The 54,832-nt window shown below is 66.3% G+C and carries 53 protein-coding genes, 1 tRNA gene and 1 pseudogene (2 of these 55 only partly in view); 30 read left to right on the top strand and 25 right to left on the bottom strand.

The annotated features are described in order from the left end of the window. Together CAL25_RS17875 and CAL25_RS17870 are read left to right on the top strand one after the other, a co-directional pair. Positions 1 to 355, top strand: the 3' end of a protein-coding gene (locus tag CAL25_RS17875; RefSeq protein ID WP_094802438.1) for a hypothetical protein. 680 nt of this gene lie to the left of the window's left edge; the window shows 355 of its 1,035 coding nt (coding positions 681-1,035); its start codon lies beyond the left edge, outside the window; the stop codon is at positions 353 to 355. Between the two features lie 247 nt (positions 356 to 602). Continuing rightward, positions 603 to 902: a hypothetical protein gene (locus tag CAL25_RS17870; protein ID WP_094802436.1), complete on the top strand. Its 300-nt coding sequence runs from the start codon at positions 603 to 605 to the stop codon at positions 900 to 902. Positions 903 to 1,023: 121 nt separating this feature from the next. On the opposite strand, the gene CAL25_RS17865 is transcribed toward CAL25_RS17870, so the two are convergent. The 3 genes from CAL25_RS17865 to ypfJ all read right to left on the bottom strand — a co-directional run bounded on the left by CAL25_RS17865 (position 1,024) and on the right by ypfJ (position 3,284). Continuing rightward, positions 1,024 to 1,788 carry a DUF1828 domain-containing protein gene (locus CAL25_RS17865; protein WP_094802434.1) on the bottom strand — a complete coding sequence of 255 codons (765 nt, stop codon included), beginning with the start codon at positions 1,786 to 1,788 and terminating at the stop codon, positions 1,024 to 1,026. Then, positions 1,785 to 2,324 carry a hypothetical protein gene (locus tag CAL25_RS17860; RefSeq protein WP_094802432.1) on the bottom strand — a complete coding sequence of 180 codons (540 nt, stop codon included), beginning with the start codon at positions 2,322 to 2,324 and terminating at the stop codon, positions 1,785 to 1,787. The genes CAL25_RS17865 and CAL25_RS17860 overlap by 4 nt, the downstream gene beginning before the upstream one ends. A gap of 114 nt (positions 2,325 to 2,438) precedes the next feature. Further along, the gene (gene ypfJ / locus CAL25_RS17855) at positions 2,439 to 3,284 is read right to left on the bottom strand and encodes a KPN_02809 family neutral zinc metallopeptidase (protein WP_170948529.1); all 846 of its coding nucleotides are present in this window, start codon (positions 3,282 to 3,284) and stop codon (positions 2,439 to 2,441) included. A gap of 65 nt (positions 3,285 to 3,349) precedes the next feature. Between ypfJ and CAL25_RS17850 the strand changes: the two genes are divergently transcribed. The 4 genes from CAL25_RS17850 (at position 3,350) to bamC (ending at position 6,852) form a co-directional block, all read left to right on the top strand. Beyond that, entirely contained in the window at positions 3,350 to 3,976 is a 627-nt protein-coding gene (locus tag CAL25_RS17850) for an L-threonylcarbamoyladenylate synthase (RefSeq protein ID WP_094802430.1), read from the top strand. A 102-nt stretch (positions 3,977 to 4,078) separates the two neighbouring features. Further along, on the top strand, positions 4,079 to 4,726 hold the full coding sequence (locus CAL25_RS17845) for a site-2 protease family protein (protein WP_094802428.1): 648 nt from the start codon (positions 4,079 to 4,081) through the stop codon (positions 4,724 to 4,726). 87 nt (positions 4,727 to 4,813) lie between these two features. Continuing rightward, positions 4,814 to 5,719 carry a 4-hydroxy-tetrahydrodipicolinate synthase gene (gene dapA / locus CAL25_RS17840; protein WP_094802426.1) on the top strand — a complete coding sequence of 302 codons (906 nt, stop codon included), beginning with the start codon at positions 4,814 to 4,816 and terminating at the stop codon, positions 5,717 to 5,719. 14 nt (positions 5,720 to 5,733) lie between these two features. Continuing rightward, a complete protein-coding gene (gene bamC / locus CAL25_RS17835) occupies positions 5,734 to 6,852 on the top strand; it encodes an outer membrane protein assembly factor BamC (RefSeq protein WP_170948528.1) in 1,119 nt (372 codons plus the stop codon). A 1,156-nt stretch (positions 6,853 to 8,008) separates the two neighbouring features. On the opposite strand, the gene CAL25_RS17825 is transcribed toward bamC, so the two are convergent. Further along, positions 8,009 to 9,196, bottom strand: coding sequence for a cupin domain-containing protein (locus CAL25_RS17825; protein ID WP_094802422.1), 1,188 nt, complete (start codon positions 9,194 to 9,196; stop codon positions 8,009 to 8,011). Next, entirely contained in the window at positions 9,193 to 11,826 is a 2,634-nt protein-coding gene (gene mutS / locus CAL25_RS17820) for a DNA mismatch repair protein MutS (RefSeq protein WP_432759249.1), read from the bottom strand. Before mutS ends, CAL25_RS17825 begins: the two co-directional genes overlap by 4 nt. Positions 11,827 to 12,055: 229 nt before the next feature. Between mutS and CAL25_RS17815 the strand changes: the two genes are divergently transcribed. Then, positions 12,056 to 12,322 (top strand): hypothetical protein, encoded by a 267-nt coding sequence (locus CAL25_RS17815; protein ID WP_094802418.1) that lies wholly within the window; start codon positions 12,056 to 12,058, stop codon positions 12,320 to 12,322. Between the two features lie 151 nt (positions 12,323 to 12,473). Here CAL25_RS17815 and CAL25_RS17810 read toward each other — a convergent pair whose 3' ends face one another. Then, entirely contained in the window at positions 12,474 to 13,493 is a 1,020-nt protein-coding gene (locus CAL25_RS17810) for a zinc-binding alcohol dehydrogenase family protein (RefSeq protein ID WP_094802416.1), read from the bottom strand. A gap of 98 nt (positions 13,494 to 13,591) precedes the next feature. Here CAL25_RS17810 and CAL25_RS17805 point away from each other — a divergent pair, with 98 nt between their 5' ends. Continuing rightward, on the top strand, positions 13,592 to 14,512 hold the full coding sequence (locus tag CAL25_RS17805; protein WP_094802414.1) for a LysR family transcriptional regulator: 921 nt from the start codon (positions 13,592 to 13,594) through the stop codon (positions 14,510 to 14,512). 137 nt (positions 14,513 to 14,649) lie between these two features. Continuing rightward, entirely contained in the window at positions 14,650 to 14,862 is a 213-nt protein-coding gene (locus tag CAL25_RS17800; RefSeq protein ID WP_094802412.1) for a dodecin, read from the top strand. Positions 14,863 to 15,725: 863 nt separating this feature from the next. Here the strand turns inward: CAL25_RS17800 and CAL25_RS17795 are convergent. Together CAL25_RS17795 and hpxZ are read right to left on the bottom strand one after the other, a co-directional pair. Beyond that, a complete protein-coding gene (locus CAL25_RS17795) occupies positions 15,726 to 16,280 on the bottom strand; it encodes an NADPH-dependent FMN reductase (RefSeq protein ID WP_094802410.1) in 555 nt (184 codons plus the stop codon). A 76-nt stretch (positions 16,281 to 16,356) separates the two neighbouring features. Next, positions 16,357 to 16,740: an oxalurate catabolism protein HpxZ gene (gene hpxZ / locus CAL25_RS17790; protein ID WP_094802408.1), complete on the bottom strand. Its 384-nt coding sequence runs from the start codon at positions 16,738 to 16,740 to the stop codon at positions 16,357 to 16,359. Positions 16,741 to 16,968: 228 nt separating this feature from the next. On the opposite strand from hpxZ, the gene CAL25_RS17785 reads away from it, so the two are divergent. After that, the gene (locus CAL25_RS17785; protein ID WP_094803249.1) at positions 16,969 to 17,535 is read left to right on the top strand and encodes an antibiotic biosynthesis monooxygenase; all 567 of its coding nucleotides are present in this window, start codon (positions 16,969 to 16,971) and stop codon (positions 17,533 to 17,535) included. A 5-nt stretch (positions 17,536 to 17,540) separates the two neighbouring features. On the opposite strand, the gene CAL25_RS17780 is transcribed toward CAL25_RS17785, so the two are convergent. The 6 genes from CAL25_RS17780 to CAL25_RS17755 are packed head-to-tail and all read right to left on the bottom strand — an operon-like array spanning position 17,541 to position 22,510. Beyond that, entirely contained in the window at positions 17,541 to 18,266 is a 726-nt protein-coding gene (locus tag CAL25_RS17780) for a GntR family transcriptional regulator (protein ID WP_094802406.1), read from the bottom strand. Between the two features lie 10 nt (positions 18,267 to 18,276). Next, positions 18,277 to 19,668: an AtzE family amidohydrolase gene (locus tag CAL25_RS17775; protein ID WP_094803247.1), complete on the bottom strand. Its 1,392-nt coding sequence runs from the start codon at positions 19,666 to 19,668 to the stop codon at positions 18,277 to 18,279. Continuing rightward, on the bottom strand, positions 19,668 to 19,850 hold the full coding sequence (locus CAL25_RS17770) for a DUF4089 domain-containing protein (RefSeq protein ID WP_094802404.1): 183 nt from the start codon (positions 19,848 to 19,850) through the stop codon (positions 19,668 to 19,670). Before CAL25_RS17770 ends, CAL25_RS17775 begins: the two co-directional genes overlap by 1 nt. A gap of 19 nt (positions 19,851 to 19,869) precedes the next feature. Then, the gene (locus CAL25_RS17765; RefSeq protein WP_094802402.1) at positions 19,870 to 20,688 is read right to left on the bottom strand and encodes an ABC transporter ATP-binding protein; all 819 of its coding nucleotides are present in this window, start codon (positions 20,686 to 20,688) and stop codon (positions 19,870 to 19,872) included. A 2-nt stretch (positions 20,689 to 20,690) separates the two neighbouring features. After that, on the bottom strand, positions 20,691 to 21,500 hold the full coding sequence (locus CAL25_RS17760; protein ID WP_094802400.1) for an ABC transporter permease: 810 nt from the start codon (positions 21,498 to 21,500) through the stop codon (positions 20,691 to 20,693). A gap of 5 nt (positions 21,501 to 21,505) precedes the next feature. Beyond that, positions 21,506 to 22,510: an ABC transporter substrate-binding protein gene (locus CAL25_RS17755; RefSeq protein WP_094802398.1), complete on the bottom strand. Its 1,005-nt coding sequence runs from the start codon at positions 22,508 to 22,510 to the stop codon at positions 21,506 to 21,508. Between the two features lie 341 nt (positions 22,511 to 22,851). On the opposite strand from CAL25_RS17755, the gene CAL25_RS17750 reads away from it, so the two are divergent. The 8 genes from CAL25_RS17750 to CAL25_RS17715 all read left to right on the top strand — a co-directional run bounded on the left by CAL25_RS17750 (position 22,852) and on the right by CAL25_RS17715 (position 31,974). Beyond that, the gene (locus tag CAL25_RS17750; protein ID WP_094802396.1) at positions 22,852 to 24,162 is read left to right on the top strand and encodes an imelysin family protein; all 1,311 of its coding nucleotides are present in this window, start codon (positions 22,852 to 22,854) and stop codon (positions 24,160 to 24,162) included. A gap of 164 nt (positions 24,163 to 24,326) precedes the next feature. Further along, positions 24,327 to 25,682, top strand: a complete 1,356-nt coding sequence (locus CAL25_RS17745) for a di-heme oxidoredictase family protein (protein WP_349290559.1) — start codon at positions 24,327 to 24,329, stop codon at positions 25,680 to 25,682. Positions 25,683 to 25,715: 33 nt separating this feature from the next. Beyond that, complete coding sequence (locus CAL25_RS17740; RefSeq protein ID WP_249279131.1) at positions 25,716 to 26,789, top strand: imelysin family protein; 1,074 nt, start codon at positions 25,716 to 25,718, stop codon at positions 26,787 to 26,789. Continuing rightward, entirely contained in the window at positions 26,779 to 27,876 is a 1,098-nt protein-coding gene (locus tag CAL25_RS17735; protein WP_094802392.1) for a DUF1513 domain-containing protein, read from the top strand. Before CAL25_RS17740 ends, CAL25_RS17735 begins: the two co-directional genes overlap by 11 nt. Before the next feature lie 143 nt (positions 27,877 to 28,019). Then, positions 28,020 to 28,877 (top strand): mechanosensitive ion channel family protein, encoded by an 858-nt coding sequence (locus tag CAL25_RS17730; protein WP_094802390.1) that lies wholly within the window; start codon positions 28,020 to 28,022, stop codon positions 28,875 to 28,877. Positions 28,878 to 29,069: 192 nt separating this feature from the next. Continuing rightward, the gene (locus CAL25_RS17725) at positions 29,070 to 30,047 is read left to right on the top strand and encodes a Bug family tripartite tricarboxylate transporter substrate binding protein (RefSeq protein WP_094802388.1); all 978 of its coding nucleotides are present in this window, start codon (positions 29,070 to 29,072) and stop codon (positions 30,045 to 30,047) included. Between the two features lie 18 nt (positions 30,048 to 30,065). Next, positions 30,066 to 31,094, top strand: a complete 1,029-nt coding sequence (locus tag CAL25_RS17720) for a LysR substrate-binding domain-containing protein (protein WP_094802386.1) — start codon at positions 30,066 to 30,068, stop codon at positions 31,092 to 31,094. Positions 31,095 to 31,167: 73 nt separating this feature from the next. Beyond that, positions 31,168 to 31,974, top strand: coding sequence for an aspartate dehydrogenase (locus CAL25_RS17715; protein ID WP_094802384.1), 807 nt, complete (start codon positions 31,168 to 31,170; stop codon positions 31,972 to 31,974). A 12-nt stretch (positions 31,975 to 31,986) separates the two neighbouring features. On the opposite strand, the gene CAL25_RS17710 is transcribed toward CAL25_RS17715, so the two are convergent. Then, positions 31,987 to 32,748, bottom strand: coding sequence for an IclR family transcriptional regulator (locus tag CAL25_RS17710; RefSeq protein WP_094802382.1), 762 nt, complete (start codon positions 32,746 to 32,748; stop codon positions 31,987 to 31,989). Positions 32,749 to 32,909: 161 nt separating this feature from the next. Between CAL25_RS17710 and CAL25_RS17705 the strand changes: the two genes are divergently transcribed. Next, positions 32,910 to 33,902 carry a Bug family tripartite tricarboxylate transporter substrate binding protein gene (locus CAL25_RS17705; protein WP_094802380.1) on the top strand — a complete coding sequence of 331 codons (993 nt, stop codon included), beginning with the start codon at positions 32,910 to 32,912 and terminating at the stop codon, positions 33,900 to 33,902. Positions 33,903 to 33,977: 75 nt separating this feature from the next. On the opposite strand, the gene CAL25_RS17700 is transcribed toward CAL25_RS17705, so the two are convergent. Continuing rightward, a complete protein-coding gene (locus tag CAL25_RS17700) occupies positions 33,978 to 34,763 on the bottom strand; it encodes an RNA methyltransferase (RefSeq protein WP_094802378.1) in 786 nt (261 codons plus the stop codon). A gap of 144 nt (positions 34,764 to 34,907) precedes the next feature. Between CAL25_RS17700 and CAL25_RS17695 the strand changes: the two genes are divergently transcribed. The 3 genes from CAL25_RS17695 (at position 34,908) to CAL25_RS17685 (ending at position 38,427) form a co-directional block, all read left to right on the top strand. Beyond that, positions 34,908 to 35,687: an inositol monophosphatase family protein gene (locus CAL25_RS17695; RefSeq protein WP_094802376.1), complete on the top strand. Its 780-nt coding sequence runs from the start codon at positions 34,908 to 34,910 to the stop codon at positions 35,685 to 35,687. A gap of 269 nt (positions 35,688 to 35,956) precedes the next feature. Beyond that, a complete protein-coding gene (locus CAL25_RS17690) occupies positions 35,957 to 37,543 on the top strand; it encodes a TerC family protein (protein WP_094802374.1) in 1,587 nt (528 codons plus the stop codon). Between the two features lie 17 nt (positions 37,544 to 37,560). Next, positions 37,561 to 38,427 (top strand): undecaprenyl-diphosphate phosphatase, encoded by an 867-nt coding sequence (locus CAL25_RS17685; protein ID WP_094802372.1) that lies wholly within the window; start codon positions 37,561 to 37,563, stop codon positions 38,425 to 38,427. A gap of 99 nt (positions 38,428 to 38,526) precedes the next feature. Here the strand turns inward: CAL25_RS17685 and CAL25_RS17680 are convergent, their stop codons facing one another. The 3 genes from CAL25_RS17680 to CAL25_RS17670 are packed head-to-tail and all read right to left on the bottom strand — an operon-like array spanning position 38,527 to position 40,545. Next, positions 38,527 to 39,300 carry a UDP-2,3-diacylglucosamine diphosphatase gene (locus tag CAL25_RS17680; RefSeq protein ID WP_094802370.1) on the bottom strand — a complete coding sequence of 258 codons (774 nt, stop codon included), beginning with the start codon at positions 39,298 to 39,300 and terminating at the stop codon, positions 38,527 to 38,529. Beyond that, entirely contained in the window at positions 39,293 to 39,937 is a 645-nt protein-coding gene (locus CAL25_RS17675) for a peptidylprolyl isomerase (protein WP_094802368.1), read from the bottom strand. The genes CAL25_RS17680 and CAL25_RS17675 overlap by 8 nt, the downstream gene beginning before the upstream one ends. Further along, positions 39,934 to 40,545 (bottom strand): tetratricopeptide repeat protein, encoded by a 612-nt coding sequence (locus CAL25_RS17670; protein ID WP_249279171.1) that lies wholly within the window; start codon positions 40,543 to 40,545, stop codon positions 39,934 to 39,936. Before CAL25_RS17670 ends, CAL25_RS17675 begins: the two co-directional genes overlap by 4 nt. A gap of 612 nt (positions 40,546 to 41,157) precedes the next feature. On the opposite strand from CAL25_RS17670, the gene cysS reads away from it, so the two are divergent. The 7 genes and pseudogenes from cysS to CAL25_RS17635 all read left to right on the top strand — a co-directional run. Beyond that, a complete protein-coding gene (gene cysS, locus CAL25_RS17665) occupies positions 41,158 to 42,615 on the top strand; it encodes a cysteine--tRNA ligase (RefSeq protein ID WP_094802366.1) in 1,458 nt (485 codons plus the stop codon). A gap of 16 nt (positions 42,616 to 42,631) precedes the next feature. Then, a complete protein-coding gene (locus tag CAL25_RS17660; protein WP_094802364.1) occupies positions 42,632 to 43,276 on the top strand; it encodes a DNA-3-methyladenine glycosylase family protein in 645 nt (214 codons plus the stop codon). Positions 43,277 to 43,312: 36 nt separating this feature from the next. Then, a complete protein-coding gene (locus tag CAL25_RS17655; RefSeq protein WP_094802362.1) occupies positions 43,313 to 44,278 on the top strand; it encodes an acetyl-CoA carboxylase carboxyltransferase subunit alpha in 966 nt (321 codons plus the stop codon). A gap of 105 nt (positions 44,279 to 44,383) precedes the next feature. Next, on the top strand, positions 44,384 to 45,400 hold the full coding sequence (gene tilS, locus CAL25_RS17650; protein WP_094803241.1) for a tRNA lysidine(34) synthetase TilS: 1,017 nt from the start codon (positions 44,384 to 44,386) through the stop codon (positions 45,398 to 45,400). A 173-nt stretch (positions 45,401 to 45,573) separates the two neighbouring features. Further along, complete coding sequence (locus CAL25_RS17645) at positions 45,574 to 46,839, top strand: aspartate kinase (RefSeq protein ID WP_094802360.1); 1,266 nt, start codon at positions 45,574 to 45,576, stop codon at positions 46,837 to 46,839. A 128-nt stretch (positions 46,840 to 46,967) separates the two neighbouring features. Next, positions 46,968 to 47,060: transfer RNA gene (locus tag CAL25_RS17640), tRNA-Ser, on the top strand. Between the two features lie 136 nt (positions 47,061 to 47,196). Further along, positions 47,197 to 47,714, top strand: a pseudogene (locus tag CAL25_RS17635) (phage portal protein); the annotation flags it as partial. A 579-nt stretch (positions 47,715 to 48,293) separates the two neighbouring features. On the opposite strand, the gene CAL25_RS17625 reads toward CAL25_RS17635, so the two are convergent. From CAL25_RS17625 to CAL25_RS17605, 6 genes are all read right to left on the bottom strand, one after another. Further along, positions 48,294 to 48,923 carry a hypothetical protein gene (locus CAL25_RS17625; protein WP_141217950.1) on the bottom strand — a complete coding sequence of 210 codons (630 nt, stop codon included), beginning with the start codon at positions 48,921 to 48,923 and terminating at the stop codon, positions 48,294 to 48,296. Between the two features lie 8 nt (positions 48,924 to 48,931). After that, the gene (locus CAL25_RS17620) at positions 48,932 to 49,975 is read right to left on the bottom strand and encodes a ParA family protein (protein ID WP_094802354.1); all 1,044 of its coding nucleotides are present in this window, start codon (positions 49,973 to 49,975) and stop codon (positions 48,932 to 48,934) included. A 293-nt stretch (positions 49,976 to 50,268) separates the two neighbouring features. Next, positions 50,269 to 50,706: a hypothetical protein gene (locus CAL25_RS24080; protein ID WP_141217949.1), complete on the bottom strand. Its 438-nt coding sequence runs from the start codon at positions 50,704 to 50,706 to the stop codon at positions 50,269 to 50,271. Next, positions 50,699 to 51,607: an endonuclease/exonuclease/phosphatase family protein gene (locus CAL25_RS17615; protein ID WP_283162766.1), complete on the bottom strand. Its 909-nt coding sequence runs from the start codon at positions 51,605 to 51,607 to the stop codon at positions 50,699 to 50,701. Before CAL25_RS17615 ends, CAL25_RS24080 begins: the two co-directional genes overlap by 8 nt. A 555-nt stretch (positions 51,608 to 52,162) precedes the next feature. Continuing rightward, positions 52,163 to 53,131: a YiiG family protein gene (locus tag CAL25_RS17610; RefSeq protein ID WP_094802350.1), complete on the bottom strand. Its 969-nt coding sequence runs from the start codon at positions 53,129 to 53,131 to the stop codon at positions 52,163 to 52,165. 136 nt (positions 53,132 to 53,267) lie between these two features. Beyond that, positions 53,268 to 53,699: a hypothetical protein gene (locus CAL25_RS17605; protein ID WP_094802348.1), complete on the bottom strand. Its 432-nt coding sequence runs from the start codon at positions 53,697 to 53,699 to the stop codon at positions 53,268 to 53,270. A 478-nt stretch (positions 53,700 to 54,177) separates the two neighbouring features. Between CAL25_RS17605 and CAL25_RS17600 the strand changes: the two genes are divergently transcribed. Further along, positions 54,178 to 54,832: the 5' portion of a siderophore ABC transporter substrate-binding protein gene (locus CAL25_RS17600; protein WP_094802346.1), read on the top strand. It continues 287 nt past the right edge of the window; only the first 655 of its 942 coding nucleotides appear in the window; its start codon is at positions 54,178 to 54,180; the stop codon falls past the right edge of the window.

The following is a 54,832-nucleotide window of genomic DNA, read 5'->3' as shown; positions in this document are numbered from 1 at the left end:
GCCGGCCGCCGGAACGCCGGCCGCCGACTCGGACGAAACCGATGCCGCTGACCCGGCACCCGGTACGGCGGCGCAGGTCAACGCCCAGGCGCAGTCGGCACAGGCGCGTCAGGCCGAGGCTGCTCAGCGGCGCGAAGACGCCAAGGCGCTCGAGGAAGCGCTGCGGGCGCTCAAGGCCCTGCTGGCGATGGCGCAGGCGAAGATCCGCGAGGGCGACGAGGCGGCACGCCGCGACGCCGAGACCGCGTCGCGCGAGATCGGCGAGATCGCGCAGGACGTGACCGCGCTGAGCCTGTCCGGCCTGCCCGGTGGCGCGGGCGTGGATATTCCCGCCGCGCCCGGCATCCCCTCCTGACAGTGATCGCCGCGCGCCCGTCCGATTCGTGGGCGCATCGTGCCTCTCGAGGCGGCCAATTGCCCGAGATGTTGCGAATCCGCAATGGTCGTTTTCGTGGCGCGCGTAGGCTAAGGGGTTACCCGGATCCCGCTCTCTGACAGCGCAGACCCGGACGCGACGCGCGGGCACGTATAGGCGGTGGATTCTGTTTCCATTTGTCCCCGCCGTTACAAAATATCTCGCGTGACTGTCATATCAGCGGGGTATGCTGAATTTCAGAGAGGGCGTCCCAGTGCTTCCAAATAACTCGGTTTACAAGGGATATCGCCTCACAGCCAAAATTGCCCGGGCAAGTGCCGGGGCGGCGATGGCCGCGGCCTCGGGGCCGCAGTTCACGGCCACGGTGATGGTTGTGCAGGCAGATTCCATTCAAGACACAGGCGATGAATATCCGGTGCCTTGCTTTGCGGGCGGCGGACACGTATTCAGTCCACGCGAGGCGGTCCATGCGGCCATCACGCATGGCAGAGAAATCGTCGACGGTTTACACGGCGCAACGGCCTAGCCGGCCGGATCCGATGCGCCAGATCTTGCACCGATTGCCCGGTGCCCGTCGCGCGTAATGCGTGATATATCGCAGGCCTTAGGTCGAATCGCGCGCGCATTGATTGCGCGCGCAACCGCTGTCAGCCCGCGAAGAGTTCGGTCCAGTCGCGCGTCTTGTTGAGCGTGCGCACGGTGGCCGATTGTTCCAGGATCGCCACGGCTTTCTTGAACTCTTCGGTCGACGCGCCGTCTTCCAGAATCACCAGCCGCGCATTGCGCGCGTCGGCCATCTTCACGTCGGACATCTTGCCGTGGGTCTGGTAGACCTGCGTCCAGTCCATCTTCTTGCCGGCCTTCAGCGCGATCGGCTCGATGAAGGTCAGGGCGCTGGACTGCTCCGCGCGCACGCCAAACGCGAAATCCGCCGCGTGGCCGCTGCTGCCCTTGGTGCGCGCGCCCTTGACCACGCGCGGCTGGCCAATGGCTTCGGCCAGCGTGCGTCCCACCTGCGCGCGAAAGCGCAGCCGGCTGAACTTGGGCATCCACTTCACGCTCGAGAACGACAGCGCCATCGCCAGCTTGACCGCATCCCACAGGGCTTCCTGCAGTTGTTCGATCGGGCCGCGCGCCACGATCGCGCCGCTGTCGTCGAAGCGCGCGAGGCTGACCCCGGGCGTCTGGTTCAGCAGCTCGATGCGTTTGGCCGGCAGCTCGATGCCGTAGGTGGCGGCGTGCATCGCCGTCTCGGCCGCGTCGGTCAGGAAGAACGTCGCGTCGTCGGGGTAGGCGATGAAGAAGGCGGCGTGCTGGCCATCGAGGCCGAGCGTCATGGGGGCGACGGCGCGGATCGCGCGCTCGCCGGCGGGCCGGACCGTCCAGCCCGAGGCTTCCAGGAAGTGGCTCATAGGATCAGCTCGATTTGACGGCCCTTGTACGGATGCACGAAACCGCCGGTCAGGCTCAGATTGGCGCGCGGCAGGAAGTGGTCCATCAGGGCGCCGATATCGGCGAGATCCGGCGTGACCGGCTCGGCATAGCCCTCGCCCTCGGCCACCCAGACATGCAGGTGCGAGCGCGCGGTCAGCGGCTTGCGGAAGTGCGGCAGGTCAGCGCCCACCACGCTGGTGTGGAACGAATCGTCCGTGTCCACGCCCAGCACGCGGTGCGGCCCGACGAACAGGCTGGCCGAGAAGGTCTCGCCCAGCATCACGGCGGCCTGGCCGTGCACGTCGGTGCGCGCGGCGCGGTAGATCACGCGAAACGTCACGTCGTCGCGGACCTCGCCCTCGACCTTGCAGGCACAGGAAAACTCCATCCATTGCGCCGGACCGCCGCCGGCGGGCTTGCCCGACCAGGCGATGGCTTTGGTGGTTTCCTTGGGCGCGGCCAGGATTTCCTGGACCTCATCCGGTGTGATTAGGGGCTCGACTTTATTGGCCATGGAGAAACAGCGGAAAAACAGAAGGCGCGCCGGCCGACAGGGCGGAGGGCGCGCGTGGCGACCGGTGGGCCGCAAAGGGGCATAAGTTTACAAGAAGGCAGGCGGGGCGGGCTTTCAGAGGCTGTTGGCGCCGAACGTGTCGCACTGGCGCAGGTCGCCCGAGTCGAATCCGCGCTTGAACCATCGCACCCGCTGCGCCGAGCTGCCGTGGGTGAAGGCGTCCGGCACCACGTAGCCCTGCGACTTGCGCTGCAGCGTGTCGTCGCCGATGGCGCTGGCGGCGTTCAGGCCTTCTTCGATGTCGCCCGGCTCGAGGATATTGCGGGCCTGGTCGGCGCGCCGCGCCCACAGCCCGGCAAAGCAATCGGCCTGAAGCTCCATGCGGACCGACAGGGCGTTGGCCTGGCCGGGGTTGCGGCGGCGCTGGGCGTCGACCTGGTCGGCCACGCCCAGCAGGTGCTGAACGTGATGGCCGACCTCGTGCGCGATCACGTAGGCCTGGGCGAAGTCGCCGGGCGCGTTGAGCTTGCGCTCCATTTCGTCGAAAAAGCTCAGGTCCAGATAGACTTTCTGGTCGGCGGGGCAGTAGAACGGCCCCATGGCCGACTGGCCCGTGCCGCAGGCCGTGGGCGTGGCGCCCCGGAACAGCACCAGCGTGGGCGGCTGGTAGGTGCGGTTGAGCTGCTGCTGGAAGATCGGCGTCCAGGTGTCTTCGGTTTCGCCCAGCACGCGCGCCACGAAACGCGATTGCGCGTCCTGGGCGGGCGGCTGGCCCGGCGCCTGCTGCGTCTGCGGCGGGCCTTCGGCCATCTGCAGCACGACCGACGGATCGACGCCGAAGTACATGGCGACCAGCGCCAGCACGATGGTGCCCAGACCGATCGATCCGCGTCCCAGGCGCGGACCCTGGCCGCGCCGGTCTTCGATGTTTTTGCTCTCGCGCGAGTCGTCCATGCGCATGTGCGTCTCCTGGCGCCTGGGGGCGCACGGTGTTCCTGATGAGTGACTGGTGCTAGGATAAACCCATGGCTCTACTTCTCTCCATCCATCCCGCAAATCCGCAGCCGCGCCTGCTCAAGCAGGCCGCCCAGTGGCTGACCGACGGCGGGTTGCTCGCGATTCCCACCGATTCCAGCTACGCGGTCGTGGCCCGGCTCGATGACAAGGCGGCCGCCGAAAACCTGCGCCGCCTGCGCGGGCTCGACGAGCGCCATCACCTCACGCTGCTGTGCCGCGATCTGGCCGAGATCGGGCAGTTCGCGCGGGTCGACAACCAGCAATACCGCCTGCTCAAGCTGGCCACCCCGGGCCCGTTCACCTTCATTCTCGAGGCCACCCGCGAGGTGCCGCGCCGGGTGTCGCATCCGTCGCGCAAGACCATCGGCATCCGGGTGCCCGGCCACGGCGTCACGCTGGCGCTGCTGGAGCAATTCGGCGCGCCGCTGCTGTCCACGACCTTGATTCCCAAGGGCGAAGACGACGCGCTGAACGATCCCGATGACATCGCCGCGCGCTACTCCCACGAGCTGGCCGCCGTGATCGACGCGGGCGCCTGCCCGCTGGCGCCGACCACCGTGATCGACCTGACCAGCGCCACCCCCGAGGTGCTGCGACGCGGCAGCGGCGACCCCGCCACGCTCGGTCTCGCCTGACGGTTCCCCCGGAGCCGTCCGCACCCGGCCTCTCAGCATGCCGGGGCGAACGCATGCGCCGCGCCACTGTCTGACTTGTGTCTGCCGCTACAATGGCCCGCCATGAATGATCTGATCCAGACGATCGCGGTCTACGCGATTCCCGTCATCTTCGCCATCACCCTGCACGAAGCCGCCCACGGCTACGTGGCGCGTCTGTTCGGCGATCCCACCGCCTGGCAGGCCGGCCGCGTCACGCTCAACCCGATCAGCCATATCGATCCGGTGGGCACGCTGCTGGTGCCGGCCATGATTCTGCTGATCTCCAAGCTCACCGGCGGTGCCGGCCTGCTGTTTGGCTGGGCCAAGCCCGTGCCGGTGGATTTCGGCCGGCTGCGCCGTCCCAAGCGCGACATGCTGTGGGTCGCGCTGGCGGGCCCCCTGTCGAATCTGTTCATGGCGATCCTCTGGGTGCTGGCCTTCCGGGTCTACATCGCGACCGGCGTGCAGGAGGGGTTCTGGTACGAGATGGCCCAGGCCGGCGTGGTCGTCAACCTGGTCCTGATGGCGCTCAATCTGATTCCGCTGCTGCCGCTGGACGGAGGCCGCGTGCTGTTTTCGCTGCTGCCGCAGCGCATGGCCTGGCAATACTCGAAAATCGAGCCCTACGGCATGGTGATCGTCATTGTTTTATTGGTGACGGGCACTCTGCACTTTTTCATGGAGCCCTTCCTGGCATTTGGAAGGGTGGTGGTGAGCTGGTTTCTCTAGGTTTTCCGGCAATATCCGTTAAACTCGCCAGCTTGATCGATTCTGGCCTGCGGCATGGTGCGGCGGGCCCCGGAGCCTCTCCTTACTATGGCATCCACTGCATTGACCGCAGATGTTAGTTTTCAGGGCAGCATGGTGGCACTGGTCACCCCGATGCAGCCCGACGGCAGCCTCGATTACGCCGCGTATCGCGCGCTGATCGACTGGCACGTCGAACAAGGCACCAGCGCGCTGGTCGTCGTCGGCACCACGGGCGAATCGCCCACGGTGTCGATGGAAGAGCATGCCGAGCTGATCCGCGTGGCGGTCGAGCATGCGGCGGGCCGCATTGCGGTGATCGCCGGCGTCGGCGCCAACTCCACCGACGAGTGCATCCACCTCGCGCGCCATGCCAAGGCGGTCGGTGCGCAGGCTGGCCTGTCGGTCGTGCCCTACTACAACAAGCCTTCGCAAGAAGGCATCTATCGTCATTTCCGCGCCGTCCAGGAAGCGGTCGATCTGCCCACGGTGCTGTACAACGTGCCGGGCCGCACGGTCGCCGACATGTCCAACGAGACGGTGCTGCGTCTGACGCAGGTGCCCGGCATCATCGGCATCAAGGATGCCACCGGCGATATCGCGCGCGGCGCTCTGCTGCTGCGCGAGGCGCCTGCCTCCTTCCAGGTTTTCAGCGGCGACGACCCCACGGCCGCCGCCCTGATCCTGTTGGGCGCGCGCGGCAACATTTCGGTCACCGCCAACGTGGCTCCGCGCCTCATGGCCGACCTGTGTGCCGCCGCGTACGCTGGCGACGTGCCGCGCGTGCGTGAACTTAACGCCAAGCTCGCGCGTCTCAACAAGGCTTTGTTCATCGAAGCCAATCCCATCCCCGTCAAATGGGCGCTTGCCCAGATGGGGCGTACCGCGCTGGGCTACCGCCTGCCGCTCGTCGAACTCAGCGAGGCTCACCACGACACCGTGCGCCGCGCCCTGAACGAAACGGGCCTGCTTTGAACATGAGGACGCGTATGAAGAAACGTCATGCCGGGATTTCGGCATTGATGGCCCTGGCTTTGTTGTCTGGTTGCTCCGACATCAACCAGATGCTGGGCAATGAAGAATCTGTCGATTACAAGAGTACGCGCCGCGGCGAGCCGCTGAGCATTCCGCCTGACCTCACTCAGGCCAATTCCGATCCGCGCTACCGTGCGCCGGCCTCGGGTACGACCACGTATTCGCAGTACCAGCAGCAGGGCGCCCAGGCCGTGGCTCAGCCGCAAAACACCAACGTGCTGCCCGAGCGCGCCGACATGAAGGTCGAGCGCGACGGCAACATGCGCTGGCTCGTCGTGCAGCGTCCGCCCGAGCAGGTGTTCCCGAAGGTCGTCGACTTCTGGACGGACACCGGCTTCACGGTCAAGACCAACTCGCCGCAAGCCGGTCTGGTCGAAACCGACTGGGCCGAAAACCGCGCCAAGATCCCCGAAAGCTGGCTGCGCCAGGTGCTGGGCTCGGTGCTCGAAACCGCGTGGGATAGCGGCGAGCGCGAGAAATTCCGCACCCGCGTCGAACGCGTCAACGGCCACACCGAGATCTACATCAGCCACCAGCAGATGCTCGAGAAGCGCACCGGTCCCGACAGCGGCCAGGTGCAGTGGGAAAACGGCAAGGAAGATCCGGGCCTGAATGCCGCCATGCTGGCGCGCCTGATGGTCTATCTGGGTACCGATATCGATGCCGCCCGCAAGCTGGTCGCGCAGGCCGAAGCCGCTCCGCAGCGCCCGGCCGTGCAACAGACCGTGCGTGCCGAAGGCGCGATGCTGGTCGTGAGCGAGTCGTACGACCGCGCCTGGCGCCGTGTCGGCGTGGCGCTGGATTCGGGCGGCTTCGCGGTGGACGATCGCGATCGCTCGGCCGGCGACTACTACGTGCGCTATGTCGACACCGACACCGGCGCCAAGTCGGAAGAGCCGGGCTTCTTCAGCCGTATCTTCGGCGGCGACAAGAAGGCCGCGGCCGCGCAGTACCGCATCCACCTGTCTTCCGCAGGCGATGCCACGCAGGTCACCGTCCTCGACGGCAATGGCCAGCGCGACAGCAGCGCCACCGCCCAGCGCATGCTGAGCGTGCTGAAGGACAAGATGTAAGTCCTGCCGGAGGGCGGGGGCTTCCCCGCCAGCCATGAAAAAACCAGACCTCTCGGGGTCTGGTTTTTTTTCGTCCGCGGCTGGGGGAGTGCGTCGTGCGCTGCACGGCGGACGTTGCACGCCGCACGTTGCACGCCGGACGTTGCACGCCGCACGTTGCACGCCGCACGTTGCACGCCGCACGTTGCACGCCGCACGTTGCACGCCGCAAACGAAACAAAGCCGGCAGGTGTTGATGCCTGCCGGCTTTGTCGGGACCCGGCCTGCTGCGGTGGGGCTCCCTCGCAGGCCGGGTGTCTGGTGCTGGCGGGGGTCGGGATCCCGCGCCGGCGGATCTTGCGCTTACGACGCGGGGGTCGTCGAACCACCGCTCGGAGCCGAGCTGCCGGGGGCCGGAGCCGGGGCGGGAGCCGGGGTCGAGGGGGCGGGGGCCGGAGCCGGTGCCGTGGTGGCCGGAGCCGAGCCGCCGGCCGGGGCCGCGGTTTCTTCCTTCTTATTGCAAGCAGTCAGGGCAACGGCCAGAACCGAAGCCACAATCAGGGTTTTGCTCATCATGTCGAGACTCCTGTTGGATTGAAAATCGTGGTCCCGTGGAAGGGGAAACCAGGCCCCTCGGGCCGCGGGCGCAGGGGGTTCTACGCCACGACCTAGGGGAAACCAGAATTCAGGCTACAGGAATCATTCCGCCGCTTGCGTGTGGAAATTAAAGAGGTGGCATCCCAAGTGCAACAATTCTTACTGCTATGTGTATCCCATATCCAAACGTGTCCGCGCTTAAAGAGTAATTAGCGTTCTGTGTGGGATGGACACGATTGGGTATCCAGATCGTACGAAAACGAGCCTGCCGACACCCTCAAGAATGCGGATTTCGCGCATTTCATGCAATCGCTGACGCCGGGATGACAAAAGGCCCCGCATGCGCGGCCAAGCAGTGGGAAGACAAAGGCCCTGCATGCGCGGCTCCGCAGGGATGACAGGGGCCCCTGCATGCGCGGCCCCGCATTGGCCGCCGCAATGACAATCGCCCCGGCGAGCCGGGGCGATGCGTGCCAGACAGGTTCAGCCGCGCGGGGCGGTCGGCGGCGGGAGCTCGGAGGTACTGCCGCCGCGGCCCTTGGCGATGTCATGCAAGCGCGCCGCCACAGCCGCGCTGCGCTCAGGGGCGGTAGTGCAGCCAGCCCGAGTCCAGCCAATCGGCCAGGCAGGCGCGGGCATCGTCGGACAGCTTGCGGCAACGGGCGTCGGCGCAGGCGAGCTCGCGGGCATCGGCCAGCTCCCGCAGGGCGGCATCGGCGGGCACCATGGCGGTTTCGCCGTTGATGAACAGCTGACGGCCGCGATACAGCATGCGGCTGCGGCGATCCAGCACCAGACGGCCGGCCTCGGGCCAGCTGTCTTCGAGGTCGACCGGGTCCTCCGGGCTGTCGAACACGCTCAGCTGGCTCGGCTCGGTGAGCCAGCAGCCCAGGAAGCGCGATGCCAGCGCATCGTCGAAGCGCAGCTTCTGCAGCGTGGCCAGCGTGGCCTCGACCAGGGCGTCGGGCAGCGCGGCCGGCTGCCCGGTGGCGGGCTGGCCCGGATCGCGGTAGATGCCGTCGAGGCGCGGGCCGGGCAGGGCCGGCTCGCCGTAGGGGCCGCCGAGCAGGCCCACGCGCGCCATCGCCTGGTCGGCCGCGGCTTCGAGCAGGCCGCGGGCCAGATTCGCCTGAGTCGGGGCGCGAAAGCCGATGGAGATGGTCATGCAGTCGTCGTCGAGCGCCACGCCGTCGTGGGCGGCCTGCGGCGGCAGGTAGAGCATGTCGCCGGGCTCGAGGATGGCTTCTTCTTCGGGTTCGAAGTTCGACAGGATCTTGAGCGGCAGGCCGGGCTCGAGCGAGAGGTCTTTCTGGCGGCCCCAGCGCCAGCGGCGCCGGCCCTGGCCTTGCAGCAGGAAGACGTCGTAGCTGTCGAAGTGCGGGCCCACGCCGCCGCCGGTGGAGGCGATGCTGACCATCAGGTCGTCCAGGCGCGCGTCGGGCACGAAGCGGAACTGCTGGATCAGCGCGGCCGCGGCGTCGCTGTGCAGGTCGAGGCTCTGCACCAGCAGCGTCCATTCGGGCTCGTTGACCTTGGGCAGGCGCGCGAACGGGCCGTTCTCCATGTTCCATTCGCCGCCCTCGCGCCAGATCAGGCGGGATTCGACGTCATCGCGGCGCGCCAGCTTCTTGAGTGCGGCCACGCTTTCGGGCGGACGCATGCCGGGCACGGCGCCCCGGATCAGCAGCGGCTTGCGCTGCCAGTAGCGGCGCATGAAGGTGTCGGGCGACAGGCCGCCGAGCAGAGTGAGAGGCAGGTCGGTTTTCATGCGAGATGGGCCTTGAGTCGGTACAGGGCGTCCAGCGCTTCGCGCGGGGTGAGGCTGTCGGGATCGATGGAGGCGAGTTCGGTGCGCAGCGCGGCGAGGGCGTCCAGCGCCGCGTCGTGGTCGGCGCTGGCCTGGCTCTGGGCCTCGGCGTCGATGGCCGCGGCGAACAGGCCGAGTTGAGGCGTGGGCGCGCCCTGGGCTTCGAGGCGCTCGAGTTCGCGGGACGCCTGGCGGATCACGGCGGCGGGCACACCGGCGCGCTGCGCCACCTGGATCCCGTAGCTGCGGCTCGCGGGGCCCTCGCGCACTTCGTGCAGGAAGACGATGCCGCCGGCGGACTCGGCCGCGGCCAGATGCACGTTGGCCGCGGTGGGCTGCTCGGACGGCAGGCGCGTGAGCTCGAAGTAATGCGTGGCGAACAGCGTGAGTGCGCGGTTGTGCGTGAGCAGCCGCTGCGCGATCGCCCACGCCAGCGCGAGGCCGTCGTAGGTCGAGGTGCCGCGGCCGATTTCGTCCATCAGCACCAGGCTGTGCGTGGTGCTGGCGGCCAGGATGGCGGCAGCCTCCGTCATTTCCATCATGAAGGTGGAGCGTCCGCCCGCCAGGTCGTCGGCGGCGCCGATGCGGGTGAAGATGCGGTCGATGCGGCCGATGCGCGCGCTCGCGGCGGGCACGAAGCTGCCGGTGCGCGCGAGCAGCACGATCAGCGCCACCTGCCGCATGTAGGTCGATTTACCGCCCATGTTGGGGCCGGTGATCAGCAGCATGCGGCGCGTCGGGTCGAGGCGGCAGCCGTTGGGCGTGAAGCGCTCGATCGCGTTCTCGACCACCGGATGGCGGCCGGCCTCGATCTCGATGTCGGCCTGCTCGGACAACTCCGGCGCGGCCCAGTCGTGGCGGCGGGCGTGCTCGGCGAGGGCCGCCAGGGTGTCGAGTTCGGCCAGCGCGCCGGCGCAGTCCGACAGCGGACGCACATGGGTGGCCAGCACGTCGAGCACCTGTTCGAACAGCCACTTCTCGCGCGCCAGCGAGCGGTCCTGCGCGGACAGCACCTTGTCTTCCCAGGTTTTGAGCTCGGGCGTGATGTAGCGCTCGGCGTTCTTCAGGGTCTGGCGGCGGCGGTAGTCGTCGGGCACCTTGTCGGTCTGGCCCTTGGTGACTTCGATATAGAAGCCGTGAACGCGGTTGAACTCCACGCGCAGATTGCTGATGCCGGTGCGTTCGCGTTCGCGCGCTTCGAGCTGGATCAGGAACTCTCCGCCGTCGGCGGCCAGTGCACGCAGTTCGTCGAGCTCGGCATCGAAGCCGGTGGCGATCACGCCGCCATCGCGAATGGCCACCGCGGGCTCCTGCGCGATGGCGCGCTGAAGCAGCTCGGCAATCGCGGGATCGAGCGTGAGGTGCCGCGCGAGGGCCGCGACGCGCGCGGCGCCGGTGGCCGGGGCGAGCAGCGCGTGCAGCTGCGGCAGCGTGGCGAGCGCGTCGCGCAGGCTGGCGAGCTCGCGCGGGCGCACCGAGCGCAGCGCCAGCCGCGCGGCGATGCGTTCGATGTCCGGAAACACCTGCAGCGCGCCGCGCAGCGATTCCAGCAGGCCCGCGGCGCCGAAGGTCTGGTCCATGTCGAGGCGCGCCGTCATGAGCGCGGTGATCGCCTCCTGGCGCGCCAGCACCGGCGCGTTGTCGCGCAGCGGGTGATGCAGCCAGCGGCGCAGCAGCCGGCTGCCCATGGGCGTGCGGCAGTCGTCGAGCAGCGAGAACAGCGTGGGCGCGTCTTCGCCGGAGAGGGTCTGCGTGAGCTCGAGATTGCGGCGCGTGACCGGGTCCATCAGCACATAGAGGCCGGCGCGTTCGGCGGCGATGGTCTGCACGTGGGCAAGCGCGTGCGACTGGGTGCGTGCGGCATAACGCAGCAGCGCGCCGGCCGCGCACACCGCCACCGGCATGTCTTCGACATCGAAGCCGGCGAGGCTGTCGGTCTTGAAGTGCGCGAGCAGATGCCCGCGCGCGCCATCGGCCTCGAAATGCCAGTCGGGCACGCGCGTGCGCGCGCCGTCGAAGCTCAGCTGCAGCTCGGTGCTGTCGGCGTAGATCACCTCGGCCGGGGCGATGCGATGCAATTCGGATTCGAGCTGGGCCGGGCTGCACTCGGTGACGTGGAAGTCGCCGCTGGCCAGGTTGAGCCAGGCCAGGCCGGCGCGCGGATCGCGCGCCTTGCCCGACACGCAGACCGCCGCCAGCGCGCGATCGGCCTTGGCCGGCAACAGGGCGTCGTCGGTCAGGGTGCCCGGCGTGACGATGCGCACGATGCGGCGTTCGACCGGGCCCTTGGAGGCGGCCGGATCGCCGATCTGTTCGCAGATGGCGACCGATTCGCCCTGCGCCACCAGCTTGGCCAGGTACTGCTCCATCGCATGCACGGGCAGGCCGGCCATCGGAATCGGCGAGCCATTCGAACTGCCGCGTTTGGTCAGCGTGAGATTGAGCAGACGCGCGCCGCGCTCGGCGTCTTCGTAGAACATCTCGTAGAAATCGCCCATGCGATAGAACAGCAGCAGCGGGCCGGCCTCGGCCTTGAGCCGGAGGTACTGCTGCATCATGGGAGTGTGTTGGGAATCAACAGCTTGCGTCATGTCGGATAACACTTATCGGTGCCACGGCCCGCGCGCGGAGGGCGGGGCGCGGCACGCAAAGAGGTCGAAAAAGGCAACGCACCGCGAGCCAGGCCGGCGGTGCGTGAGCGCGTGCGATGCGCGCTGAGTCGGGCGTCATTGTAGACGCAAGGTTCCGCACGGACGACACCCGCGCCGGCGCCGCATGCGCTACCCTGGTCCTGTTCCGTGCCGCAAAAGGAAGTGCCCCATGCCGCCACTCATCGCACTGATCGCGGGCTTCGCCATGCTGGGGGTGTTCGTGCTGCTCGGACGCTCGAACCGGCGGGTCGCCTGCTATGGCTTCATCGCGGCCTGGCTCGCGCTCTGCGTGGCGCATTTCAGCTACGCCACGCGCGTAGCGGCCTTCGGGTTCCAGCAGGAGTTGGCGGTGCACGCCGGCGTTTTCGGCTTGCCGGCATTGCTCGCACTCATATTGGCCGGCATGTTCCATCGCAGACAGCCGCCGTCGTCTTGAGCATGGCTCCAGAGGCACGACTCGATAAGCACGATTAGAGAGCCACGGCCCGCCTCGTGCGACGACGCGCGCCGTCGTCCCGTTCACCACACGCCAATAGAAAAAGCGCGCGCAGGCCCGAGCCCGCGCGCGCTTTGTCCAGGCCTTGCACTCAGGCGCCGAAGCCCTCGAGCACGATCTTGCCGCGGGCGCGGCCGCTCTCGATGAAGGCATGCGCGCGGCGCAGGTTGGCCGCGTTGATCTTGCCGTAGTGCTCGCCCAGGGTAGTGCGCAACAGCCCGGCGTCGATCAGGCGCGAGACCTGGGTGAGCAGGTCGTGCTGCGCCTGCATGTCGGCGGTCTTGTGCATCGAACGCGCGAACATGAATTCCCAGTGCAGCGCGGCGGATTTGCCTTTGAGTTTGCGCACGTCGATCGCGGCGGGGTCGTCGATGAGCGCGATGGCGCCCTGCGGCGCGATCACTTGCGCCATCGCCTCGAAATGCTGGTCGGTGGCGGTGAGGCCGGCGATGTACTCGACCTGCGGGATGCCGATGCGGGCGAGCTCATCGGCCAGCGGCCGGGTGTGGTCGATCACATGGTGCGCGCCGGCCTGCCGGACCCATTCCTGCGTTTCGGGCCGCGAGGCGGTGCCGATCACCGTCAGGCCGCTGAGCTGACGTGCCAACTGCACCAGAATCGAGCCCACGCCGCCCGCGGCGCCGATCACCAGCAGCGCCCGGCCGCTGGGGCCGCGATTGTCCAGCACGCGTAGACGGTCGAACAGCAATTCCCAGGCGGTGATGGCCGTGAGCGGCAGGGCGGCGGCCTGCGCGAACGACAGCGACGCCGGCATGGCGCCGACGATGCGCTCGTCGACCACGTGCTGTTCGCTGTTGGCGCCCGGCCGGTCGAGCGCGCCCGCATACCAGACCCGGTCGCCCGGCTTGAACAGGCTGACCTGCGCGCCGACGGCCTCGACCACGCCGGCCGCGTCCCAGCCCAGCACTTCGGGACGGCCTTCCTTGGGCTGACGATTGGCGCGGATCTTGACGTCGACCGGGTTGACCGAAATGGCCTCGACGCGCACGAGCAGGTCGCGCGGGCCCGGGGTGGGCGTCGGCAGTTCGATGTCCTGCAGGCTTTGCGGGTCGTCGGCGGGGAGGTTGCGGGTGTAGGCAATGGCTTTCATGGCAAAGGTCTCAATTAGGAGCGATGGGCCATCATCGCCTGTGCCGATGGATTGAAAAAGGGGCTAGCATCGCAGTCAGTTTCAAAGGGAATTTGAAAATGACTGCAGAAAGACTGGAGGATCTCAGGCTCCTCGTGGCCGCGGCGGACGCAGGCAGCTTTTCGCAGGCGGCGCGCGACCTGGACCTGACGCCCGCGGTGGCCAGCGCCGCCATCAAGCGTCTGGAACAGGCGCTGGGCGTGCGGCTCTTCGCGCGTTCCACCCGCAGCCTGCGGCTGACGGCCGACGGCGAGCGCTACTGCGAGCATGTGCGGCAGGCGCTCGCGGCGCTGCAGCGCGGCCGGCAGGCGGTCGAGCAGGAGCACGACGGCGTCGCCGGCACGCTGTCGCTGTCGATGCCGTCCGATCTGGGGCGGCACGTGCTGCTGCCCTGGCTCGATGCGTTCCAGAGCGAGCATCCCAAGGTGCGGCTGCGCGTCTTCATCAGCGACCGGCTCGCCGATCTCTATCGTCAGCCGGTCGATCTGGCGATCCGTTATGGCACGCCCGACGACTCCAACATGGTGGCGCTGCCGCTGGCGCCGCATAACCGCCGGGTGCTGTGCGCGGCGCCGGCTTACATCGCCCGGCATGGCGCGCCGGCCACGCCGCAGGACCTGCGCGCCCACAACTGCCTGACCTTCATGCTGGGCGACGCGGTGCACGATCGTTGGACGTTCGTGTCGGAGGAGGGCCGTTCGACCACGGTGGCCGTGAACGGCGATCGCGCGGGCGACGACGGCGACATGGTGCGGCGCTGGGCGGTGCAGGGCGCGGGGATTGCCTACAAATCGGGCTTCGACGTGGCCGCCGATCTCGCCGCGGGCAGGCTGTTGCCGCTGCTGCCCGATTATGTGACCGAGTCCACCCCCGTGTATCTGTTGTGCGTGCACCGGGCCAGCCTGTCGCCGGCCGTACGCAGGCTGCGCGACTTCCTGCAGGCGCGCTTCGCGCATTACGGCGTACCCGACGCGTCCTGAACGCCGAAGGATGCGGTAACAAGGCGCCGCCCCAGGTGGGTGGCCGCGGCGCGGCATGCATGATTCAATGAAATCGAGGGCTGCCTTGCCGCATGCCGTGGCAGGGTCGATGTCCCGGATCTCTCAGGAGGTGCGCCATGAGTCATGTGTATAAACAGATCGAATTGGTCGGTTCGTCCGCCGTGTCGAGCGACGACGCCATCGAACGCGCCATCGAACGCGCCTCGTCCACCTTGCGCAATCTGGACTGGTTCGAAGTGACCGAGGTGCGTGGTCACATCAAGGACGGCAAGATCGCCCACTGGCAGGTCGGCCTCAAGGTTGGCATGCGCCTGGAAGAGGACGACTGACCACGGACGTCCCGTTCGGTTCGGTCCGGTGCGGGTGCGCAAAGCTTGCGCACCCCGCGCAAGTCCCTGATCTTAAGCCGGAATTTCGGCTTGTCAGGCGACTGTTCAGTGGGTTGTCCACATTCGGCGTGGATAACGCCCCGAGAGACGGGTGGTCAATGTTTGACCGCCCGCTCCAAGTCATTGAGATGGCAGGCAATTTCTGGCTTGTCAGCAGCCTGTTCAACAGTTTGTCCACATTCGGCGGGGATAATTCCCAGGCCCACGCGGGCGTCGCGCGACGCGGGCGCCGCTGGTGCGAATGGGCAATCTGTGACCAGCGCTCGGAACTCCTTGATTGCACAGCTTATTTCGGAGTTGTGCCGCCAGTCATCCTCAGCTTTTCCACATCGGGCGGGGATAAGTGTGGGCGGCCGGGGTGCGCGGCCGTGCGCCCGCCTGCGCAGTCACGCTCCCCGGCGCTGCTCAATTCTTGAGCGCACGCGCCAAGCTGCTGATTCGACACTCTTTTTCCGGCTTGTTAGCCAGGTGTTCCCGGCCTTGTCCACACAGGCTGGGGACAAATCGATGACAGCGGGACGGCATTGGGCAATCATTGCCCGGCGCTCGCAAGCGCATGATTCCAAAGTGGAATTCGGAGCTGCCCTCAGGCTGTCCTCAACGTTTTCCACATTTGGCGGGGATAACCCCGGAAGGCTGGCCGCGCCTTCGGCGCGGCGGTGATACAGGGGAGCGGCGCTTGGAGGCGGGGGCACCCGGCGAGGGGCGCCCGGCTAGGGGCGCCCGGCTAGGGGTGCCCTTGGCCTGACCGGGTGTCCCTGACCGGGTGCCCCGGCCAGGGGCCACCCGACTGACGGGGCCCGTCACTTCGCCAGGCGTTCGATCCAGGCGATGTAGTTGTCGACCCAGCCCTGCAGGAACTTGCGGGTGCCGTCGTTGGTAATGTTGCCGTCGGCGTCGATCTGGCCTTCCTTCCATTGCATGAACACTTCGGGCGTGGTCAGCAGGTTCACGCCCTCCGCGGCCAGCACGTTGCGCAGATGCTGCTGGGCCATGCCGGTGCCGGCGGCCGACGGCGAGGTGCCCAGCAAACCGCCGGTCTTGCCGGCCCAGACATTCTTGCCCCACGGGCGGGTGCCCCAGTCGATCGCATTCTTGAGCGCGGCCGGAATCGAACGGTTGTGCTCGGGCGTGACGAACAGCACGGCCTGCGCGTCCACGATCTGCTGCTTCATCTTGGCGGCGGGGGCGGGCATGTCGTCTTCGATGTCCTGATTGAACAGCGGGATGTCGCCCAGGCTGACGTAATCGAACTTCACATGGGCAGGCACCAGCTTTTCGAGCGCGCGGGCCAGTTGCAGATTGAACGAGGCGGCACGCAGGCTGCCGACGAAAACAGCGATCTTGACGGTACTCATGGAGCGGCTCCGGATGAGGGTAAAAAGCCAGTGTAGACGGGGCGCGGGCCTCACTCAATGAAGCGCGCCCGCGCACTCACGCCATCAGACTCACATGGGCGGCGACGACGCGCCAGCCCTCGCTCGTGCGCATCCAGGTCTGGCTCTGGCGGCCTGTCCGGGTCGAGCCTTCGCGCGTGAATTCGATGTGCGTGGTGGCGAAGTCGTTGCCGTATGTCGTGACCACGCTGCGGCTGACCGTGCGGGCGAGCCCCTGCGCCGGGCGCTGGGCCCGGAACGCCTGGATCTCGTCGTAGCCATACAGATTCTCGGTCGCGCCGTAGCGCAGGGTGTGCGGGCTATTCCAGAACAATTCGTCGAGCACGGCCACATCGTTGGTCACGAGGGCCTGCTCGTAGCGGGCGAACTGCGCGCTGACTTCGGCGTGGATGTCGGGTTGGTTGATGGCGGGCGTTGGCATGACGGGCTCGATCGGTAGGCACCAGGATGGTGCGGGAGACTAGGGTAATCACCAAGATGGTGTTTGTTGCGGTGCAAAATAAATAAGCCAGGCTGCGGGCGTACGTGTCTGGCCAGGGAAATGCTGCGCTGCAAAGTTGGCATGCGGTTTGCTAGGGTAAGTACGGAGCCTGATTTGCCCCTCAGGCCCGCCCCGTTGCACAGGAGTCGCCCCATGTCCGCCGCCGTAATGTCCGTCCCCGCCCCCGTCACCATGCTCGTCACGCGCAGGATCGCCCCCGAGAACTATGGCGATTTTCTGGCGTGGATGCGACAGGGAGAAATCCTGGCGGCGGGTTTTCCGGGCTTTCTGGGCTCGGGGGTATTGCAGCCGCCCGAGGGAGGCGATCAATACCAGATCGTGCTGCGATTCACCGACGAAGACAGCCTGAATCGGTGGGAGAAGTCCCTGCCGCGCCGCATGTGGCTCGAGCGCGGCGCCAAACTGGTCCGCCACAGCCATGTGCATCGCGTCAGCGGCATGGACAGCTGGTTCGGTCCGCAAAAGAGCGCGCCGCCGCGCTGGAAGCAGGCGATCAGCATCTGGATCGCCTACTTCCCGATGCTGCTGCTGTTTTCCTTCCTGCTCAATGAACAACTGAGCGCCATGCCGCTGTTCTGGCGCGTGCTCGTCACCACGGCCAGCATGACGCCGATCCTTTCGTTCGTGTGCATCCCCGTCATCACCCGCCTGCTGCACTTCTGGCTGCATCCGGGCCAGGGCGGGTCGCGCCGCGTGCGCGCGCTGCGCGGTTGAATCCTTCATGAAACCGGCGTGGCGGCCACCCGCCGCGCCGAGTACAGCCGGTGCAGCGTGATCTTGCGCACCTCCGCCTGACTGGCCTCGATATGGGCGCGCAGCAGCGCGCAAGCCTGGGCGGCGTCGCGCGCATGGATGGCGCGCAGAATCATCCCGTGCTCGTCATAGGTCTTGGCGATGCGGTCGGTCTGGGTGAAGTCGAGCCGGCGCACGATGCGGATGCGTTCGGTCGCGGCGCGATGCACGCGGGCCATCTCGGGGTTGCCGGCGGCGGCCACGAGATCGATATGAAAGCTCTCGTCCAGACGCGCCACCTGTTCGCCGTCGTCAATGCGTTCCGCGACCGGCGCCAGCCAGATCGCCGTCAGCGCCGATAGCGGGTTGCGGCCATCGGCGGTGCGTGCCGGCTCGCGGGCGCAGAGGCGGCGCACCGCCGTCTGCTCCAGCACCAGCCGCAGATCATAGAAATGATCCAGCGTGTTGAAGTCGAGCGGTCGCACCAGCCAGCCGTTGCGATGCCGCACCTCGAGGTAGCCCTCGCGTTCGAGGCGAAACAAGGCCTCGCGCACCGGCGTGCGGCTGACCTGCAGGCGTTCCGCGACCTCGGTCTCGGTGAAGCGGTCTCCGGGTGCGAGCCGGTAATCCAGGATGTCCTGCTTGACGGCTTCGTAGACGGAGTCGGCGCGCGAACGCGGCGGCGAGTCGGGGGCGGGGGAGAGCCGGTCCATGGCGCAATCCTCAGTCCGTCGACACGGCGCGGGCATGCGCCAGACCGGCCTGCTCGAGCGCGTGCGCCGCGGCCAGACTATGGTGTTCGCGCCAGGGTGCGGCGATCAGCTGCACGCCCAGCGGCAGGTGCCGGTCGTCGTCCCGGCCCTGCCAGAGCGGTGCGACCGCCACCGGCAGACCGATACACGAGATGGGTTGCGTGAGCAGGCCCATGCTCGCGCGGGCCGGCAGCTCGCGGCCGTCGAGTGTCAGGATTTCGGTGCCGATGACGGGCGCGGGCACCGGCGTGGCCGGCGCGATCAGCACGTCGTAGTGTTCGTAGAGGGCAAGCGCCTGCGCCAGGAACCGACGGCGCACCCGCTGCGCCTGCACCACCCAGGTGGCCGGCACGAGGCTGCCCGCCACCAGCCGCGCGCGCGAATGCGGCTCGTAGTGGGCGTAATGCGTGGCCAGGCGCTGGCGATGCAGCGCGCCACCCTCGGCGGCCGTGATGATGAAGGCCGCGGCGCGGGCCTGGGCGGCGCCGGGCAATTCGACGACCGCGCTGGCGCGCAGCGCGTCGGCCGCCAGCGCGACGCTGCGGCGCGCCTGCTCGCCCGCGTGATCGTGGAAGTAGCCGCCCAGCACGGCCACCCGCAGCCCGGCCGCCGTGTCGGCCTGCTCGCGCACGGGCTCGGCGGCCCGTGGGGCGCAGGCGGGGTCTTGCGGGTCCGGGCCTTGCATCAGATCGTAGGCCAGCGCCAGGTCGGCCACGTTGGCGGCGAACGGCCCCAGGTGATCCAGGCTGTGCACGAACGGAAAGGTCCGGTTGCGCGGCAGGCGGCCGAACGTCGGCTTCAGGCCGAAGATGCCGCACAGCGAGGCCGGCACGCGGATCGAACCGTTGGTGTCCGAACCCAGCGTGATCGGCACCAGTCCCGCCGCCACCGCGGCCGCGCTGCCACCCGACGAGCCGCCCGCGATGCGGGACGGGTCGTGCGGATTGCGCGTGGCGCCGTAGTGCGTGTTTTCGGTGGTGAAGCCGTAGGCGTGCTCATCCATGTTGAGCGTGCCGACCAGCACCGCGCCCGCCGCGCGCAGGCGCGCCACCAGCGGGGCGTCCGCCGTGGCAGGCGGGGCATCGGCATTGACCTTGCCGCCGGCCAGCGTGGGCAGCCCCGCCACGTCGAACAGGTTTTTCACGGCGAACGGCACGCCCGCCAGCGGCGGCAGCGGCGTGCCGGCCGCGCGCGCCGCGTCGATCGCCTGGGCTTCGGCGCGGGCGCGGCTCTCGGTCAGCGTGACGAAGCTGTTGATGCCCGGATCCTTGTCGCGGATACGCGCCAGGGTGGCGTCGAGCACGGCCCGCGCGGTGGTTTCACCGCGCGCCACGCGGTGGGCGATCTCGTGCGCGCTGGCCATCATGGCAGATAGACCGGCGCGGGTTCGAGGTCGAGCGGCAGCGCCTCGCGGGTGACTTCCTGCGCGATCGCCTCGATGCGCGCGAACTGCCCGATCACGTCCTGCGTCTCGTCTTCGGAGAGACGAAAGCCCTGCAGCAGCAGCGCGCTGCGCACGTATTGGTCGATGGTGTCTTGCGTCATGGTCACCTCGCGGATGGCGTTACTTGCGGACTTCGCGCTGGAAGATCTCCAGGCTCTGCTTCTTCATGCGAATGAAACCGGGCTCGCTGAGCGTCTCGACGGTGCGGGGGCGCGCGTCGGCGTAGTCCAGGATCTGCGCGACCTGCGTGGGGCGCTTGGTGAGCAGCAGGATCTGGTCGGCCAGGTACACCGCTTCTTCGAGGTCGTGCGAGACCAGCAGCATCGTGGTGCCGGTCTGCATGAAGACCTCCTGCAGCTTCTCGCGGATGAACAGCGTCATCTCGAAATCCAGCGCCGAGAAGGGCTCGTCCAGAAACAGCACCTCGGGGCGGGGCGCCAGCGCGCGCATGATGGAGGCCGTCTGCTGTTGACCGCCCGAGAGCTCGTAGGGGTAGCGGTTGAGATCGAACTTCACGTCGAACGAGGCCACCAGCTCCTGCACGCGCGCGTCGACCTCGCCGCGGCTCTTGCCTTCGAGGCGCAGCGGATAGGCGATGTTGTCGATCGTACGCAGCCACGGGAACATGGCTTCGCGGTAGTTTTGGAACACGTAGCCGATCTTGGTCTGCGCGAGCGACTTGCCGTCGAACAGGATCTCGCCCGCATCGATCGGGATCAGGCCCGCGATCATGTTGATGAGCGTCGACTTGCCGCAGCCGTTCGGGCCGAACACGGAGACGATCTTGCCCTTCGGAATGTCGAGGTCGAAGTCTTCGTACAGCGGCCAGCCGGCAAAGTATTTGGTGAGGCCGCGGATGGTGATGTGGGTGCCCACGGGGCCCGGCACGAACGGCACGCTCGGCGCGGGTGCGATAAGAGGATTCACGACGGTATTCATGATCAGCGGCCGCTCCAGTGCACCACGCGTTTTTCGAGCACCAGGAACAGCACGTTGAGCACATAGCCCAGCGCGCCGGCCGCCAGAATCGCGGCGTACATATCGCGCACGTTCAGCACCTGTTGCGCATTGATGATGCGGTTGCCCAGGCCCGTCTCCGCGCCGATGAACATCTCCGCCACGATCACGATGACCAGGGCCATCGACACGCCGCTGCGCAGGCCGACGAACGTCGGCTGCATGCTTTCCCAGATCAGCACGTCCTTGAAGATCTGCCAGCGGCTCGCGCCCATCACGCGCGCCGCCATCACCCGCTGCTTGCGGGCGTTGATCACGCCATACGCGCTGTTGAACAGGATCACCAGCACGGCCGCGAACGCGGCGATGGCGACCTTGTTCATGTCGGTCACGCCGAAGATCATCAGGAACAGCGGGATCAGCGCGGAGGACGGAGTGGACCGGAAGAAGTCGATCAGAAACTCGACGCTGCGGTAGAGGCGCTCGTTGCTGCCGAGCAGCACGCCGAGCGGCACGCCGATCACGGCCGCGATGAAGAAGGCCTGCAGCGTGCGGATCACCGAGGCGATGAAGTCCGTGAGCAGCGGCCCGCCCGACATGCCCTTGGCCAGCGCGGCGAGCGTGGCGGCCGGGGTGGGCAGCAGGACCGGGCTCACGAGCGACAGGCGCACGACCAGGTCCCACACGAGGAACAGCGCGAGCGGGCCGATGAGCGGAAGCCAGCGTGAATAATCACGCTTGCCGGGCGCCTTGCCCGGCGCGGCGGCGGTTGCGGCGGTTGCGGCGGTGTTCATGATGCTCAGCCCTTGTACAGCATGTTGGCCACGTTCACGGGCTGGGCAAAGATGCCTTTCTCGGTGAAGAGGTCGAAGAACTTCTGGAAGTACTGCACGTCGCTGTCGGTGAATTCGTTGTAGAGCGTGTAGGCCGCCAGCGGGACCTCCTGCGTCATCGGGCCTTCGATGGCGGTGTAGCCCTTCATGAACTGGCGCGCCTCGTCGGGCGACTTGCGCACCAGCTCGATGCCGCGCGCGTAGGCCGCGATATAGCGCTTGGCCTCTTCGGGATGCTTCTTCAGGAAGGCGGTGGTGAGCGACGCGGAGCCGCCGAACCACGGCGCCATCGGATCGCCCAGCACGTACTTGGCGATGACGCCCGCCTCCAGGACGCGGGTGGTGCCGTTCAGGCGGCCCACCGTACCGGTGGGTTCGAGCGTGTAGCACGCATCGAGCTGGCCGGCCGCGACCGCGGCCACGTGCTGGCTGATCGCCAGCTCGACCACGGTCGCGCCCGTTGCGCCGGCGCGCTCCAGGACTGCTTTGGCCAGCGTGGAATTCTGGATGCCGGGACCAGAACCGACCTTTTTCCCCTTGAGGTCTGCGATGGATTTGATGGGGCTGTCCTTGGCGACGATGAACTCGTCCAGGACGAACTTGGCGTTGCTCGGATTGGAGGCAAAGATCTTGAACAGGCCGGGCGAGGCGATCTCGCCGATGGCGAGGTTGGCCGAACCCGTGCCGTTCGCGCTGCCGTCGGAGCGGCCGGCCAGCATCGCCTCCATGACCTGCTGCGCGCCGGCGAATTTCTGCGGCTCGACGTTCAACCCCGCTTCCTTGAAGTAGCCCTTCTCGACGGCCGCGTAGAAGGGCAGGCCGGCCGCCACCGGCCAGAAGCCGATGCGGATCGTCGGACCGCTCTGCGCCAGGGCCAGGCCGGGCACGCCCAGGGCCGTGGTGGCGGCGGCGCCGAAGGCGGATTGGATCAGGCGGCGGCGCGTGACGTTGATGGCGGAACGTTGGGTCATGGAACGGGACTCCAGGTGGGGATCGGGCTTGAGGACAAGCTTGTATACATGTCCCTCAAGCAATACCCATGCCAACTTTTGCCCCCCTGATTTCCCCCGGGTGAGCTGCGAAATCGGGCACTGCGACGGGTCACGCTGCACCGCGCTGGTGCCATCCGCCCCCTGTTCTGGTGCCGGTTTCGGACTCGTCTTAATTCCGCGGAATTGACGCCAACCTGAGCTAAAACTGACTTGACGCTGAAACCCAAACGAAAATTGTTTACACTTGCGATCGCAAATAGAGAGCGAACGAGAGGGAAGGGCGACAGCGGAGTCCTCCCTCGCTGATACGGGAGTATTTGATGCGTAAGTTGTTGCAGGGCGCCGTTCTGTCGGCGATGTTGGCGGGTGGAATTTTCGGTGGCGTCGCGCAGGCGGCCGTCGAGCCGAAGGCGGTGGTCAAGACCTACGCGGACATCGCGCACGCGGGCTACAAAGACGCGCTGACGACGGCCGAACAACTGCAAAAGGCCATCGACGCCCTGATCGCCAAGCCCAGCGCCGAGACGCTCAAGGCCGCTCGCCAGGCATGGCTGGCCGCCCGCGTGCCGTATCAGCAGACCGAAGCCTTCCGTTTCGGCAACCCGATCGTCGATGACTGGGAAGGCCGCGTGAATGCCTGGCCGCTCGACGAAGGCCTGATCGATTATGTGGATGCCTCCTATGGCACCGAGAGCGACGCCAACGCGTTCTACTCGGTCAACGTGATCGCCAATTCGAAGATCTCGGTCGGTGGCAAGACCATCGACGCAAGCAAGATCACCCCCGAGCTGCTTTCCGAAGTGCTGCACGAGGCCGACGGCAACGAGGCCAACGTGGCCACCGGCTACCACGCCATCGAATTCCTGCTGTGGGGCCAGGATCTGAACGGCTCCGGTCCGGCGCCCAAGGATCGCACCGGCACGCCGCAGGAACGCCATGCCGGCGACCGCCCGCACACCGATTTCGATCCCAAGAACTGCACCGGCGGCAACTGCGAACGCCGCATCGAGTTCCTGCGCGCCGTGACCACGCTGCTGGTCGACGACCTGAAGGAAATGGTCGGCAACTGGGAAGGCAACGGCGCCGCCCGTAAGTCGGTCGAAGAAGATCCCAAGGCCGGCCTCACCGCCATGCTGACCGGTCTGGGCAGCCTGTCGTACGGCGAACTCGCCGGCGAGCGCATGAAGCTCGGCCTGATGCTGCACGATCCCGAAGAAGAGCACGATTGCTTCTCCGACAACACGCACAACTCGCACTATTACAACCAGATCGGCATCCGCAACGTCTACCTCGGCGCCTACACCGGTCCGGACGGCAAGACGACCAAGGGTGCGAGCATCTCGGATCTGGTCAAGGCCAAGGACGCCAAGCTCGACGCCGAAGTGCGCGCCAAGCTCGACGCCACCGTCGCCGCCATGCAGGCCATGCGTGATCGTGCCGAGAAGGTCGAGACCTACGACCAGATGATCGCCGAAGGCAACAAAGAAGGTAACGCCGTGGTGCAGGCCGCCATCGATCGCCTGATCGACCAGACCCGCAGCCTCGAGCGCGTGATCGCCGTTCTCGACCTGGGCGACATCCAGATCGAAGGTTCGGACAGTCTCGACCAACCGGATGCCGTCTTCAAGTGATCAAAGCCTTACCGCTCGCTGCAGTATTGGCGGCGCTGCTGGCTCAGCCAGCCGGCGCCGCCGGGCCGGCCCCGGGACGCACCGACCTGAGTCCCGAGGACCGCGAGCGCGTCACCAGCATTACCGCGCCGGCCGCCGATTTTTCGGCGGCCGAGCCGTTCGAGATGATGCAGGCCGGCGCGACGACCATCAAGAAACTGCTCAACGCCGACATCTTTTCGCACCCCTCCGCCAACCTGTCGTTCGAGGGGCGCCAGCGCTTCCTGGTGGGCAATGGCCTGTTCCGCAAGGACTGGGTCTCGTCGCCCTCGTCGACGCAGGCCTCCGACGGCCTGGGGCCGCTGTTCAATGCGCGCTCGTGCCAGGCCTGTCACGTGAAGGACGGGCGTGGCACCGTTCCGGGCTTCGATCCGCTCGAACAGTTCGACGCCGTGGCCTTGCTGCTGCGCCTGTCCGTGCCGCCGGTCACCGAAGCCGACCGCCAGAAGCTCACGCAGGAAGAGATCGCGTTCCTGCCCGAGCCGACCTACGGCGTGCAACTGCAGAACTTCTCCGTCGCCGGTCTGCCGACCGAGGGGCGCATGGAGATCAGCTATGAGCCGGTGCTGGTGAAGCTCAACGGGGGCGAGACCGCCACCCTGATGAAGCCCACCTATCGCATCACCGACCTGGGCTATGGCCCGATGCGCGACGATGTGCAGATCTCGCCGCGCCTGGCGCAGCCGATGATCGGCCTGGGCCTGCTCGAGTCGATCCACGAGTCGGACATCCTGGCCAATGCGGCCGCCGATCATGGCGACGGCATCAGCGGCAAGCCCAATTGGGTCTATGACATCCGCGCCGGCAAGAAGGTGCTGGGCCGCTTCAACTGGAAGGCCAGCCAGCCGACCGTCGAGCAGCAGAGCGCCGCCGCCTTCCACAACGACATGGGTCTGTCGTCGCCGCTGTTCCCGGACCACTACGGCGACTGCCGCAAGCCGGGCCAGGCCTCCTGTTACGACATGCCGCACGGGGCGCAGCCGCACCTGGGCGAGCATGAAGTGCCGGCGCGCCTGATGGACTTCGTGACGGCGTACTCGACCAACCTCGCGGTGCCGCAACGCCGGGATCCCGACGACGCGCGCGTGCTGGCCGGCAAGAAGCTGTTCTATCAGGCGAATTGCATCGGCTGCCATACGCCCAAGTACGTGACGAGCCGCAATGCCACGCAGCCCGAGCATCAATTTCAGCTGATCTGGCCGTACACCGACATGTTGTTGCACGACATGGGCGATGGCCTGGCCGACGGCGTGCAGGAACACGACGCCACGGGTCGCGAATGGCGCACGCCGCCGCTGTGGGGCATCGGGCTCACGGCCACCGTCAACCCGAACGCCACCTACCTGCACGACGGCCGCGCCCGCACGCTGCTGGAAGCCGTTCTGTGGCATGGTGGCGAGGCGCAGGCCGCGCGCGATCGCGTGGTGGCCATGACGCCTGAAGAGCGGGCCGACCTGATCCGCTTCCTTGAATCACTCTGAGGCAGACCGCGGCCTGCCCGCGGCATGACATCGATGGCAGCATTCCGATCCTTCTGCGTGGCCGCCACGCTTTCCGTCGCCGCCGGCGCCGCGCAGGCCGCCGTGCCGGCGCAGCTCGGCTCGAACCTGGCCAATGGCCAGATCCGGCCGGCGTTCAATCATCTTGCGCAGCAGGCGATCAAGATGCGTGGCGCGCTCGACGCCTACTGCGCCGCGCCGGGCAAGGCGCGCGCGGAACAGGTCGATACCGGTTGGAAGGAGCTGGTCGAGGCCTGGGGCTTCGTCGAGTTCCTGCGCTTCGGTCCGCTGGTGGAAGCCAACCGCTTCGAGCGCATGGCCTTCTGGCCCGACACGCGCGGGGTGATGCCGCGCCAGGTGCAGGCGCTGCTCAAAGAAGCCAATCCCGCGCTGCTCGCCGAGGGCGCGCTGGCCTCGCGCAGCGTCGCGGTGCAGGGGCTGCCGGCCCTCGAGTACGTGTTGTACGGCGAGCCCGAGCTGCTCAAACAGACCGACGCCAAGGCGGCCGGCTATGCCTGCGGCTACGCGAAGGCGGTGGCGGGCAATGTCTCGACCCTGTCCGCCGAGCTCAAGCAGGCCTGGAGCGATGAGGGCGAATTCGGCCGGCAGTTCACGCGTCCGGCGCCGGCCAATGATCTGTATCGCAGCCAACAGGAAGTGGCCGCCGAAGCCATGAAGGCCATCTCGACCGGCCTGCAGTTCGCGCGCGACATCAAGCTGATGCCGGTGCTGGGCGATTCGGCGCAGGCCGCGCGGCCCAAGCGCGCCATCTTCTGGCGCAGCGGCCAGAGCTTCAACTCGCTCGTGTCCAATCTGCGTGGCATCCGTGCCTTCTACCAACAAGGCCAGTTCGCCTTCGGCGCGGGCTCGCAGGGTCTCGACGCGTCGCTGCGCAGCGAACTCGATACCGCGATCCGGCTCACGGCCGAGCAACCCGCCGACACCGAGGCGGCGGTCACGCAGGAGGCGACGCGCGCCGACCTCATGCTGGCCGTGATGGTGCTGAAAAACCTGAAGGACGTGGTGGATCAGAACATCGCGCCGGCGCTGGGCGTGACCATCGGCTTCAACGCACTCGATGGCGATTGACCGGCGCGGCTTCATGGCGCTCGGCGCCACGGCGCTGCTGGCGCCGGGGCGCGTGCTCGCGAGTCCGGAGGCCGGCCCGCTGTATGTGACCGCGCGCCAGCGCGAACGCCGCAACGAAGTCGTGATCATCGACGAGCGCGGCCGTGAGCAACAGGCGCACGCCATGCCCGACCGCGGACATAGCTTCGCGATCGATGCGGCCGGCGGACGGGTGACCGTGTTCGGTCGCCAGCCGGGCTTCTTCGCCATGGCGCTGGACGTGCGCGGCGGCGCGCCGCTCGCGATCGAGGCGGCGCCCGACCGGCACTTCTTCGGCCATGGGGTGTACCTGCCCGGCGGCAAGCTGATGCTGGCCACCGAAAACGATTACGAGGCCGGCCGCGGCGTGCTGGGTATCTACGATGTCTCGCGCGGCGGCGGCTACAAGCGCATCGGCGAGTTCGACTGCGCCGGCATCGGTCCGCACGAAGTCGTGTTGATGCCCGATGGCCGCACACTGTGCGTGGCCAATGGGGGCATTCTCACGCATCCCGATTACGGCAAGCTCGAGCTCAACCTCGACACCATGAAGCCCTCGCTCGCCTATGTCGATGCGCACAGCGGCGAGGTCCTCGAACAGGTCACGCTCGATGCGCGCTGGCATCGCCTCTCGATCCGTCATCTGGCGCTCGACGGGCGCGGCCGCGTGTGGTTCGGTTGCCAGCACATGGGCCCGGCCGGCGAGCGGCCCGCGCTGGTCGGACGGCATGCGCGCGGCCGGGCGCCCGAGTTGTTCGAGGGGCCGGCCGACGTATTGCGCGACATGCGCAACTATGTGGGATCGGTCTCGGCCGATCCGGGCGGCGGCATCATCGCCACGTCCAGCCCGGTGGGCGGGCAGGTGCTCTATTGGGATGCCGACAGCGGCCGCCAGCTCGGGCTGACCCGCCTGGCCGATGGCTGCGGCGTGGCGCCGCACCGCGCGGGCGGCTTCCTGCTCTCGAGCGGCCTGGGCGCGATGGTCCATGCCCGCCAGCCGGGCGCCGAGCCCGAGCCGCTGATGGCCCCGGGCGGTCAGGCCTGGGACAACCACTTCCGCAGGATCTGAGCGGGGCGCCGGCGGCGCCGCGTTTACAAACTTTGACGCATCCCGTGAGAGCGGCGCTGTGGCGCGCCTCGGGCTTCTGCTAGAGTAAACGCGTGCCGCGCGCGACAAGCCCGCCGGCTTTTTCTTTTTCCGCAGGAGATCCCATGCAAGAAGCCTACAACGGCCTCGCCGAATTGGCCCCCCGGTTCTTCGATCTGGGCCTGAATCTGATCGTTGCCCTGCTCATCCTGACGCTAGGCTGGTGGGCCTCGGCGCTGCTCGGCCGCTGGGTGCGCCGCGCGGCGACGCGCTCCACCCGCATCGATCCCACCATCGTGCCGATGTTCCAGGCGTCCGTCGTCTGGGTCGTGCGCATCTTCACGATCATCGCCGTGCTGGCGCGCTTCGGCGTGCAGACGGCCAGCCTGATCGCCGTGCTCGGTGCCGCCGGTCTGGCCATCGGTCTGGCGCTGCAAGGCACGCTGCAGAACATCTCGGCCGGCATCATGCTGCTGATCCTGCGCCCCATCCGCACCGGCGAATACGTCGCCCTGTCGTCGGGCACCGACGGCACGGTGGCCGAGGTCGGCCTGTTCCTCACGCGGCTGGTCAACGGCGAGGGGATCCACATCACGCTGCCCAACAGCACGGTCTGGAACGCCACCATCACCAACTACAGCCGCAACGTCACGCGCCGCCTCGACATCCCCGTCGTGGTGCATTACGGCGATGACGTGGGCGAGGCCATCCAGCGTCTCGAAGCCATGGTCAAGGCGCATCCCCTGGTCAACCAGGACCCGGCGCCCGTCGTCAAGGCCATGGAATATCGCGACAACGGCACGGTCGTGAACGTCCGCGCCTGGGCGCAGGCCGCCAACTACTGGGACCTGCGCTGGGACCTGTTCCACCAGATCCGCAAGCAGATGGGCGAGGCCGGCTTCCGCCCGCCGATCCCGGTGCGCGAGATCCAGGCCAAAGAAGGCGGCCCCGCCGCCCCCGCGGCGCAGCACGCCGCCGACTGAGCCTGACGGCGCCGCCCCGCCGGGATCCGCCTCCGGCTGGGCCTGCGCCGTCATGGTGCATGAGCCGTTTCGATGCATGAGTCTGGCTCATTCGTGCGCCACAATTAATCGTTTGCGGCCCCCCGGGCGCGCTCCTAGACTCGCCGGACATCCTGCCTTTCGAGGCCGTCCTGCCGTCCCTGGAGCCGCGCCATGCGCCTGTACCGCCGCCTCACGCTCAGTCTCGCCACCCTCTGTTGTGCCGTCGCGCCGTTGGCGGCCACCGCACAGGACGCCTATCCCGCGCGCCAGGTGCGCGCCGTCGTGCCGTTCCCCGCGGGCGGCATCAACGACACCATCGGCCGCCTGCTGTTCAAGACCCTGGCCGACAAGCTCGGCGTGGCCGTGGTGGTCGAGAACAAGCCCGGCGCGGGCGGCACCATCGGCACCCAATCGGCCGTGACCAGCCCGGCGGACGGCTATACCGTGCTGCTGGGCGCGGCGAGCACCATCGCGGTCGCGCCCAATCTCTACAAGAACGTGGGCTACGACGTCGCGCGCGACCTGATCGCCGTCGGCGGGATCGCCTCGGTGCCCAGCGTGCTCATCGTCGCGAGCCAGTCGCCCTACAAGCAGTGGTCCGACCTCGCCGCGGCCGCGCGGGCCAAGCCCGGCGCGCTCACCTATGGGTCCGCCGGCGCCGGCACGAGCCACCATGTGCAGGCCGAACTGCTCAACATCCGCGCGGACACCCGCTTCATGCATGTGCCGTACCGGGGCGGGGCGCCGGCGATGACCGACCTGATCGGCGGCCAGATCGATCTGATGGTCGATCCCTTGCCCACCACGCTGGCCGGCGTGCAGGGCCAGCGGGTGCGGCCCTTGGCCATCACCACCGAGGCGCGCTCGCCTTTGTTGCCCGACGTGCCGACGCTCAAGGAATTGGGGGTCGACTACAATGCCAGCACCTGGTTCGGCCTGTTCGTGCCCGCCGGCACACCGGCGCCCGTCGTGGCCCGGCTGTCCGACGCGCTGCAGGCGGCACTGGCGGATCCGGCGCTCGCCGCCGACTTCCGCTCCCGTGGCATCGACACGCTGCCGCTGGCCCGCCAGGCGTTCGACACCTATGTGCAGTCCGAGAACACCACCTGGGCCGGCGTCATCAAACAGGCCGGCATCGAGGTGCAATAACCCCGGGAGTTCCGCCCCATGGCTGCCTCGCGCAACCTGCCGCCGTTGTTGTCGGTCCGCTCGTTCGAGGCAGCCGCGCGTCACCGCTCCTTCACCCTCGCCGCCGAAGAGCTGGCGGTGACCCAGGGCGCGGTGAGCCTGCAGGTGCGTAAGCTCGAATCGTTTCTGGGCCGCAAGCTGTTCGTGCGGCTGGCGCGCAAGGTCGAACTCACGCCCGCGGGCATGCAGTACTACGAAGCCTGCCGCCGTCTTCTGGCCGAGCTCGAGCATGCCACCGGCCGCCTCATGAGCCGTGACCGCGGCGAGGTCCTGATCGTCAACACCCTGCCCACCATCGGTCAGCTCTGGCTGATGCCGCGGCTGGCCGCGTTCAGCGCCGCGCATCGTCATATCGAGGTGCGGGTGGTGTCCGATATCCGCCCGCTCGACATGCAGGCCGACGGCGTCGACGTGGCCATCCGCGTGGGTCCGCTGGCCGGGCGGCGCTACGCGCGCCACCTGCCGGGCATCGATCTCACGCTGGTGCAGCGCTGGGACGGCATCTGCGCCGATCCGCTGTTCGACGACGTGCTGGTGCCGGTGATGTCGCGCCGGCTGCTGGCCCAGGGCGGGCCCATCGACACGCTCGACGAACTGCTGACCTTTCCGCTGATCCATACCGCCAGCCGGCCGCACGCCTGGCGCGACTGGCTGCGGGCCCTGGGCGCGAGCCCGCCCACGCAGCAGAGCGGTCTGGACTACGGCCATTTCTACATCGCCTTGCGTGCCGCGCAGGAACACAAGGGGATCGCACTGATTCCCGATGTGCTGCTCGACGGCTATCCGGGCGCCAGCGAGCTGGTGGTGCCGTGGCGGCCCGCCGCGCGGCTGTGCAGCGCGGGCGAGTATTACGTGCTCACGCACGCGGCGGCGAGCGAACGCGAAGCCGTGACCATCTTCAGGGAATGGGTGCTGCGCGAAGCCGCGCTCACCCGCGCGGCCGCCATGAGCCCCGCTCATGCGCAGCCGCAAAAGGAATCGTTTGTCGCGGCCCAGGCCATGTCCTAGCATCCCAGGCATCGACGCGGGCCCGCCGTTGCGGTGCGCCCGCTCCTTCATCAGCTACAGGAAGAGACGCAGTATGAACACCTATCGAGTCGGCATCGCCGGGTTTGGCGCCATCGGGCAGGCCGTGGCACGCGCACTGGACGCCGGCATTCCCGGCCTGTCGCTGGCCGCCGTCGGCGTGCGTGACCCGGCCAAACCCTCCACCGCCGTGACCTGGCGCGGCGCCGCACCGCGCTACACCACGCTGGCCGAGCTCGCCGCGCATTGCGACGTGGTGGTCGAGTGCGCGCCCGCCGCGGTGTTCCGCGAGCTGGCCGAGCCCGTGATCGCGGCCGGCGGCAAGCTCGTCGTGCTCAGCTCGGGCGCGCTGCTTGCCAACGAAGACCTGATCGACGCGGCGCGCGAGCGCGGCGCGCAGATCATCGTGCCCTCGGGCGCGATCCTGGGCCTGGACGCCCTGACCGCGGCCGCCGAGGCCGAGATCCGGTCGGTCACGATGATTACGCGCAAGCCGCCGCGTGGCCTGAAGGGCGCGCCGTACCTCGAAACCCATGCGATCGATGTGGACGCGATCACCGAGCCCACCCTGATCTTCCGCGGCTCGCCGCGCGAGGCCGCCGTGGGCTTTCCGGCCAATCTCAACGTGGCCGTGAGCATTTCGCTGGCCGGCATCGGGCCGGATCGCACCACGCTCGAGATCTGGGCCGATCCGGGCGTCTCGCGCAACATCCATCGTGTCGAGGTCGACGCCGATTCGGCCAGCTTCTCGATGGAAATCCAGAACGTGCCTTCGGAAAACCCCAAGACCGGCCGCATCACCGCGCTCAGCGTGATCGCGGCCCTGCGCAAGCTCGGCAGCCCGCTGCGCGTGGGCACCTGAGGGGAGTGCCGGCTAGGTCTTGACGCTCAGGCGGCCCAGCTCGGCCTTGATCCAGCCCGCGATCTCGCGCTGGCGCTGGGCCGGCATGCGGTCGATGATGGCCGTGACGCTCACCGCCAGCAGCGGCGCGCCCTGCGCGTCCAGCAGCGCGCAACCCACGCCCAGCGCGCCGCGCACGGCGTGGTTGCCCACCACCGAATAGCCGCGCGAGCGCGTGTTTTCGATCAGGCGATGCATCTCGTTGGGCGTCATGCCGCCGTACTCGTCGAGCAGGCCCGAGTTGCGCGCCACGATGCCGTGCGCCACCGGGTCGGGCAGGGCGGCAAGCAGCGCCATGCCGCCCGAGCCCACGCCCAGCGGCTGACGCTTGCCGGCGTAGGTGGCCAGAATCTGCACCGGATAACTGCCGATCTCGCGATGCAGGCTGACGGATTCGTCGCCTTCGCGCACGACCAGGAACACCGCGTCGCCGGTGCGCTCGGCCAATCGGCGCAGCACGGGCAGCATCTGCCGCACGCGCGGATCGGGCGAGGTGGCGTCCACATCCGGCGCGAGCTGGGCGCGATATTTTTTCGTGCCCTGGATCGTGCTCACCAGTCCGGCGTCGAGCAGCGCCGCCAGCAGGCGGTAGATCGTGGGGCGCTGGATGCCCGTCTGGCGCGCAATGTCGGTGACGCTCAGACCGGCGGTGCCCTGATCTCGCAGCGCCGCCAGCACGGTCAGGCCGCGGCGCAGGGTGCGCGGCCCGGCGGCCGCTGTCTCGCTTTCTTGCATGGATATCTCTATCTACTGTCGGCAACCACACCGAAACATCGGGAAAACCATTGTCCGTAGCGTGGACTGTACCTTGATGGTCCCCCAGTGTATAACGCATCATTCATTGCGAATAATTTTTATATGTCCATTAGATGGACAGCTTTTTGGAGAGAGACACCATGACTCAGGCTCGTAAGCCTCGTCTGGCGCGTGTGGTATCCGGCGTCGCTGCCGGTGTGATCAGCGCCTTCGCCCTCAGCGCCACCGCCCAGGCTGCGTATCCCGACAAGCCCGTGCGCGTCGTCGTCGGCTTCTCCGCCGGCGGCACGACCGACGTGATCGCGCGCATCATGGCCAAGGAGCTCACTCAGGAGCTCGGTCAATCCTTCGTGATCGAAAACAAGCCGGGCGGCGGTAGCAACATCGCGACCGACTACGTGGCCCGCGCCACGCCCGATGGCTACACCGTGTTGTTCGTCGCCGTCACCAGCGCGATCAACCAGACGCTCTACAAGAACGTCAACTTCGACCTCACCAAAGACTTCACGCCGGTGGCGCTGGGCGCCAAGGTGCCCAACGTGCTGGTGATCAACCCGCAGGTGCCGGTCAAGTCGGTGCAGGAGCTGGTCGATTACGCCAAGAAGAATCCGGGCAAGCTCGCCTTCGCGTCGTCGGGCAGCGGTACCTCGATCCACATGGCGGGCGAGCTGTTCAAGCAGCGCGCCGGCATCGATGTGCTGCACGTGCCGTACAAGGGCAGCGCCCCGGCCATCACCGATCTGATCGGTGGCCAGGTGCAGTTCATGTTCGACAACATGCCGTCGTCGTGGCCCCACGTGCAAAGCGGCAAGCTGCGCGCGCTGGCCGTCACCACCACCGACCGTTCGAAGAGCGCGCCCGACCTGCCCACCATGCAGGAATCCGGCTTCGAGAAATTCGACGTGTCGTCGTGGTTCGGCATGATCGCTCCGGTCGGCACGCCGCCCGAAGTGATCGAGAAGCTCAACGCCGCCATGAACAAGGCGCTCGACAAGCCCGAAGTGCTCAAGGCCTATGAGTCGCTGGGCGCGGTGGGTCAGAAGACCACGCCGGCCGAGTTCGGCGCGTTCATCAAGTCGGAAGTCGACGGCTGGGCTCCGGTCGTGAAGACCTCCGGTGCCAAGGTCGACTGATCGTCCTTCGCATCAAGCAAAACGCCCCGGGGAGCTCAGCGCACCCCGGGGCGTTTTGTTTGGCCGTGCGCGCCTTCAGCGCGGGCCGGCGCGCTTCGCGATGCCGATCATCGCGGTGCAGACACCGCGCAGCATATCGACCTCGTCGCGCGTGAGCGCGCTCTTGCCGAACAGGTGGCGCATGCGCGGCACCAGCTTCTTGGGATGGGACGGGTCCAGGAACTCCACCGCGACCAGCGCCTGCTCCCAGTGGGCGAGCAGGGCCTGCACCGCGGCGCCGCTGGCCGGCTCCGCGCCCGGGTCGGGCTGGTGGGCGGGCGAGGGCGGCAGCAACGGTGCGCCGGCCGCCGCCAGCAGCGCGTAACGGACCTCCCAGGCGGCCAACTGTAGCGCCTGCGCCACGTTCAGCGAGCTGTACTCCGGATTGGCCGGGATATGACAAATACGGTGACAGAGCCCGATCTGGGCGTTGGTCAGGCCGGCCCGCTCGGTGCCCAGCACGATGGCGACCACGCCGCCGGCCGTCTCGTCCAGGTGGGCCCGCGCCAGGGTCGCGGCCTCGCGGATGTCGCACGGCGGGGGGCCCAGATCGCGCACGCGCGCCGTGAGCGCGAAGGCCAGCGTGACCGGCGCCAGGGCTTCTTCGAGGGTGTCGTAGATACGCGCCTGTTCGAGCACGTCGCTGGCGCCGCTGGCCAGCGCGATGGCCTCGGGATGGGCCGTCATGTCGGGCAATTTGGGCTCGACCAGCACCAATTCCGCAAAGCCCATGGTCTTGATCGCCCGGGCCGCCGAACCCACGTTGCCGGGGTGGCTGGGCTGGACCATGACGAACCTTACGCGTGAAAATCCTTGAGTCATTTAAAATAGCCCGTTTGGCTTACGTGCATTCCTGGTTTCGGGTTGATTTTGCCGAGCCGCCACGCCCTGCGCAGCCTGCTTTGTCGCCAAGCCGACAGGGGGGACATGCGGGGCACAGCCACCACCGCATTCGTACGGAATTCTATGCATCCGATGCTCAACACCGCCATCAAGGCGGCTCGCCGTGCCGGCACCATCATCAACCGTGCCAGCATGGACCTCGACAAGCTTAGCGTGGCCCGCAAGGGGCCGCGCGATTATGTCACGGAAGTCGACCGTGCTTCCGAAGAGGCCATCGTCGAAGTGCTCCGCACGGCATACCCCGATCACGCGGTCCTGGGCGAAGAATTCGGCCTGCAGGGCCCGGATCAGGCCGAGTTCCAGTGGATCATCGATCCGCTGGACGGCACCACCAACTTCATCCACGGCTTCCCCAACTACGCCATCTCGATCGCGCTCACGCAGCGTGGCCAGGTGACGCAGGCCGTGGTGTACGACACCGCCCGCAACGAGCTCTTCACCGCGAGCCGTGGCAGCGGCACCTTCCTGAACGACCGCCGCGTGCGCGTCTCGGGCCGCATCCGCTACCACGACGCGCTGCTGGGCGCCCACTGGCCCACGGCATCGGATCCCACGTCGGATCGCTTCCGTGACATGACCGACGGCTGCGCCGGCGTGCGCCGCATGGGTTCCACCGTGCTCGACCTGGCCTACGTGGCGAGCGGTCGCCTCGACGGCTTCTGCGGCGTCAAGCTCAAGCCCTGGGATCTCGCCGCCGGCAGCCTGCTGGTGCTCGAGGCGGGTGGCCTGGTCTCCGACTTCGACGGCGAACAGGGCTGGCTCGATTCGGGCAATGTGCTCGCGGGCACGCCCAAGGTCTTCACCCAGATGCTGACCTCGATCACGCCGCGTCCGGCCGCCTGATCGCACGTTCCCGGCATGCCTGAGCCGGCCCTCGCGGCCGGCTTTGTCATTGGCGCGCGGGGTACGCCGCTTGCTCCTGGCCACGGCTTGCGTCGGGCCACGTTCATGCCCGTGTCAGCTTGGCACGGGTATGGTGCGGCCTCATTTTTCGGCCGGCCGGCACCCCGCGGCACGGTGCGCGCCGCGCCCGTGAATCGCAAAGGTTTGTCACCGGCGTGTCACTGGGATTCCATGTACGATTACCGGTCTTGTAACTTCAGGAGCGCCTGATGGAGTGGCTGCTGGACCCCGCTGCGTGGGTCGGCCTGCTAACGCTTGTCGTCCTCGAGATCGTGCTCGGGATCGACAATCTGATCTTCATCGCCATCCTGGCCGACAAGCTGCCGCCCTCGCAGCGCGACCGCGCGCGCATCGTCGGCCTGTCGCTCGCCCTGGTCATGCGCCTGGGCCTGCTCTCCGTCATGTCGTGGCTCGTCACCCTGACCGAGCCGCTCTTCTCCGTGGGCCCGTTCGCGTTTTCGGGCCGCGATCTCATCCTGGGTATCGGCGGTTTCTTCCTGCTTTTCAAGGGCACGATCGAGCTGCACGAGCGCATCGACGGCGGCCATGCCGAGAGCCAGGGCGCGTCGCGCGCCTACCCGAGCTTCTGGGTCACCGTCACCCAGATCGTCGTGCTCGACGCCGTGTTTTCGCTCGACTCGGTCATCACGGCCGTGGGCATGGTGGACCACCTCGCCATCATGATGATCGCCGTCGTGATCGCGATCGGGATCATGCTGGCGGCCTCCAAGCCGCTCACGCGCTTCGTCAACGCCCACCCGACCGTGGTGGTGCTGTGTCTGTGTTTCCTGCTGATGATCGGCTTCTCGCTGGTGGCCGAGGCCTTCGGCTTTGCCGTGCCCAAGGGCTACCTGTACGCCGCCATCGGTTTCTCGGTGATGATCGAGGCCCTCAATCAGGTGGCGCGGCGCAATCTGCTCAAGCTCGATGCGCGCCGTCCCATGCGGGATCGCACCGCCGTGGCGGTGTTGCGCATGCTGGGCAAGCGCCCGCAGAGCGAAGAGCCCGTCGAGCCCAGCGCCACGACGCCGTCGGTGCCGGGTGCCTTCGGGGTCGAAGAGCGCAATATGGTGAGCGGCGTGCTGACGCTGGCCGAGCGTTCGATCCGGTCCATCATGACGCCGCGCACCGATCTGTCGTGGGTCAACATCGACGATGATCCCGAGCTCATCAAGCAGCAGCTCATGGGCGCGCCGCACAGTTTCTTTCCGGTATGCCGCGGCACGCTCGACGAAGTGGTCGGCATCGGCCGCGCCAAGGATCTGGTCGCCGACCTCATCACCGAGGGGCACATCCGGCGCAACCGCCTGCGCGACCCCATCATCGTGCATGAGTCGATCGGCATCCTGCGCCTGATGGACACGCTCAAGCGCTCGCGCGGCCAGCTGGTGCTGGTGGCCGACGAGTTCGGCGCCATCGAAGGCCTGGTCACGCCGATCGATGTGTTCGAGGCCATCGCGGGCGAATTCCCCGACGAAGACGAATTGCCGGATATCCTTCCGGTGGGTGACGACACCTGGCAGATCGATGGCGCCGCCGACCTGCGCCACGTCGAGCAGGTGCTCGACACCGAAGGCCTGATCGACGAATCGCAGGATTACTCCACGCTGGCAGGCTATCTGCTGAGCCGGTTCGGGCATCTGCCCAAGCCCGGCGACGCCTGCGTGTTCGATACGCCGTATTACCGCTTCCGCTTCGAAGTGCTGCAGATGGATGGCCGCCGGATCGCCTCGGTCCGGGTCGAACGCCATTATCTCGGCCCGACCGAAGACCCCGACACGACCGACCAAGACTGACACCACAACCCGGATCCATGACCGACAGCACCCTCTATCTCATCAAGGCATTCTTCCTCGGCATCATCGAAGGTCTCACGGAGTTCATTCCGGTATCGTCGACCGGCCACCTGATCCTCGTGGGCGACCTGATCAACTTCGAGTCGGGTGCCGGCAAGGTGTTCGAGGTGGTGATCCAGCTGGGCGCGATTCTCGCCGTGATGTGGATTTTCCGGGCGCGGCTGTGGCAACTGATCCATGGCACGCTCACCGGCGTGCGGCAGGAGGTCCTGTTCACGCGCAATCTGCTGCTGGCCTTCCTGCCGGCGGCGGTGATCGGCGCCATCTTCATCAAGACGATCAAGTCCGTGTTCTATCACCCCGGCGTCGTGGCGGTCACGCTCGTCCTGGGCGGCCTGATCATGCTCTACGTCGAGCGGCGCACGCGTCACACGCCGGGCGACGCGCCGGGCGCGTCCGATGACACCGCATCCGACCGGCGCGCCACCGCGCATTCGCTCGAAGAAATCACCTGGAAGCAGGCGCTCGGCGTCGGCGCGGCGCAGTGCCTGGCCATGATTCCGGGCACGTCGCGCTCGGGCGCCACCATCATCGGCGGCATGATCGCCGGCATCCAGCGCAAGACCGCGACCGAGTTCTCGTTCTTTCTCGCGATGCCCACCATGCTCGGCGCCGCGGTCTACGACCTGTATCGCAACTACGACCTGCTGACATCGCAGGAGCTCTCCGGCATCGCCATGGGCTTCGTCGCGTCGTTCCTGAGCGCGCTGTTCATCGTGCGGGCGGTGCTGCGTTTCGTGGCCAACCACACCTATCGCGGTTTCGCCTGGTACCGCATCGCGCTGGGCCTGGTCGTGGCCGTCTGGCTCTGGACCAAGGTCTGATCCGCGCGTCTCGCCCCTGACGGCAGCCGCGGACGCGCCCGCTCCGAATGAACAAGGCCACCCTCGCGGGTGGCCTTGTCGTTGGTACTGCGGGAGGTGTCAGTCCTCGTCGCCGAGGTCGTAGAACACCAGACCGTCCTGGTCGATTACCAGCCAGCCGCCGCGGGGCGGGTTGGCGTGGTCGCAATCCCAGTCGGGCAGCACCCAGCGTTCGCGCTTCTTGCCATCGACCTCGAGCACGTGGCGCGCGGGCCGGTGCGTGTGGCCGTGCACCATCACCGACACGCCGCTGGTGCGGAATGCCGTTTCGATGGCCTGGGCATTGACGTCCATGATCTCCATGGACTTCGTCTGGTTTGCAGCCTGGCTTTCGCCACGGGCCTGCTGTGCCAGCGCCAGGCGCTCGGGAATGGTCTTGCCGAGAAACTCCGCCTGCCAGCGCGGATCGCGCACCATCGCGCGGAACTGCTGGTAGGGCACGTCGTCGGTACAGAACTCATCGCCGTGCGTGAGCAGGATGTCGCCGAAGTCGGTCTGCAAGAGCGCCGGCTCGGGCAGCAGCTTGGCGCCGACGCGGTCGGCGAGGGCCTGACCCATCAGGAAGTCGCGATTGCCGCGGCCCAGCCAGACCGGAATGCGGGCGGCGGTGCGCGCCAGGGCCTGCAGGACCTCGGCCAGCCAGGGCGGCGCGGCCGCGGCCACGTCGTCGCCGATCCATGCGTCGAACAGGTCGCCCGGAAGCAGCAGCGCGGCCGCTTCGTCGGCCGCCGCGTCGAGAAACGCGCGGAAGGCCTCGGAAGTGGCCGGCGTGGCCGGCCCCAGATGCAGGTCGGAGGCCAGCCAGACCGGCCCCGGGAGAACGAGCTTATTCAATGATCTCGGCCTTTTCGATGATCACGTCTTCCTTCGGCACGTTTTGGTGGAAACCGTTGTTGCCGGTCTTCACACCCTTGATCTTGTCGACCACGTCGGTGCCTTCGGTGACCTTGCCGAACACGGCGTAGCCCCAGCCGTTGGGCGTGGGCGCGGTGTGGTTCAGGAAGTCGTTGTCACCGACGTTGATGAAGAACTGGGCGGTAGCCGAGTGCGGGTCGCTCGTACGGGCCATGGCGACCGTGTACTTGTCGTTCTTCAGGCCGTTGTTGGCTTCGTTTTCGATGGGGCTCTTGGTGGGCTTCTGCTTCATGCCAGCCTCGAAACCGCCGCCCTGGATCATGAAGCCGTCGATCACGCGATGGAACACGGTGCCGTTGTAGAAGCCGTCCTTGACGTAGCCCAGGAAGTTTTCGACGGTCTTGGGCGCTTTCTCGGCATCGAGCGTGATCACCAGGTCGCCTTGGTTGGTATGCAGCTTGACGCGGGGAGTGGAGCTCATGGATGTAGTGCCTTTGGAGTTGGTGGTGGGGGTGCTGGCGGATTGTGCCAGCGCGCCTGCCGGCAGCGCGGCCGCCAGCAGGAAAGAGCACGCCGTCAGGCGCAGCAGTCGGAAAGGGGAATAGCGGGCGTTCATTTGCTCTGCTTGTCCTTGAGAAGGGTCTCGAGTTCCTTGGCACGCTGGGCCATGCCAGGCACGCCGCGGGCGGCCTCCTGGCGGTACGTGCGCAGGGCGATCATGAGCTGCAGATCGGCCAGGTTGGCACGGGCAGCGCCATAATTCGGGTCGGCGCGCAGCGACATGTTGAGCGCGTCCTGGGCGCGGTCGAAATCGCCCCGGTCGGCGCGGATGGCCGCCAGATTGTTCCATGGTTCCGGCAGCTCGGGAAAGCGCGTGGTCATCTCGGTGTAGATGGCGATGGCCTCGTCGTCGCGGCCCAGCGCATGCAGCGCGCGCGCATGCTGGAACATCAGCTGCACGTCGGTGCCGCCACGGCGGTCGTGCGTGCTGGCGATGCGCTGTTCGATCATCTTGAGCGCGGCCTCGTTCTGCCCGCGGGCGAGCAGGTTTTCGATGTGATCGGTGATCTGCGAGGGCGAGGGATCGAGGCGCGTGTCGACGCCGGGCTTGGCCGCTTCGAGGAGCCGGGCCAGGCCGTCCCAGCCGCCTTCGGGCGGGATCGGGTCGAGCTTGGTGCGGGAGTTGACGTTATTGTTGCCGTCGCCGCCGATGCCGCCGCCCATGGATTGGGCCAGGCTGGCGGTCGCGGGCAGCAGCGCCAGGGCACTGGCAAGCACGGTGATGCAAAGACGCGTGGAGATCACGAAGGCATCCGTAAAAAGGGTGGGCGCAAGACCGACTGCACGCGCCGGCGGGCCGCTTGTTATACTTGACGACCGCCATTTTAGCCCCGGATGCGTCGGAAGGTTGCCAAAGCGGTTGCCAGGTCGGTTGCCAAAGCGGTTGCCGGGGTGGTTGCCAAAGCGGTAGCCGGGGTGGTTGCCAAAGCGGGTTGCCGGGGCGGTTGCCTAAGCTATTGCCCAAGCGAGGCTGGCGGTCGTCCACGGATCGGTACGGGACGCAACAACAGGATCACGATGATGGGATCGCATTGGATTGAGCCACACGCCGTGGCCGCGCAGACGGCGGATCGCGCCGTGCGCGGCTGGCGGGCTGCGCCGCCCTTGCATGCCGGGGTCGGCGTCACACGCTGTTGTTGCCGCCCGCCAGGCTTGCGCGCCTTTCACTAGCGCCCAGCGCGCCGCGTCTCCCGCGGCCGGGGAGTGTGTGGGGCCTTGCCACCACGCCTTCCGTCTCCAGACTCCGCCGTATCCACGATCAGCTCCGAACTCGCCATGCTGCACATCTACAACACACTGTCGCGTACCAAAGAACCCTTCAAGCCGGTGAATGCCGGGCAGGTGCGCATGTACGTGTGCGGCATGACCGTCTATGACTACTGCCACCTCGGGCATGCGCGCATGCTGATCTCGTTCGACCTGATCCAGCGCTGGCTGCGGGCCAGCGGCTATCAGGTCGACTACGTGCGCAACATCACCGACATCGACGACAAGATCATCCGGCGCGCGGTCGAGACCAACCGCCGCATCGGCGACGTCACCGAGTTCTATATCGACGCCATGCACGCCGACGAGCAGGCGCTCAACGTGCAATCGCCCGACCGCGAGCCGCGCGCCACGCAGTATGTCGGCGAGATGCTCGACATCATCGGCCGGCTGCAACAGAACGGCCTGGCCTATCAGGCCGACGACGGCGATGTGAACTACGCCGTGCGCGGCTTCGAAGGCTATGGCAAGCTCTCCGGCAAGACGCTGGACGACCTACGCGCCGGCGAACGCGTGGCGGTGGGCTCGGCCAAGCGCGATCCGCTCGACTTCGTGCTCTGGAAATCGGCCAAGGCCGAGGAGCCGCCCGAGACCAAATGGGAGTCGCCCTACGGCCTGGGCCGTCCGGGCTGGCACATCGAGTGCTCGGCGATGAGCAAGAGCCTGCTCGGTCTGCCGCTCGACATCCACGGCGGCGGCCCCGACCTGAAATTCCCGCACCACGAAAACGAAATCGCCCAGACCGAAGGCGCCTTCGGTGGCGTGCTCGCCAACGTCTGGATGCACTGTGGCCCGCTGATGGTCGACTCCGACAAGATGTCGAAGTCGCTCGGCAATTTCCGCACGATCCGCCAGACCATCTCGGTCGGCCAGCCGTCGGACGCCGACGCCAGCTATCGCGCCAATCCGCGCGAAGCCGAAATGCTGCGTTTCTTCATCGTGCGCAATCACTATCGCAGCCCGCAGAACTACACGCCCGACAATCTGATCGACGCGCAGAATGCGCTCGACCGGCTCTACCAGACGCTGCAGAACGTCGCGCCCGACGCGCAGGGCATCGACTGGAACGACGCCCAGGCGCAGGCCTTCAAGGCCGCCATGGACGACGACTTCAACAGCTCGGGCGCGATCGCGGCCCTGTTCGAACTCGCGAGCCAGGCCAATCGGGGCGCCGACGCGCGCGCGGCGGGCCAGCTCAAGGCGCTCGCCGCGCTGATGGGCCTGCTGCAGCAGGACCCCGCGGTGTATTTTCAGTCGGCCACGCGCTATTCCGCGGCCGCCATCGAGCAGGGCGGGGCCGCCGAGACCCTGGATGCGGAGCGCATCGACGCCCTGATCGCCGAGCGGGCCCAGGCCAAGCAGTCGCGCGATTTCGCCCGCGCCGATGCGATCCGGGCCGAGCTGCGCGCGGCCGGTGTCGAGCTCGACGACAAGCCGGGCGGTGTCACCCAGTGGCGCCGTGCCTGACCGACGAGCCGCCGACATGCCCAGCACCGACATCGAACTCGTCAAACCCGACTACTGGGAAGAGGCCGTGGCGCACCTGATGCGCCGCGACCGCATTCTCAAGAAGATCATTCCGCAGCACGCCGACACCTGGCTGTCGTCGCGCGGCACGCCCTTTGTCACGCTGGCGCGTGCCATCGTGGGTCAGCAGATCTCCACCAAGGCCGCCGAGGCGCTCTGGAACCGCTTCACCGACACCGTCGGCAAGCGGCCGACGCCCGCCACCGTGCTGAAGGCCGGCGTGGCCAATCTGCGCGCCGCCGGTCTGTCGCAGCGCAAGGCCGAATACGTGCAGGACCTGGCCGAGCATTTCGGCCAGCGCAAGGTGCATCCCGAGCGCTGGGCCACGATGGACGACGAGGCCGTCATCTCCGAGCTGGTCGCGATCCGCGGCATCGGACGCTGGACGGCGGAGATGTTTTTGATTTTCAATCTGCAGCGGCCGGACATCCTGCCGTTGGACGACCTTGGGTTGCTCAAGGCAATCTCGTTACACTATTTCAGCGGCGAGCCGGTATCGCGCTTCGAGGCCCGTGAGGTCTCGTTGGCGTGGCAGCCCTGGCGTACCGTGGCGACCTGGTATCTGTGGCGCAGTCTGGAACCTACCCCGGTCCAGTACTGATCCATCGATCCGCGCCCAACAACGGAACCACACTTCATGCGCAATACTTTCCTGGAATTCGAACAACCGCTCGCCGAGCTTGAAAACAAGATCGAGCAGCTGCGCTACGTGCAGGCCGACTCCGCGGTGGACATCTCCGATGAAATCGGCCGTCTGCAGCAGAAGAGCCAGGCACTGGCCAAGGAAATCTACGGCAAGCTGACGCCGTGGCAGACCGCCCTGGTGGCGCGCCATCCGCAGCGGCCCTACACGCTCGACTACGTGCGTGAGATCTTCACCGACTTCCACGAGCTGCATGGCGACCGCATGTACGCCGACGACCAGTCCATCGTGGGCGGTCTGGCCCGCTTCAACGGCCAGGCCTGCATGGTGATCGGCCACCAGAAGGGGCGCGACACCAAAGAACGCGCCGCGCGCAATTTCGGCATGCCGCGTCCCGAGGGCTACCGCAAGGCCCTGCGCCTGATGCGCCTGGCCGAGAAGTTCGGCCTGCCGGTCTTCACGTTCGTCGATACCCCGGGCGCGTATCCCGGCATCGGCGCCGAAGAGCGCGGCCAGTCCGAAGCCATCGGCCGCAACCTGTTCGTCATGGCCGAACTCAAAGTCCCGGTCATCGTCACCATCATCGGTGAAGGTGGTTCGGGCGGCGCGCTGGCGATCGCCGTGGGCAATGCCGTGCTGATGCTGCAATACGCGACCTACTCGGTGATCTCGCCCGAAGGCTGCGCGTCGATCCTGTGGCGCAGCGCCGACAAGGCCCCCGAGGCCGCCGAGCAGCTGGCGATCGTGGCCCCGCGCCTCAAAGAACTCAACCTCGTCGACCGCGTGGTCAACGAGCCCGTCGGCGGCGCGCACCGCGACCCGCGCGTGATGGCGCGCCTCTTGCGCCGCGCGCTCGGCGATTCGTTGCGCCAGCTGCAAGGCCTCACGCCCGACCAGCTGATCCAGCAGCGTCTCGACCGCGTGATGTCCTACGGCCGCTTCCAGGAAGTGCGCGCCTGAGACAGGCGCTCAAGGCGCGGCCTTCCGGGTATGCTCGGAACGGCACGCCCGCCGCAGCACGAGAGCCGGGCCCCGCGCCTGGCTTTTTTTCGTCCCGCCGATCCCATGCCGTCCGACGTCTTCGATGATCCGCTGATCGCCCCGCTGGCCGCGCCGTTGCGCGCGGTCTGGCCGCGCGACGCCCGCGTGGCGGTGGCGGTCAGTGGCGGCGCCGATTCGGCCATGCTCGCCGTGGCCGCGGCCAGCCTGGGCCGGCCGCTGGTGCTGCTGCATGTGCACCATGGGCTGCAGGCGCCGGCCGACCAGTGGCAGGTCCAGGTCGAGGCGCTCGGCGCACGGCTGGCCGTGCCGGTGCGCAGCGCCCGCGTGCAGGTGGCCGACGACAGCGGCAAGGGCATCGAGGCGGCCGCGCGGCAGGCGCGCTACGACGCGCTCGCGGCGCTCGCGCGCGCCGAATCCGTGGGGCATGTGCTGCTGGCCCACCATCGCAACGATCAGGCCGAAACCGTGCTGCTGCGCCTGCTGCGTGGTGCGGGCCTGCAAGGCATGGGCGCCATGCGGCCCACGCGCGAACGCGACGGCATCGTGTACCTGCGCCCCTGGCTCGAGATCGATCGTGCGCGCATCCTCGAGGCCGCCGCCGCGTTTCATGCGCGTACCGGCTGGCAGCCGGTGCAGGATCCGACCAACGCCGACCCGGCCTACACCCGCGCCGCGGTGCGCACGCAACTCGCGCCGGTGCTGGATGCGCGCTGGCCCGGCTGGCAGGCCATCGTGGCGCGCCATGCCCGGCACATGGACGAGGCCGCCCGGATCCTCGCCGAGGTGGCCCGGACGGACTTTGCCGGACTCGAGCCGGCCGACGATGGCCGCAGCTTCGGTCTGGCGGCCTGGCGGGCGCTGTCGCCGCCGCGGCAGGCGCAGGTGCTGCGCTTCTGGCTGGATCGGCAGGGGCTGCGCGCACCGGCCGATGCGCGTCTGGCCGAACTGATGCGGCAGTTGCGCGGGCTGCATCAGCTGGGTCACGACCGCGATCTGCGCGTGGCACACGACGGCCATGTGATCCGCTGCCATCGCGCGCGGGTCTGGATCGAGCCGGGCGGCGAGGCCGCGACGCGCTGAAATGTGAAGGCCGAAAACGGCATTAACGCGCGCAAATCCTGCGGTTTTCCCCGGATTCGGCCGCAATTTTGCGGAAAAATCCGCATGGGCTGCGCAAATTTTCACCGTCTTGTTAAAATCATCCGCTTTGCCCGCCTACCCACCCTGAAGCGGGCCTCCAGCCAGAGTACGAGATGTCCCTGATCGTTCATAAGTATGGCGGTACCTCGATGGGCTCGGTCGAGCGCATCAAGAATGTGGCGCGTCGCGTCGCGAAGTGGCACGCCGCCGGCCACCAGGTCGTCGTGGTCCCCTCGGCCATGGCGGGCGAAACCAACCGCCTTCTGGGCCTGGCGCGCGAGCTCGCGCCCCAGCCCGATGGCCGTGAGCTCGACATGATCGCCGCCACCGGCGAGCAGGCGTCGAGCGGCCTGTTGGCCATCGCGCTGCAAGCCGAAGGCGTGGCCGCGCGCAGCTACGCGGGCTGGCAAGTGCCGGTTCGCACCGATTCGTCCTACACCAAGGCCCGCATCAACTCGATCGATGATGCCCGCATCCGCGCCGATCTCGACGCCGGCCGCGTGGTCATCGTCACCGGCTTCCAGGGCGTGGACGAAGAAGGCCACATCACGACCCTCGGCCGTGGCGGCTCCGATACCTCGGCCGTGGCCGTGGCGGCCGCCATCAAGGCCGACGAGTGCCTGATCTATACCGATGTCGACGGCGTCTACACGACCGATCCGCGCGTGGTGCCCGAAGCGCGCCGCATGCCCGTGGTGTCGTTCGAAGAAATGCTCGAGATGGCATCGCTGGGCTCCAAGGTCCTGCAGATCCGCTCCGTCGAGTTCGCCGGCAAGTACCGTGTCCCGACCCGTGTGCTGTCGTCGCTGACCGACCCGCTTATCCCGCTCGAAGAAGAAATGGTTTCGGGCACGCTGATTACTTTTGAGGAAGACGAAAAAATGGAAGCCGCCGTTGTCTCCGGCATCGCCTTCAGCCGCGACGAAGCCAAGATCACCCTGCTGGCCGTGCCCGACAAACCCGGCATCGCCTACTCGATCCTGGGCCCCGTCGCCGCCGCGAACATCGATGTCGACATGATCGTGCAGAACCAGTCCGTGGCCGGTACCACCGACTTCTCGTTCACGGTCAACCGCAACGAGTACCTGCGCACGGTCGACGTGCTCAAGCGCGAAGTCATTCCCGCCGTGAGCGCCAAAGAGCTCGTCACCGACGAGAAGGTCGCCAAGGTCTCGATCGTCGGCATCGGCATGCGCTCGCACGTCGGCGTCGCCAGCCTGATGTTCCAGACGCTCTCGCAAGAGGGCATCAACATCCAGATGATCAGCACCAGCGAAATCAAGACCTCGGTGATCATCGACGACAAGTACATGGAACTTGCCGTGCGCGCCCTGCACAAGGCCTTCGAGCTGGATCAGGCGCCCGGCGAGAAGGTCTGACGCACCGGTCCGATTCCGGAAGACATGACGCGTGCATGGCTTCCGGTCCGGATTCTCACTTTTTTTGCGGCGCGAGCCCTGGGCTCAAGCGAAACGCGAAAAAATTAGTGTAGAATCCTGGATTCTTCGGAGACGTGGCCGAGAGGTTGAAGGTACTCCCCTGCTAAGGGAGCATGTGGCTAAAAACTGCATCGAGGGTTCGAATCCCTCCGTCTCCGCCAAGACACCGCTTCGGTGCCTGGCGACAGACACCGAAGTTAAAAACCCGCAACGCGCAAGCGTTGCGGGTTTTTTCATTCTGCGTTGCTCACGTTGTCGGTCTGCGCGCCAATTCAACCCGACACCTACCATCGGATCTATAGCCTGCCGGACCTCTGGCGGCGCTTTGGGCATGGCTCAACGAGTCCGCCACGCTCTTCCGCCGCAAGTACTACCTCAACGGTAGCCATGCCGGCTTCGTCATGTACGTCACGGACACGATCCAAGATGCCAGCTATGTCGATGACATCCGAAGCGCGCTCAAGAACGCGAAAGGGCCGGGCAACTTCCGGAATCTGTTCGTGTACGCGCCTGGCGGCAAGAAAGACGGCTTGCAGATCATCCCGGTGAGCGAGGTCGCCGCGCGCGATGATTTCTTCAACATCAAGAACGTGTCGCGGGACGACGTGTTGGCGGCGCATCGCGTGCCGCCCCAGCTTATCGGCATCGTGCCCTCCAACTCAGGCGGGTTTGGCGGCCCGGTCGATGCCGCTCGCGTGTTCGCCCGTAACGAGCTGGAGCCACTTCAGTCTGTCTTCAAGGGCATCAATGAATGGCTGGGCGTCGAAGCTGTGAAGTTCAAGCCCTACGAAATCACGAGCGCGTCCGGCAGTTAGCGCCGGACGGCCTCGCCGTTGCACACACCTGAGCCCCGCAGACGCGGGGCTTTTTTACGCCCACTCAACGCGGCGTGGCCGGCGGCTCGCCGCCGCGCTTGTGACCGGGTAGCACGGCCGCGCGCTCGTTCAAGCATGGCTCATCCTGGATGAACTCGAGTAGCTGCGCCAGGTGGTCTGCCACATCTTGACGATGACGCAAGCCGTGCGCGTGCCGGATGCCGGCCTGAAGCGCGATTACAGCCCGCTGGAGGCGCCAAATTTCCCAAGCCAGGGCAACGGTCTGGGGTGATGGGTTCGCTTCGTGCAGGACGCGTATAGAGGCCGCACAGAGGCGAGGCCGTGGGGAATGGTCCAGGACGCTCATGGTCTTTCCGAAAAACACTGTATGTACATACAGTATCACGGGTGCCCTTGACCCCTGGCGCGCAGTTCTCCCCCCTCCGCGCCTGCGCGCTAAATGTGCGAGAAAAGATTCATGGGTGCGTCACCCCCTGGCGCCAGCGTTGGCGTGCCTCTAAGGGCAGCTTGTGGGACTCAAATGGTGACGCAGAATGACGCACTATGAACGCACAGTGATCATGTCACGACCAATTCGATTGACGTGACCAATGCCAACAGAAAGGCGGCCGCGTTGGCGAGCTCTACTTGACCGATGGGCCAGGGCGCACGAGGAAAGCTGGGAGCTAAATCTCCCTCGTGGACGATTTTGTTCCGCCTTTCAACTATCAACTTCAGATTGGCGCGAATAGCCTTCGCTTTCGAGTCGGTAGCGCGCGTAGTTGCCCCCTGATTCTGCGCGATTGCCTTCCAAAGCTCGACATCGGAGGTCATCCTGATGCCGTCCGCGATCTGGTCCGGAAACTGGAACGTTACCAATGTAAGCTGTCTACGGATTTCCAAGTCGAACGCAGCCACGGCGTCAGGGGCCGAGGTAGCTGATCGAATGCGTTCGCAAACACTAACAGGAAGACTCAGTTTCGAAAATGCTTTCGGCTCGGCTAACTGTCCAGCAAAAATCGCCACCATGCGTTCGGCCACGAGCTCGTGGATATAGAGGTCAAGCGCCGCAACCCGCGCCGCCCATTCGGCGCGCAGGAGGTCGTCAACGTCGGTAGCAGCAGTTTGGGCAATAAGGGCGCCACGCAGCGTAGCCATATTGTCGCAACGTGCCCAGACTGTTTGAAAAATACCTTGAGCTATCGACATTTTCCAGCTCAAGCAGTTAAAGCAAACACTCGCTTGGCGCAGAGGCGAAACGCAGCCTCAAATGCCTCCTTGTTTCTCTTCGTCTGCGCCCAAACGGATCCTGCTTGCTCGGCTAGCTTCTCCGTGATTTCAAAGACGGGAACCCGATGCTTCTGAGAGAAAGCGATAAGACTATTGAAGTCGGCGACTTCCATGATGGGCTCATAAGGTTCTTGATGAACCTTATCTATGTAATCTGCTGTATCGAGCATGCCGGTGGAGATGAGGACGGGTAACAGGCCATTGCCAACGTCCTCCTTCAACCGGTTGATCCAGGTCTGAAAGGCTTTAGACGCCTTCCCCCCCCGGGGGCGATACTTTTGAATGATCGTGCCGATGAACTGCGGGTGGGGCCGCGGGAAGGGGTAATCCGCGTTTGCGAGGATGTCCAAGCGATACGCTGTTTCGGCCCAGTGTTTCCACTTGGGAAGGGTGCGGGCTAACGATTTCAACGCCATGCCCGAGAAATAGTCGGGATGCATGGGAACCATAAAGTAGTCGCAAGTCATCAGCAGATTCTGATTGACCGGGCCAAGGCTAGGGCTCATGTCTACCAAAATGTAGTCTGCGTGATAGTCCTCGGCTGTTCGATCCAACAAATACCTCAGAGAGCCGGGAACGTTGCGCAACGTAATCAGAGAGCCACTCAGCTCTTGAGCAACGCCCAAGTTAGTCTCGTACTCCGAAAGACCGATATGACCCGCCAAGAGCAGCAGGTTTGGGTTATCTCCTACCTGATAGCAGTCAGCGCCAGCGATCAATCGAGGCTGAGACTCAAAAGCCGGTGCCAATCCGTCCTTCACGTTGTTAGGCGGATTCGCGCTGTAAAAGTCTTCAAGGTCCCCGTCGTCCGAATCAAGCTCGAGAGCCAAGCCCGTCAGGTTGCACTGTGGATCGAAATCCGCAAGGATGACTTTCTTTCCCATTCGGGCCATCATCCATCCCAAGTTGAAGGCAGTCGTAGTCTTACTGACGCCGCCCTTGTGGTTGAAAAGGCAGATCACTTTTGCCATGTGGCTCTCGGATTCGTGGTTCGGTTGGTAAATAAGGCTGCTTGTGCTTGGTCTTCATCGGTCACAGCTTGCAGGCTGTTTCCGCCGTTAGTTTTCTATGACCTCGTCTTGACTGCAAAAAAAGCTTTGACCTTCGACTAGTACGCGCAGACGGGGCCGATTTAATGTGTCTGCGTAGCCTGCAAAAATGCCAATCGCGTCATACTTTGGATGGTTCGGATTTACGATGATGACTTCCGTGCCCACCGCAAGGATCGACGGTGCCGGAGTGATACATTCGCCAATTTTTCCGCTCACGGCGCGGGTTCCGCTGAGGTGGGCGGAGATAGCATTTCAAGGATCGTCTGTCCAACGCTAGCATGCTGAAGCAGCATGGCCAACGCACTTTCCAGCCCCTTTCGGTCAGAGCACATGAATTTGCCAGAGCTTGAGCTGATCGCGCATGGGTACCCCGTTTCAGAGACGCTCCATCTTGCTATCTCCGTAGCTTCGCCTCCGGACGTGCGGACCACTCCGATCCCCCAATAAGGTTCAAATATTTCTTTCTTCGACAGGTTGTGCCAAGAAAAATGTTCCTGAAATTGAAGCGGCAGAATCCTGACTTTGTTCTCCGTGACTGTCGCTAACTGGGCGTTCAGCTCATCGAAAACAGCGTTAATCTCCGCTTTATTCTCTTCAGCCGTTTGCGCCGCGTGGACGCCTGTTCTGAAAGATTTGATGAAGTCAACCATTCTTCTTCCTTGCAATAGTCGCAACTACTGGCATGTGATCGAACTTGCTCTTTTTGTTTAAAACGAGACCGGTAAATGGCGGGAAGTCCACCACCCCTGCCGTTTCGTCCTGGAGCATCCAGGATGATCTTCCGAGGAATGCGGAAGAGAAGATGATTTGATCATACATGTGCCATCTAGAGAGCTGACCTGCGCCATAGTGGTGGCTTCCCCCGCGCCACAGTGCATCGCTCTCCGGCCCGGGCTCGGCCGTTGAAGGAGCCACATGCTTCCAGAATGGGTTGTAAAGCAGGTGGGGCTTGCGCGTGGCGACTAGGTTGCGATCTCGGCTGGCCATCAGATGGTTGTGAAGGGAGGGGGAGAAAGGTTCATCGTTGAAATCACCCAGAACTATCGCGTGGCCAGAGTGATCCTCGCCCAGGGCATCCGTAACTGCGCTTCTAAGGTAAATGCCAAGGGTATGGCGATCAACGTGATGTTCATCACACATTAGGCGGCTGGGCCAGTGCGAGATGAAGATGTGTAGCCGGGTCTCGTCATCTACCAGATCGAGGTCAATGCGCTGACCAACTTTGAGCACCGATTCGCCGCTGAACATCAAAAGCTGCTTTGAAGCTGACTTTCGCATTGCGCCGCGTTTGAAGAACACGCAAACGTCGAATCTGCTCCTCCCCGCCTTCTCAGTTCCGTTAAAGACTTCATAATCTTTAAGGCATGGAAGCTTGAGTAGTCTGGTGACATCTGCCTCGCTGACTTCACCGAGGCAGATGATGTCAACGTCCATCTCAGTGCCTAGTAGCTCTATTACACGAGCAGCAATTCTCTGGTCTTTGACTGTTGCTCTCGTTGATGCCTTGACTGGTGACAAACTGGTATTCCACCACGCGATCGAGAGTTGCATATATCAGAGGGAATTGGGATGTTCCGGTGCGGCTCGCGCAGCATCCTGGTGACTCAGGGGCCGCCCTGTATCGGTCTAATCGTGACGAGATGATACGTCGAGTTGAGGGCTGTGTCGCATAGTAGGCGCCATGCTGAGGTGCAACTCGATCAGTTTTTCCGCAACTTTAGCTGGTATATTTGATGGTATATTTTTTTTCAGAACAAAAAAATCATTTAAAATCAGATATTTATACATTGAGTGTTGATGACTCCGTCTCCGCCAAGACACCGCTTCGGTGCCTGGCGACAGACACCGCTTCGGTGCCTGGCGACAGACACCGAAGTTAAAAACCCGCAACGTGCGAACGTTGCGGGTTTTTTCATGGGCGCACGCAGGGCGGGGTGCTCGCTGAGGGTGTGTCCGTCGCGGGTGTTGCCATGGCAGGGTGAGCGGGGGCCGGCGAGAGGGCCTCGAAAGAGGACATGAAAAAGGGGCCCCGTGGGGCCCCTGTGCAAAGCGCGTTGCGACAGCGACGCGCGGGCGGCGTGCTCGACGCCGCCCGGTGCTTCTCGCTTAGCAGCTATTGCGGTTCAGTGCGCCGACCAGGCTGTTGTAGGTGCGGCGCAGGTTGTTGGCGTCGGTCTCGATCGAGCGCGTGATGACGCGGGCGTGGATGCCGGTGCGCTTGGCCTCTTCGTCGTAACGGCCACCCGTGGTGTGCTCGATCGCGGTGCGGCCGGCGGAGAGGTACGAGTTCACGTTCGACATCAGGCTCGGGCAACCCTTCTGGTTGCCTTCGCGCAGCTTGCCTTCGTAGGCCACGGCCATCTTGTTCACTTCGTCGAGCGACTTCGAGAACGGATCGAGCTGATCGCCCAGGCCGGTGCCTTCGAACAGGCCGTCGGCCATGTTGATGCTTTCCTTGCTGTGATAGATCAGGCCGGCGCGGAAGTATTCCGTGGTGTCCTTCTTGGCGTTCTCGAATTCGGCCTTGGTGCGGGCACGATCCTTCACTTCGATGCCGCCGAAGAACGCGGCCTGCGTGGTGACCACGGCCTTCAGGTTATCGCCATAGGCGGCCTGGATTTCCTTGCCGTGCGCGCCCTTGTCGCTCACGTAGGTCTTGGCGCTGATGTAGTTGTTCATGTCGGTGCTGACCGGCAGGAACTTGCCCAGGGCTTCGCTGTAGGCGCGCGCGAGCGGATCGAGGTCGTCCATGGCGGGCTTCATGGCCAGCGCCTTGTCCAGCGATTCCTTGATCTGCGGCGTCGCGTGCGGCGAGCCGTCGTTGACGTACATGTCCTTCAGCGGCTTGGTGCCGGCGAACTTCGGCGCCAGGTCGTTTTCCCACTTTTCCAGCGCGCGCTCGTAGGTGTCGCCGGCGCGATTGGCCGCGTTCACGTACTCGTTGTACTTCATGATCTCGGCCTGGCTCGCCGACACCTTGGGGGCTTCGGGCTTCTTCGCTTCGTCACTGCATGCGCTCAGTGCCAATGCGCAGACCATGGCGGCCAGCATGCGCGATGCGTATTTGGGAGACATCGATGGATCCTTTCGGTTCAGGGTAAAAATGCGCGGCGGCACCGCGCGGGGGTAAAAGGGCGAGAGGGCGTGTGCAGGGCGCACGCGTCGTGTCGGTGTGTTGTGGCCGGTGCGCGGCGAGCGCGGGCGGCGGCGCTCAGAGCTGCTGCGACATCCGTTGCGAGAGCTCGGCGGCGTAGCGCAGCGTGAGGGGCTTGTCGGCGCCCGGCATGCGCAGTTCGGCGGTGTCGCCGGTGATCACCAGCAGTGTGTGCGGCTGGCCCTCGTGATCGATGACGTAGCGCGTGTCGTGCGCACTGGTTGTGATGTCCGCGATCAGCGAGGCATGATCGAGCGGATGGTCCACGCCCATCGGCATGATCACGGCTTCGGGTTCGCGCGGCCGCTGACGCAGCACGATCACACCCACTTCGTCGCCCTGCGAACCGGCGCTGAAGACCAGCGCTTTCTGCGTCACGCGCGGCATCGCGCTGTCGGCGTTGTTCTGCGCCGGCGCCAGCGCGGGCACGAGCAGCAGCAGAAACGACAGACTCAGAATCAGATGGCTTGCGATGCGTTGCAAAGACATGAGACGGTGCAGCAATGACGGGAGGCGAATCTTACGTAGCGGGCCTCGCGGCCGGGGTTACAAAATCATTCTCACGTTTGCGGGAATTTGCGCGCGCAACTAATTTCGCGCGATCTTCGGCCAACATGCCGCGTTCGCGCGCCGCGGATGCCTCGCCGCTGCACCACGTCGGTGCGACCTGGGCGGCATCGGCGGGGTGGTCCGGCGGCGCCACCGGGTGGGCTTCCTTTGCGCGATCACCGTATCCCTTTGCGGCGCCACCATCCTGGTCCGGACGCCCGGGCGGCGCGCAGCGGATTGGTTCCTATTGTCGTTATCATCCGGCAACGTCACGCGTCGCGCGCCACGCACCCGGCTTCTGTCGGCAAGGACACGCCGGACGCATGATAGGATTGAATATCATTCTTGTTTGAACGCGAGGCGCTCAGCCGGGATGCGCCAGCGCGCGCCCCCGCCCGGGCGCGAGCCAGGATCCCTCATGAACCCTCACTTCGCACTGCCCTCCTGGGCCGCCGCCTGCGGCGCCGCCCTCACGCTGGCGCTGGCCCCGCTGGCCGTCCACGCCCAATCCCAGGTCCAGATCACCGATGCACAGGGCACCCGTGTCGTGCCTGCGCAGCCCGCCCGCACCGTGGTGATGGATCTGGCCGTCCTCGACACCCTGCACACGCTGGGCGTGACCGCGGCCGGTGTGCCTGCCGCCGTCAACTGGCCTGCGCATCTTTCGCAGTACGGCAATAAGCAGTACGCCAAGGTCGGTTCGATGTTCGAGCCCGACTACGAAGAGATCAACCGCCTGAAGCCGCAACTGATTTTTGTGGCCGGCCGCTCGGCGCCGAAGTTCGGTGATCTGTCGAAGATGGCGCCCACCGTGGATCTCACGGTCACGCCGGGCGACCTGGTCGCCAGCGTCGAACGCAACGCCAAGCTCGTGGCCAGCATCTACGGCAAGCAGGCCGAAGCCGATGCCAAGCTCGCCAAGCTCCGCACCTCGATCGCCGCGCTGAAGGCAAAAGGCGCGCACGCGGGCACCGGGCTGATCGTGCTCACCACCGGCGGCAAGATGAGCGCCTACGGTCCGGGTTCGCGTTTCGGCGTGATCCACGACGCCTTCGGCATCAAGCCGGCCGTTG

The sequence above is a fragment of the Bordetella genomosp. 5 genome (assembly GCF_002261315.1).
In the GTDB taxonomy this organism is placed as follows: Bacteria; Pseudomonadota; Gammaproteobacteria; order Burkholderiales; family Burkholderiaceae_B; genus Bordetella.
Note: the sequence above shows the minus strand (reverse complement) of the source record. Positions and strands in the feature narration are given on the sequence as shown.

What these genes read in the sequence shown, in the direction of transcription:
- CAL25_RS17685 (WP_094802372.1), top strand. Translation starts at nt 37,561, where the DNA reads ATGACCGACAGCACCCTCTATCTCATCAAGGCATTCTTCCTCGGCATC.
- CAL25_RS17655 (WP_094802362.1), top strand. Translation starts at nt 43,313, where the DNA reads ATGCGCAATACTTTCCTGGAATTCGAACAACCGCTCGCCGAGCTTGAA.
- tilS (WP_094803241.1), top strand. Translation starts at nt 44,384, where the DNA reads ATGCCGTCCGACGTCTTCGATGATCCGCTGATCGCCCCGCTGGCCGCG.
- bamC (WP_170948528.1), top strand. Translation starts at nt 5,734, where the DNA reads ATGAAGAAACGTCATGCCGGGATTTCGGCATTGATGGCCCTGGCTTTG.
- CAL25_RS17825 (WP_094802422.1), bottom strand. Translation starts at nt 9,196, where the DNA reads ATGAAAACCGACCTGCCTCTCACTCTGCTCGGCGGCCTGTCGCCCGAC.
- CAL25_RS17730 (WP_094802390.1), top strand. Translation starts at nt 28,020, where the DNA reads ATGCAAGAAGCCTACAACGGCCTCGCCGAATTGGCCCCCCGGTTCTTC.
- CAL25_RS17645 (WP_094802360.1), top strand. Translation starts at nt 45,574, where the DNA reads ATGTCCCTGATCGTTCATAAGTATGGCGGTACCTCGATGGGCTCGGTC.
- CAL25_RS17770 (WP_094802404.1), bottom strand. Translation starts at nt 19,850, where the DNA reads ATGACGCAAGACACCATCGACCAATACGTGCGCAGCGCGCTGCTGCTG.
- CAL25_RS17620 (WP_094802354.1), bottom strand. Translation starts at nt 49,975, where the DNA reads ATGGCAAAAGTGATCTGCCTTTTCAACCACAAGGGCGGCGTCAGTAAG.
- CAL25_RS17690 (WP_094802374.1), top strand. Translation starts at nt 35,957, where the DNA reads ATGGAGTGGCTGCTGGACCCCGCTGCGTGGGTCGGCCTGCTAACGCTT.
- CAL25_RS17775 (WP_094803247.1), bottom strand. Translation starts at nt 19,668, where the DNA reads ATGGCCAGCGCGCACGAGATCGCCCACCGCGTGGCGCGCGGTGAAACC.
- CAL25_RS17610 (WP_094802350.1), bottom strand. Translation starts at nt 53,131, where the DNA reads ATGTCTCCCAAATACGCATCGCGCATGCTGGCCGCCATGGTCTGCGCA.
- CAL25_RS17860 (WP_094802432.1), bottom strand. Translation starts at nt 2,324, where the DNA reads ATGGCCAATAAAGTCGAGCCCCTAATCACACCGGATGAGGTCCAGGAA.
- CAL25_RS24080 (WP_141217949.1), bottom strand. Translation starts at nt 50,706, where the DNA reads ATGGTTGACTTCATCAAATCTTTCAGAACAGGCGTCCACGCGGCGCAA.
- CAL25_RS17755 (WP_094802398.1), bottom strand. Translation starts at nt 22,510, where the DNA reads ATGACCCAACGTTCCGCCATCAACGTCACGCGCCGCCGCCTGATCCAA.
- CAL25_RS17760 (WP_094802400.1), bottom strand. Translation starts at nt 21,500, where the DNA reads ATGAACACCGCCGCAACCGCCGCAACCGCCGCCGCGCCGGGCAAGGCG.
- CAL25_RS17795 (WP_094802410.1), bottom strand. Translation starts at nt 16,280, where the DNA reads ATGAGTACCGTCAAGATCGCTGTTTTCGTCGGCAGCCTGCGTGCCGCC.
- hpxZ (WP_094802408.1), bottom strand. Translation starts at nt 16,740, where the DNA reads ATGCCAACGCCCGCCATCAACCAACCCGACATCCACGCCGAAGTCAGC.
- CAL25_RS17865 (WP_094802434.1), bottom strand. Translation starts at nt 1,788, where the DNA reads ATGAGCCACTTCCTGGAAGCCTCGGGCTGGACGGTCCGGCCCGCCGGC.
- CAL25_RS17660 (WP_094802364.1), top strand. Translation starts at nt 42,632, where the DNA reads ATGCCCAGCACCGACATCGAACTCGTCAAACCCGACTACTGGGAAGAG.
- CAL25_RS17815 (WP_094802418.1), top strand. Translation starts at nt 12,056, where the DNA reads ATGCCGCCACTCATCGCACTGATCGCGGGCTTCGCCATGCTGGGGGTG.
- CAL25_RS17735 (WP_094802392.1), top strand. Translation starts at nt 26,779, where the DNA reads ATGGCGATTGACCGGCGCGGCTTCATGGCGCTCGGCGCCACGGCGCTG.
- CAL25_RS17700 (WP_094802378.1), bottom strand. Translation starts at nt 34,763, where the DNA reads ATGACTCAAGGATTTTCACGCGTAAGGTTCGTCATGGTCCAGCCCAGC.
- CAL25_RS17845 (WP_094802428.1), top strand. Translation starts at nt 4,079, where the DNA reads ATGAATGATCTGATCCAGACGATCGCGGTCTACGCGATTCCCGTCATC.
- CAL25_RS17725 (WP_094802388.1), top strand. Translation starts at nt 29,070, where the DNA reads ATGCGCCTGTACCGCCGCCTCACGCTCAGTCTCGCCACCCTCTGTTGT.
- CAL25_RS17695 (WP_094802376.1), top strand. Translation starts at nt 34,908, where the DNA reads ATGCATCCGATGCTCAACACCGCCATCAAGGCGGCTCGCCGTGCCGGC.
- CAL25_RS17720 (WP_094802386.1), top strand. Translation starts at nt 30,066, where the DNA reads ATGGCTGCCTCGCGCAACCTGCCGCCGTTGTTGTCGGTCCGCTCGTTC.
- dapA (WP_094802426.1), top strand. Translation starts at nt 4,814, where the DNA reads ATGGCATCCACTGCATTGACCGCAGATGTTAGTTTTCAGGGCAGCATG.
- CAL25_RS17765 (WP_094802402.1), bottom strand. Translation starts at nt 20,688, where the DNA reads ATGAATACCGTCGTGAATCCTCTTATCGCACCCGCGCCGAGCGTGCCG.
- CAL25_RS17780 (WP_094802406.1), bottom strand. Translation starts at nt 18,266, where the DNA reads ATGGACCGGCTCTCCCCCGCCCCCGACTCGCCGCCGCGTTCGCGCGCC.
- CAL25_RS17745 (WP_349290559.1), top strand. Translation starts at nt 24,327, where the DNA reads ATGATGCAGGCCGGCGCGACGACCATCAAGAAACTGCTCAACGCCGAC.
- CAL25_RS17625 (WP_141217950.1), bottom strand. Translation starts at nt 48,923, where the DNA reads ATGTCGATAGCTCAAGGTATTTTTCAAACAGTCTGGGCACGTTGCGAC.
- CAL25_RS17710 (WP_094802382.1), bottom strand. Translation starts at nt 32,748, where the DNA reads ATGCAAGAAAGCGAGACAGCGGCCGCCGGGCCGCGCACCCTGCGCCGC.
- ypfJ (WP_170948529.1), bottom strand. Translation starts at nt 3,284, where the DNA reads ATGCGCATGGACGACTCGCGCGAGAGCAAAAACATCGAAGACCGGCGC.
- CAL25_RS17615 (WP_283162766.1), bottom strand. Translation starts at nt 51,607, where the DNA reads ATGCAACTCTCGATCGCGTGGTGGAATACCAGTTTGTCACCAGTCAAG.
- cysS (WP_094802366.1), top strand. Translation starts at nt 41,158, where the DNA reads ATGCTGCACATCTACAACACACTGTCGCGTACCAAAGAACCCTTCAAG.
- CAL25_RS17850 (WP_094802430.1), top strand. Translation starts at nt 3,350, where the DNA reads ATGGCTCTACTTCTCTCCATCCATCCCGCAAATCCGCAGCCGCGCCTG.
- CAL25_RS17670 (WP_249279171.1), bottom strand. Translation starts at nt 40,545, where the DNA reads ATGGGCGGCGGCATCGGCGGCGACGGCAACAATAACGTCAACTCCCGC.
- CAL25_RS17750 (WP_094802396.1), top strand. Translation starts at nt 22,852, where the DNA reads ATGCGTAAGTTGTTGCAGGGCGCCGTTCTGTCGGCGATGTTGGCGGGT.
- CAL25_RS17805 (WP_094802414.1), top strand. Translation starts at nt 13,592, where the DNA reads ATGACTGCAGAAAGACTGGAGGATCTCAGGCTCCTCGTGGCCGCGGCG.
- CAL25_RS17705 (WP_094802380.1), top strand. Translation starts at nt 32,910, where the DNA reads ATGACTCAGGCTCGTAAGCCTCGTCTGGCGCGTGTGGTATCCGGCGTC.
- CAL25_RS17605 (WP_094802348.1), bottom strand. Translation starts at nt 53,699, where the DNA reads ATGTCTTTGCAACGCATCGCAAGCCATCTGATTCTGAGTCTGTCGTTT.
- CAL25_RS17785 (WP_094803249.1), top strand. Translation starts at nt 16,969, where the DNA reads ATGTCCGTCCCCGCCCCCGTCACCATGCTCGTCACGCGCAGGATCGCC.
- CAL25_RS17715 (WP_094802384.1), top strand. Translation starts at nt 31,168, where the DNA reads ATGAACACCTATCGAGTCGGCATCGCCGGGTTTGGCGCCATCGGGCAG.
- mutS (WP_432759249.1), bottom strand. Translation starts at nt 11,826, where the DNA reads ATGACGCAAGCTGTTGATTCCCAACACACTCCCATGATGCAGCAGTAC.
- CAL25_RS17675 (WP_094802368.1), bottom strand. Translation starts at nt 39,937, where the DNA reads ATGAACGCCCGCTATTCCCCTTTCCGACTGCTGCGCCTGACGGCGTGC.
- CAL25_RS17810 (WP_094802416.1), bottom strand. Translation starts at nt 13,493, where the DNA reads ATGAAAGCCATTGCCTACACCCGCAACCTCCCCGCCGACGACCCGCAA.
- CAL25_RS17800 (WP_094802412.1), top strand. Translation starts at nt 14,650, where the DNA reads ATGAGTCATGTGTATAAACAGATCGAATTGGTCGGTTCGTCCGCCGTG.
- CAL25_RS17870 (WP_094802436.1), top strand. Translation starts at nt 603, where the DNA reads ATGCTGAATTTCAGAGAGGGCGTCCCAGTGCTTCCAAATAACTCGGTT.
- CAL25_RS17740 (WP_249279131.1), top strand. Translation starts at nt 25,716, where the DNA reads ATGGCAGCATTCCGATCCTTCTGCGTGGCCGCCACGCTTTCCGTCGCC.